The sequence below is a fragment of the Coleofasciculus sp. E2-BRE-01 genome (assembly GCF_040221695.1).
Taxonomy (GTDB): domain Bacteria; phylum Cyanobacteriota; class Cyanobacteriia; order Cyanobacteriales; family Coleofasciculaceae; genus Coleofasciculus.
In genome coordinates, this window is the sequence record NZ_JAVKEA010000208.1 from 57,672 (window position 1) to 115,342 (window position 57,671).

A 57,671-nucleotide genomic window follows, 5' to 3' on the forward strand; every position below is an offset into this window, starting at 1 on the left:
GTGGGGTGTCGGGTGTCGGGTGTTGGGTGTTGGGTGTTGGGTGTTGGGTGTTGGGTGTTGGGTGTCGGGTGTCGGGTGTGGGGTGTCGGGTGTCGGGTGTGGGGTGTCGGGTGTGGGGTGTCGGGTGTTGGGAACAATTGAATTCCCTGTTCCCTATTCCCTAGCAAATGACGAATGACGAATGACAAATGACAAATGACGAATGACAAATGACAAATGACAAATGACAAATGACGAATGACAAATGACAAATGACAAATGACTAAGCCAAACGTTGTCCGATCGCTTTGAGAGCAAACTGCGGTAGCGCCATCATCCGTCGCCAGCGCCAAGGTTCTTGATAGAGTCGATACAGCCATTCCAAATGATTATTCCGTAACCAAACAGGCGCACGGGATTTTACCCCAGCCCAGATATCAAAGCTACCGCCAACGCCAATCCAAATCGCTTGAGGACACAAATGCCGATTTTGGGCAATCCACAACTCCTGACGGGGAACCCCTAAACCGACCAAAATTAATGGCGGTTGTTCTTTTGCCAACCTGACTTTGAGTTGCTCTTCTGCTTCTGGGGACAGATAGCCATCTTCAATTCCCGCGATCGCCAGTTTCGGATATTGATCTTGCCATATCTTCGCTGCTGTTTGGGCAATACCCGGTTGACCCCCATAGAAAAAAACTGGATAAGACTCACCCAATTCTCCCGCCTGTCGCAGTAATGATTCTGCCAACTCAATTCCCGGACAACGTTGCTGTCGGATACCGTGAAGGAGTAAGTAAAGGATGACACCCGCACCATCCGGGACAACTAATTCCGCTTGTCCGATTGAACTCGCCAAAGCTGGATTACACTCCGCCTGCATCACCATTTCTGCGTTCAATGTCACCACATGACACCCTAGGTTTTGCTGAAGGCGATTACCCAGCCAGCGATCATAATCTTGGAGTCGGTGAACAGGTAGTCCCATGACAGGGAAAGGCTTCGGGGTCTCACACATAATCAGATTGTTGCTTATCCTCCCTTCAAATTACCACTTAGCAGACTAGCTGATCCGGACGATGAACGCTAGCCTCGAATTGAGGTTGATCAAGCGGCTGCCAACAATGAGAAGAGACGCGATACTTCGCGCCTCTGAAATCTATCTCTACTGAAATTTGCTTACTAGATGACTCTTTTGACCCAGCGAGCTGGGTACAAGCCAAGCGGTGCGAAAGGGCGTTCCCACTACCCTTGAGTCCACTTGTCTGATACTTCCGTTATAAGAGAAAATCTGTAAAGATAGTAACAAGTTGAGCTGCTCCATTATAAAGATTACAACAAGATTGTCCTTGGTCATCGGTATGTCCTGCCTCATTCTCATACTCAATCGGGATTGACTACCCCTTTTATGAGTGGGACAAGGCAGATGGCAGATGGTTTCAGACAACACACAGACTTCAAAGGAGTAAAGCAAAATAATTAATCGCGTAATGTAAGGTTTGATCGACTTCCACCATCACCCATAACGGAACCTGGGGAACCTCAGTTTTCCAGTCCCAATTGTAAGTGCGAACCCACAAACTGGAGATATTGAAAAAATCAATAATAATATGAGTACCACCAATAATAATCAGGGATTCTAACTTGTTAGTTAACAGACAGAAGGGCAACGTGTAGACTAATCCATGCAAAACAGCCACTTGCCAATCCTTCTTCTTGCGTAATGCCAAAAAAGAATTTTGCAGTAAAAAGTCTCCCGTGCGATGAGCGATAAATTGCAAACCAAAATCAATCATGGTTTATGGCATTCTCCAAGACAGGCGGGTTAGTCGTCGTAGATGTTACTTTATGATTACAGTGGCGTTGCCGTGAAAACTACGGGAAAAATACTGAGATTTGCCGCCGTTCAACTCCAGCCTCCGGGTTTCTACTGAGGTGCAAGGCGATGACAAACTTGCCCACCCTAAAATTGACTTGATCACCGTTGTGTGTATAGATTCAGCAGTTTTCTGGATGCGATCGCGCTACGAATGTTAAATTAGGGCTGTTCTCGCTTATCCTTAAACCCAGACATGCTCAAACCTGAACTTCTCGCCCCAGCGAAGAATCTGGAACGGTTAAAAGTCGCCATTGCTTATGGTGCAGATGCAGTGTATCTAGGGGGACAAAACTATGGATTGCGGGCGCGTGCGGATAATTTTACGGATTCTGAGTTAGCCCACGGAGTCGAATATGCCCATCACCATGATGCCAAAATTTACGTCACGCTGAACGCTTTTCTGCACGATGCAGACATTCAGGGACTTCCTGACTATTGTCAGTTTTTGGAATCTATTGGCGTTGATGGAGTGATTGTCTCTGATTTAGGGGTTATCCGAGTTATTAAAACAAGTTCCACTCTACCGATTCACCTCTCGACTCAAGCCTCTTGTCTCAATTCCTACAGCGCCCGTTTGTGGAAAGAGATGGGAGTTAAGCGCTTAATTGTTGGTCGAGAACTCAGTATTACGGAAGCGGGTTTAATTGGAGAAGAATCCGGTATTGACGTGGAGATGTTTGCCCACGGTGCAATGTGTATGGCATATTCGGGTCATTGCACTATTTCTAATTTTACCGCAGGTCGCGACTCTAATCGGGGCGGATGTATTCAATCCTGTCGATTACCCTATCACTTACAAGATCAAGATAAGCAACCGGATGATTTAGTTAGCTTTATGTCGTCCAGAGATTTGTGGGGAATTTATCAAATTAGCGAGTTTTTCAACCATAAGATTTGCTCGTTAAAAGTAGAAGGGCGGATGAAATCATCGTTCTACGTCGCCCTCACCTGTAAGGTTTATCGCCAATTAATTGATGCTTATGCCGCTGGGAGATTAGATGAACAGCTACTCAGCAAAGCCTCAGCCGAACTGCAATCGATTCCCAACCGAGACTATTTTTCCGGTTCCTTAGACACACCAGCCGATAAAGATTCAGTCTTTGGACAGTTATCGGGAATTAATACAGGAACTCACGCTTATTTAGGCATGGTTATGGAGACAACACCTCAAGAAATTATTGTACGGCTAGTTGAACCGTTAGCCGTCGGTGATGAAATTGAAATTATCCCGTTTCAGGACAAACCGATACGCTGGAACGTTAATCAAATTTTTTCGATGACAGGTGAACCGTTAGAGTCGATGAGAAAAGACAGTATTGTGCGCTTACCTAAACCGGATGGCTTCGTGCGATCGCATAATATCACCAAATTAAATGTCGTTCGATTCACCCATTCCCCTGTAACCGTTGCTAGTTAACAATGTGGTAATTAATTTGGCAGGATTGCCATAGTGGTTACGAATGACGAATGACGAATGACGAATGACGAATGACGAATGACGAATGACGAATGACGAATGACGAATGACGAATAAAAATGCAATTTAATACCTTTGTCTCATCAATTGACGATTTAGAACGCTGTGTTAATGCGCCCCATTTACATGAAGTATTATTAGAACCAATAGGATTAGCGCGACAGGGACAATTATCAAAAGCGAAGGTACATGATTTAGCCAAAAAAGCGTGGGAAAGCCAACTACGCCCGGTACTCGTCTGGGATGTGTTAATGCCAGAACGAGTAATGAAAACCATTTGTGATCAGTTAAAAAATTGGCAACTCAATCTCTTTGGTGCAATTCGGGTGTGTGATCCAGGCGCAGCGTATTGGTTGAAAACCCATTTTCCTGAGATTCCCATCCAGTTAATTGTTGAGACAGGGAATCACAATCTGGAGGCGTTGCAGGGATGGTGCGAGATTTTTTCGGCTTCGTTGGAACGGTTAGTCTTATCAATTGAACTACCGGAAGAAAAACTAATTGAATATTGCCAAACCTTATCGGTTCCCTGTGAACTGCTGGGTGTGGGACCCATTCTCTTATTTTACTCGCCGCGATCGCTCTTAGTAAACCCGTTGCTGGAAAGCCAGAATACAGAAGGAACAGAGGACACTGATTCTCTATACCGATTTAACCCCGACTCCCCTCTCTACCTAGAAGCGACGGCGGCTTTTGCGGATAACCCTAATCGCCATTTCCCAACATTAGAAACTACACATGGCACATTTATGTTCTTAGACAAAGATCAGTTTATTCTGGATCGGTTAGATAGGTTACGTGAGGCGGGTTTACATACAGTCCGTTTGGACTTACGCCATCTGATTCAGGAGGACAATGTTGCTATTGATATTGATGAACTTTGTCGCCAGGTGTTAGAAAATCCGACCAAATTACGGGAAAACTGGTTCCGAGAAACACGCGCTCCTTTTTTCAAAGCGAACCGCACCACAGCATTATTTTCCCGGATGAAATCAAAACTATCTGAATACCGGAATGATGCCTGTTTAGCGGAAGTTTTAGCTGGCGAAAGTGGTAAATATGTGGTTTTTTACACCTGGCGTTCCTTCGAGACTTCACAGATTCAACGTATGGTTTTGCCCACGGGTGAAGAAATTTTTCCCCAAGACGTTATTTTTCGCACCATAAACGGCAAACCTGTTGATACCTTTGAACCGGAACAAATTTTAGTGACTGACTGGATTAAAAAAGCTGTTCCAGGTTCTCTTCTGTTGGGAAAAAAATCTTGATGATTCAGACATGTAGGGGCGGGTTTGACAGATAACAGTTTGCCACCAACTGATAACGTGACTAAACCCGCCCTTCTAGGGTGCGGTATCTTGATAAGGGCGCAAGCCTTGCGCCCCTACGTTCGGGTGTACCTCATCTGAGTCATATCTACTAAAAATATACTAATTTCTACTAAATTAGTAGGTTAGGGGTAAGCCGTTCATGATTAACCACAGAGAATGTCTAATCCTTACTTTCGCTTCAAGCAATTCACCGTCTTTCACGATCGCTGTGCGATGAAGGTGGGAACGGATGGTACACTGTTAGGGGCATGGACGGATATCACAGGTGTACAAAGCATTCTGGATATTGGTACAGGGACGGGTTTGGTGGCGCTGATGTTGGCACAGCGATCGCGTGCGTATATCGACGCCGTGGAAATTGACGCAGAGGCTGGCATTCAGGCGAGGGAGAATGTAGCGCGATCACCATGGCGCGATCGCATTCAGGTGTACCTGAGTTCTGTGCAAGAGTATGCCACGACTTGCTCAAAGCGGTATGATCTGATTGTGTCTAATCCTCCCTTTTTTGACAATGCCAGTAAAGCGTCACAAAAGGCGAGAACCGTAGCACGACATAGTGATTCTTTGAGGCAATTGGATCTATTACAAGTGGCGGAACAGCTTTTGGGTGAGAATGGCAGGCTAGCTGTAATTTATCCCACTGAGTCAGCCCAACTCTTCCAAGAAAAAGCCGAAGCCTTTGGTTTTTCTTGCCGCAGGAAACTCTCGGTTAAACCCACTTTAGCTAGTCCAACTAAACGGATTGTACTGGAACTGGGGAAACATCAGTTATCCTCTCAGGAAAAGGTTCTCGCGATAGAGGCAACCAGACGGGTTTATACTTCTGAATTTATTAGCTTGATTAAAGACTTTTACTTGAACTATTAATCAAACTGTTTATATTTATAAGAACGGGTTAATTGTTAGAACTCTAGGTATGAGTCGGGTACATGTCAACTGTGTAGTGTCGTGGCACACCTAAAATGGTAGATTAGAATTGTAGGGGCGCAAGGCTTGCGCCCAGTTTAAACGTCAAATCTATTCCACAATTTTAGCTGTGTCAGTCCAGTAGGTTGGGTTGAGGAACGAAACCCAACGTCATTGCTTCCAAATTTTGGATCGTGAAACTCTTTACCGAGAATCAGTCTAACTTTAGGCTGATGAGAATCCTGCCAATCATAACCAAACTAGAGATATGTGGAATAATCAAAATCCTCCAGAATTCGAGCATGACGGCTTTCCCCATCCCCAACGAGATGGGGCAGATGAGATATCTCCAGACACTGAACAGGAAAGCCTTGACCCTAATCTATCGCCAGAGCATATAAAAGCGACAAAAAAATCTTTGAAGCGCATCTATATTATTCTCCTGATTATGGGTTTACTTTTAGGAGGATTAGTATCTGTAGGGGTTGTCATCGCCCTGGATCGCATGGGATTGACAGACGCCCCAGCAGATGTGGAAGAGACAGAAATGCCCTATTAAGCCCAATGGCATGCTCCAGTCAGTATTTTTTGGTTGCCGAAACCCCTGATATACCGTAGGCTTGGTATTGCCCACCAACAGGAGTTACGCTAATTGGAGATGCCGCACACCCTGTCCAACCCAATATTGGTCAGGGAGGTTGTATGGCGGTGGAAGATGCCTTTGAATTAAGTGGCTATTGATTACCAACCGGAATGTCGGGAGATATCTAATGAATAGAATATTGTATTATCATCAACAATCCCACTTTTCTCGGAAAATCCGAATCCTGTTAGCGGAGAAAAATATAGAGTGCGAACTAAGAGAAATCAATTTGCTTGATAAGCCCCCAGAATTTATCAATCTTTCTCCTATTGGTAAAGTCCCTGTGTTTGTCGATGAAGATGGCACGGTGATTTGGGATTCTACATTAATTGCGGAGTATCTAGACGAAACCTATCCACAGCCGAAGTTTTACCCCAGTGAGCCTCGGACAGGGCTTGAGTGTCGTAAATGGGAAGAACTCGCGGATTATTTAGGTGATATTATCATCAATTTATGGATACTAAATTTGAAAAATAATTTCACCGATACTCGTTATCGGACAAGGTTAGAAACGTCAATTAATCGCCTTTTGCCAGCTTTTGATCAACAATTGGCTAAGTCTAACTACTTGTTGGGGGATGAAACCTGGACAGCCGCTGATGTAGCTGGCTTATGTTCCCTAGGCTACTACAGTTTGCGCCTGGATGAAGATTGGCAATTAAAATATAGTCACTTAAGAGATTGGTTCAATAAATTACACGAACGTGACTCGGTTCAGTCCACGGTTCCTCAAAAAAGTTAATGTCCGATCGGCTGTGTTGCTGTTTTGGGTAAGGATGGCTTTGAATAGTTGTGCGATCAGTTGTTCCGTTATTGGTGGGGAGGGCGGGTTTTGTTGTTCCGTTATTGGTGAGGAGGGCGGGTTTTGTTGTTCATTTATCGGTGACTAGCTGAATTGATTCCCTAAACCCGCCCCTACAATTGTCCCTAAACCCGCCCCTACAGTTGACTAATGAATTACGACCAACTCGATCCAGAACTTGATCATACAAAACTTTATCTGAGTCCTGAAAAAGATGAACTATTTGAAAAAGGAGTGTGGCCCAAGCCGTTTGTTTTTAACCAGGATGTAGTCAATGTCTTCGATAATATGATATCCCGTTCTGTCCCTCTGTATCAAGAGGTACTAACCTGTGCCGCTCATTGGGCGAGAGAATATTATCAACCGGGAACGCGGATTATTGATGTGGGCTGTTCTACGGGAACATTTTTGGAACTTTTGGGACGTTTCCTGAAGCAAAACGCTACCCTGGTTGGGATTGATAATTCTCAACCTATGCTAGAAAAAGCAGAGCATAAGTTAGTTCAGATTAAACAGATACATAAGATTGAATTTATCTGTGACAAGGCAGAAAACTGCTCCTTTGAGAATAGTAGCGTTGTCGTGATTAACTACACCCTACAATTTTTGCCGCTACAGGTGCGTCAACTCTTGCTGCGAAGTATCTACGAGGGATTGGTTCCAGGGGGTTTACTATTCGTCAGTGAAAAGGTCAAGTCACCCTATCCCCAATTTCAAGAGACAATCACTCGACACTACGAAGCCTTTAAAGCGCATAATGGTTATGCCCGTACTGAAATTGAACGTAAAAAGGAGGCGCTAGAGAATGTTTTAGTGCCGTTAACGGAAGCCCAACAGGTGGAAATGTTGTATTATAGTGGTTTCAATCAAGTCGATTCACTAATTAAATTGCATAACTTTATTTCCTGGGTAGCTCTTAAGTAAGAGGTGATTTATACGCATAAATCAATTATATTTGGATGGGAGGAGAGGAACCGATATGAGTTATCGAGAATTTACATGGTCAAAGGCGAAACAGGCTTTTGGGTTACAGACGATTGAGGGCGATCGCTTTTTTCCGGTTCTACCCGAAGTGCAGCCTAGTTCGCTCTTACAAGAAATCCTTAAGCGCAATATTCCCTGGGCGATTGCGGTTGGCAATGAAAAAGCCCGTTCTGAGGCGATTATTAATCCAATTCTGTTGGAAGTTCAGCAAATATTAGAGAAGAAAATTAGCGTTTTTTCAGGAGAAGAGTTCAATGTAGATACTGCAGCTAGACTCAATGGCACCTGTGACTTTTTAGTTAGCCAATCGCCAGAACAAATTGCGGTAGAAGCCCCGGTTTTGGTTGTTGTGGAAGCGAAAAAAGAAGACCTTAAGCGAGGGATGGGACAGTGTTTGGCAGAAATGGTGGCGGCACAACGCTTTAACCAGGCAAATCAACAAGTCATTTCTACGATTTATGGCAGTGTAAGTACAGGAACAGCTTGGCGGTTTCTCAAATTAGAGGATAGTATTGTTACGGTAGATTTGACGGATTACCCTGTTCCTCCGGTTGAACAGATACTCAGCATTTTAGTTTGGATAGCGAGTAACAACTCTGAAAAAGAAACGGATTAAGTATAGGGGCAGGTTTAGGGACTGTAGGGGCGGGTTTAGGGACTGTAGGGGCGGGTTTAGGGAATCAATTCAGCTAGTCACCAATAACGGAACAACAAAACCCGCCCTCCCCACCAATAACGGAACAACAAAACCCGCATTCCTCACCAATAACGGAACAACAAAACCTGCCTTCCTTACCAATACACTAACAACAAAACCTGCATTTTTTACCAATACATTAATAACAAAAATCGCCCTCCTTCATGTAAATTTTCTCTACATTTTAATAGAAGACACAAAGATTCTATGTACGTGGTGCTTTACCTAAATAAACAATGACAAATCATGATATCGGTTATATACCCCCTGATTATCTAGAATTCTACCCCGAAACGTTAGCACGAGAGGCAATTTTATCAGTACGTCAAGAGAGAGAATCTAAATTATTTACCCCTCAAGTGAGTCAGTACCGAGAAGCGGTGCAAGCGGTTCAGGACATCCACAGTGATTGGTATGACTTCTCTGATGCTGTGGTTAAAGTGGGTCATGCTGAGGAACTCACCGCCGCACAAAAACAGCGATTTTATCACTCACTGCAAGCCTTTTGCCCTTGGAAAAAAGGACCCTTTGAACTGTTTGGGATTACCATTGATGCCGAGTGGCGTTCTGACTGGAAATGGGCGCGAATTTTGCCCCATATCCAGTCTCTGAAAAATTGCCGGGTGGCGGATATTGGCTGTCACAATGGCTATTTTATGTTTCGCATGGCGGATCAGGAACCGGAATGTGTGATTGGGTTTGAACCAGTTCCTAAGCATTTCTGGAACTTCCAGCTTATCCAAACTATTGTTCAGCAACCGATGCTGACGTTTGAGTTATTGGGGGTTGAGCATATTGATTTTTATCCGAATTTCTTTGATACAATTTTTTGTCTAGGAATTCTTTACCATCATCGAGATCCGATTAATTTATTGAGTAAACTGCGACAAGCGCTAGCACCAAAAGGTGAAATTATTATTGATTGTCAGGGAATTCCTGGCGAACTCCCTGTTGCTTTGACTCCCCGCAAGCGCTATGCCCAAGCACGGGGAATTTGGTTTTTGCCCACTCAATCTTGTTTGGAGAATTGGCTAGTACGGGCTGGCTTTAGTCAGATTGACTGTTTCTTTGCTCAACCCTTGTCTGTGGAAGAACAGCGCCGCACCCCTTGGGCAACTATCGATAGTTTACGCGAATTCCTGAATCCGGATGATTTATCTGTAACGATAGAAGGGTATCCCGCACCCTGGCGCTATTATGTAATTGCTCATAAAATTTAAATCATATTTTAGGGGTTTTTATGAGCGTTAAACCTAACAATTTAGCACAACAACTGCGGAACCCATCTATCTCAGGTTGGCAACAGCAAATCAACGTCTAACAAAAAGATAGTTTTTGCTCCAGAATCTTGAGGAATTACTGCCACATGACGGGCAATATTCACCGTATCAGAACGACGATAAGATTCCGGTAAAAGCCGAATCGCTGAAAGGGGTACATCTATTAAAATAGGCGCGTCAGCGACAGGAATACCATAGAGTTCACCCGTTTTATTTTGCATCGTTACCAGATATCCTCCCCCATTGGCAGCTTCCGGTAAACTCTCTTTGAAAAAGCGCTGATATAAATCGATAACCGTAATTTCTTCTTCGCCAGAGTGGGTAACTCCCACCTGATTCATCCCACTCCCATGAACAGGGGCGCGATTCAAGATTTTGTAGACGGATTCAATGGGTAATGCTAGATGCAAGTTTCCCAGAGTAAAAAGAATTAATTTTAATATTTTTTTCGTTTCTTTTGTCGTTTTTTCGGCAAGTACGGATTGATTTTCTTTTGACTGAGTATTCAGGAGATTACTGTTCATGACAAAAATCCTTATTGAGACAACAAAAATTTACAGTTGGTGGAGAGGGCGCAGCTCGGTCAGTGGTGTTCTTACTTTTCAAGGGATCTGGAAAACCTCTCTCCAAACCTCTCTCCTACAAGGAGAGAGGCTTTGAATTCTCCCCCATGGAACAAAAAGCGAAGCATCCTTTGGTCTCCCCCTTTTTAAGGGGGACGGAAGGGGGATCTAAAAGGGGGACGGGAGGGGACAGATCTTGCAGAGTTTTAAGCTTAAGATGACACAAATGCACGTCGTCACCTAATGACAAAGGACTAATGACAAAGGACTAATGACAAAGGACTAATGACTAATGACTAATGACTAATGACTAATGACTAATGACTAATGACTAACAAGACTATTTTCGCGGATGATGTCATTCAGAGATCCCACAAACTCTTGTTCCAAATAAGGCTTAGTAAAGTACCCACTCGCCCCCAACTGCATCGCTAACCAGCGATGTTTTTGACTGCTGCGAGAGGTTAACATGGCAACAGGAACGCTGGATAATTGTGGATCTTGACGCCGTTGACTGAGAAACTCAAACCCATTCATATTCGGCATCTCAATATCACAAACCACTAACTGCACCGATGCACTTTGCTGCAACTGCTCGATCGCCTCTCGCCCATCCCGCGCTTGTAATACCCGAAAACCCGCCCGTTCCAGGGTTAACGCTAGGGTTTGTCGCAACGCCACCGCATCATCGACAATCAAGATTGTCGGTACTTGCACCGTTCGGCTGAGAGTAGTTGTATCCCCTGAACCCATCGCCGTTTCCTCGGAAGGCGCTTTCGGTACAGGCGTCGCCATTGGCGTCGTTGCTCCATGGGCAAATTCCAACAGCGCAATCCCGTCAATTACTGGAATCACACTCCCATCCCCCAAAATCGTACAACCGTAGGTATAACTAGGGGGAGAAATCGCCGTCCCAAAGGGTTTAATCACCAATTCTTGTTCTGTAACCAGACGCTCTACTTCCACAGCAAATACCTGCTGATCCTGACGCAGCACCAACAGGGGTAATTGCCATGTCTCTGGTGCAGACACGGAACTTAAGGCTTGACTGGTAAGGCTTTCGGGTAAGGGGCGCTGATAGTCCAACAGTTCCCCTAATCGATACGTCGGTACTAATTGTCCCCGCCAATGGAGAAACCGTTGCGCCCCGGATTTTTTCACTTGGTTGGCTTTGGGAATAATAATTTCTTCGATACTGTCCGAGGGTAACGCTAAGACGGTTGTCCCGATAAAACAGACCAATAATTTAGCGATGGTGAGGGTTAAGGGGAGACGCAGCGTAAACGTCGTCCCGCCTCCTGGCGTGGAAGTTACAGAAATTTTACCTTTTAGCGATCGCAACTGAGTCCGCACTACATCTAACCCCACCCCTCGTCCCGATAATTGACTCACTTGTTGGGCGGTGGAAAATCCTGGCTCAAAAATAAATCCCCACAAATGCGCCTCTGAGATTGTCGCCAATTGGTCACGGGATACTAATCCCAACTCAACCGCCCGACGCCCAATTCGCTCGGCATTTAAGCCTTGACCATCATCCCGAACTTCGATAATGGTTTGACTTCCCTTGTGATACGCCCGAATCTCCATTTGTCCCGATTCCGGTTTCCCCCGTTGATGCCGGATATCAGCAGACTCAATTCCATGGTCAAAGGCATTTCGCAGTAAATGCAGCAACGGATCATAGAGCTTTTCTAACACCGCTTTATCAACCAAAACCCCTGTTCCGGTTAATTTCAAATTCACCCGTTTGTGATACGTGTTAGACAGTTCTCGTAATACCCGGGGAAACCGATTCAAGACTTCCCCAATCGGTAACATTCGCGCCCACATCAACTCATCCCGCAAGTGGTTGAGCATTTGACGCTGCTGTTCTGTGGTTTGATCGGATTTCTTGGCAAATAGGGCGATATCATCAACGGCTTCTTCAAGCTGCACCATCTCTTCCAGAATCCCTTGGATTTGGGAATAGAGAGCGCCGTAGCTATCCATTTCCAAGGAGTCAAAATCCGCTAATGTCTTCATCGTCACATCCGTGGAGCGATCCGAGTTCTGAAATCCCAGCGATCGCCCATTACCGCCTGGGGAAATCGGACGAGCCATTGCTTCCACACCCGCCATCGTCCCATAGCTGTACCGTTCCGGCGCAACTAGCATCTTATCCGATAAACTTTGCAATTTATTCACAATCTGCCCAAATCGCCCAAATCGATCCAGCAAGGCTCGCACAGAACCCTGTAATTGCTGATTCTGGAGGGATAACCCATTGCGGTTAATCGCTAATTCCCCAACCAAGTTATTCATTCGTTCGAGTCGATCTAAATCTACCCGCACGGATAGAGTCGGCGTGGGGGCGGGTGAACGGGGAGGAGTCGATGTAACGAGATTGTTGCTCGTCAGCTGATTGGATGAAGACGCGGTGAGATTACGCTGATCCGATTGATTAGACACCAACGAATTCCCCTGAAACAGGGTTAATTGCGACGCCTCTTCCAGAGAGGGAAGTTGATCAAAAACTTGCTCAATCGATTGAATCGCAACATCCAGGTTAATCGGTTCAGTCGGAACTAATGCAGAGGGTTCAGGTACGACATCCGCTTCGACTTCGGTGACGGTTTCGGGAGTAGCTTGGAGGTGATCCTCTATCTGGGCGAAGATAGAGGTTTCCTGGTTAACCTCTTGTGTCTCTAAAATCTCCTCACCTTCAGACGTACCAAAAATATCGTCTAACGAAGGAATGGATGAGGGTGATTCTGCTGTGGCTGGCAGATCATACGATTCAGTCTCTTGAGAAAACAAATCGGCGAGTAAAGGAAGCGTTTCTGGTGATGCCGCGATCGCATCTTCCTCGGCAAAGGCTTCAATCGCTTGTCCTGCGGACTCTTCCATGTCCACCGAAACCTCGGTTAATGGCAATCCCAGTCCCCAATCACTCGCTTCCCACTCACCCGAAACCGTTGCCGTGGCGGGAGATTCAGCCAGGGCAATTAAAGCCTCAGAAGGACTTCCCCCAGTTGTTGGTTCACCAGAGAGAACCGCTTGACGGCTAACTTCAAAATCAGCCAGTGCCAATTTGGTAATCTCTACAACCCTTTCGGGGTGAACCTCCAGCGCCTGTTGAGCCGTTTGTGCGATCGCGCCAAATCCGGGCAAATTTAAGAACTCAGCAAATCCGGCAAACACTTCAATTTGGGCGCGTAATTCTCCAGCTACTTCATAGTCTTGAGGCTTCGCCACCACGGTAGCAAGACGTTCCAAACCTTCAGCGACATCGACTTCAAAAATAGACACCGCCATATTGATCCCCAATTCAGCGGAACTGGGCATATAACTATCCGCCTGATTCAGAGCATCTCCCAATCGTGCCTCAATTTGGTCAAAAATGGGAGTCCCCGTGGAGATAGCCGCATCTGCGTCAAAGGAACCGGTGGTAATTTGCGATTTCAGCGGCAAACTCAGACAGTCATAAGCTTGCAGCAGTTTATTTTCTAGCTCAATATCAATATCTACAGTATCACTATAAAGTGCCTTAAAGATATTTTCCAAGCGGTGAGCTAAAGTCGCGATCGCCTCTAATTCAACACTGGCTGCGCCCCCTTTTAACGAGTGAGCCGCTCGCATTAATTCGTGAACTTTGGCAGTGCTGCGCTCATCTCTTATATTTAACAACCCTGTTTCCAGAATTTGTAAAAGTTCCGGCGCTTCGGCAATAAAAAACTGATAGGCTTGGTCACGAATATCGGGATTAATTGCCATATTTTCGTCCTTAATTATTGAAATTGCTTCTAGTTTGTAGTAAGCGCTTTAGCGCTTATAGCACTAAAGTGCCTACTACGAACCGAATAACTAATTCAACTTAAACTGACCCACCTCTGCTTGTAACGCTTGCGCCACTTGTCGGAGTTGTTCAAATGAGTACGATACGTCACTCGCTCCTGTGGATGTTTGAGCCGCAATATTTGCCACTTTTGTCATGGTTTCCGTCACCGATTCAGAGGCTCGTGTCTGAATTAATGTGGCTTCGGTAATCGCTTCAACCAGGTCACTAATCTTGTTGGATACAGAGGTAATCTTGTTCAGAGAAGCACGAGTTTCATCCACGAGTTTTGTACCCATAACCACCTGTTCTGTCCCGGCTTCCATTGCCGTTACCACCTCGTTGGTTTCGGCTTGAATTGCCGCCACCAGCTTTTCAATTTCGCTAGTCGCATCAGCAGACTGTTGAGCCAGCGATCGCACTTCGTCGGCAACCACCGCGAACCCTCGTCCTTCTTCCCCGGCGCGGGCTGCCTCAATGGAGGCGTTGAGCGCCAGCAAGTTGGTTTGGGCGGCAAAGGTGCTAATCAGGTTAACAACCGTGGAAATCTTTTGTGACGATTCACCCAAGTGTTTGACTTTTTTCGCCGTTTCTGCTACCGTTTCGCGGATGGCGAGAATCCCGTCTACAGTACGGTTCATCGCCTGGTCTCCTTCTTGTACCATCTCACCCGCTTCTTGCACCGCCGTTAACGCTTGTTCCGCGTTTGCGGCAACCATTCGCACCGACTGAGCCATTTCCTGGGCGCGGTCAAGGGCGACGGAAATTTCTTCGGCTTGGTGCAGCGCTTCTTCGGCTAGGGATTGTACCGCCACTTCATTACTGCTCGTGGTATCCGCCACTTGACTCGCCGCTGCTTGCACCTGGGTAACAATTTTCCGCAGGTTAGCAACCGTGGCATTATAAGAGTCTGCTACTGTACCGATTTCATCTTCGGTGACTCGTGCGCGAATGGTTAGGTCACCTTTACTAATCGGGTCTACCTCCTTCAGCAGTTCTAAGGCTCGCTGTTGCAACCCTTCTTTCAGTAGCCGCTGTTCTTCCGCCAGGTTTCGGGTTTGGTCAAGTAGAGTGAGTCGGTCAAGGGATAGTCGCATCTGATCGGCTAAGCGTTGGAGAAAATCAATGTCCCCAGGTTGCCATTCGTGGGGTTTCTGGCAGTAATGAACACTGAGTAAGGCAAAGGGTTGACCTTGCGATATCAGTAAAACATCCAGGGTAGACTTAACTTCCAGATTCTCCATAAACTTCACCTGTTCAGGCGCTAACCCGGCGGTGGCAACATTGGTGATTGCCACAATCCCGTCATCACTGTGAGTCGCTAGCTGTTTGGGTGACAAGGGGGGATGTTTGATATTGCTATTGAACGCATGAAACTGACCCGCCGTCACCGACTCAGCCGCCACCTCACCACCGCCATCAGTGTTCAGCCGATAGACAATCACCCGATCCGCCTGATAGATTTTGCGAGCATTGATCACGGCAATGTCGAAAATATCTTGAATCGCTTGGGCGTCAAAGGAACGGACACTGGTAATTTCTGCCAACAAGTTTGCCTTTTCTGCTGCCAAGGTTTGTTCCTGCACCAAGGTTCCAAGCTGTTTAGCCATGTCGTTGATGTTTTCTCCCAAGACAGCCATTTCGTCTTCCCCAGCCACGTTTAAACGGGTATCCAAGTCTCCCTGACCAATTTTGGTCACCGCGTCGGCTGCACTCACAATCGGGCGTGTGGCACGGTTGGCAATGGCGGCGGCGATTGCAGATACAAGTAAAGCGGTGAGCGCTGTACCACTGGCTAGGGCGAGAAGTAACTGGCGCTGCGGTTCAAACGCAATCTTGGTGGGTGTGGCAACCATCGCTGTCCAGGGTAGATCTTGCACCCCTTCCAGGGTTAGTTCGGGAGCGTAGGCTAACAAGTCTTGACTGTTTTGAACCGTATCCGTTGTCACTGTACTTCCTGACTTGCCTGCGGTTTTCAGTTGCTCAAACTCAACAAACACTTCTGAGGCGCTCTTACCCTGCATATCTGGCTGGTTCGATACGAAAATTTCAGCACCGCCCTCAGACAAGTCAAGTAAATAGTATTCGTCACCGCCAAACCCGAAGTTGGCAATCAGCTCATCGAGAGCTTCTACAGGCATACGAGATCGGATGACGCCAATGGTTTTACCCGTGGCATCTTTCACGGGTGCAGCCGTGTGAACCGCAAATTCGCCACTGGATTCAGAGATCGTGGGGTTATTGATATAGGGTCCATCCAATTTGAGAGCAGCTTGGAAGTATTCGCGATCGCTGTGGTTTTCTAAAGGATCTCCCTTCGATTGCACAATCACATTACCCTGAAGATCAAACACAGCAATGCTGTCATAGATTTTGTAGAAATCGATGTAGTTGTTGAGAGTGGCTTGTTTTTGAGCCAGGGTTGTTGATTCAACCAGCTCCGGATCAGTGAGAACTTGCAGACTCGCCAGAATCTGAATATCCCCGTACCGTTCCCGCATGAAACGCATCACCTTATCTTCAATACCTTCAGCACGGGCGATTTTCGCGTTAGCAATTTCTCGAATAATCGCTCGGTCAGCAAAATAGTAGGCGGTGATTCCTGTTACCAGTACGGGAAGCGTACCAATAATGATTGCCAATGCTGTGGCTTTATTTCGCAGATTCAGCCGTTGCCACCAAGAGGTTGATGACTGTGGTTTGGGAATGGTTTGAGTCTTTGCCTTGTATCCTCCCCCATCAGGTTCTAGTCGTTTGAGAGCGTTTGAGGTTTGAGTAGAAAGGCTGTGATCAGAAAGGGGATAATCCTTGAGTGCTGAACCATTATCATTCGGTGTCAGTTTGGAAGTAGCACCGTTATTATTTGTGGAGTTTGTATTGGATGATGTTTGAGTCATGATATGAACCTCATCGTTGAACATCAATAGGGTACGAGAGATACTACTCAACTCATCCGCAAGCCAAAAGAAAGCCTTGCGTTGGGTTAAGCAATACCGAATAGTGCTATGAAATTAAGCGGAATTTTTGGGGTTATATTTGTCAGCCGTCGTTAATTGGCTGATTTTGAGAAATGTTTGATAGACGCAACTCTTGGCTGAAAGGATCTGGCTAACTTGACACCTCGCCAGTTTGACAAATGGCAAATGACAAATGACAAAATTTACTGAATTTTGGGCATGGCTTCGGTAATAGCTGTGCCATCGAGAACGGCTAACATCTCACCACTGGATTTCACCCAATATCCCCGCAAAAATGGTGCAAGTTCGGGAGTAACTGGAGCAGAAGGTGGGGATTGAATCCCATCAGGGTTGCACCACTCCATATCTTCGACACGGTTAACCACAAGTCCCAGCATCTGGCTTTTGACTTGGGTAGAGATTTGTGACAGGGAACGAGTATGTAACACAATTGCTGTGTAATTTGAAGCACCGGTTATCTGCTGATACCACGGCGTGAGTCCCACGAGATGTCCGATATCCACCATCCAGAGAATCTCACCCCGCCAGTTATACACACCCATCACCCAAGCGGGTGTATGAGGGATGGGTACAATTTGACCAATCGGAATATGTAACACCTCCGTCAACTGTCTAACTGACAACAAAGCCGTTGTATCGGGTAGCAGATGAAACCGCAAAAACTGTTCTGTGTTGCTAACTACAGACGCAGGCGATCGCGGCTGGATCGGCATGGACGATGATAAGCGGTTTTGAGTTGATAAAGTGTCAGACATCGTAAGGAAGTATGTAGTAGGCACTTTAGTGCCATTAGTATCAACTTAAAGTAAAGAACTCTTAGAGCGGGGGTGTAGGGGCGGGTTTTACAGATAACATTTTGCACCAAACTGATAACTTGAATAAACCCGCCCTTCAAAAGAGCTTATTCGCACTAAAGTGCTGACTACGAACCGTTTTAATTAGGGGCGAATGAGGTGTTTAACTGTTCGGACAAGCTCATTTTGATCCACGGGTTTAGCCAGATAAGCATCTGCTCCCTGTTTCATGCCCCAAAATTTATCCATTTCGCCTCCTTTTGTCGAACAAATAACGACAGGAATATTGCTAGTTTCAGCCGCTGTTTTTAATTCACGGCAGACTTCAAAACCACTGCGACCCGGTAGCACGATGTCTAAAATAATCACATCCGGTTTTTGCGTGCTAATTTTAGTCAAAGCCTCTTCGCCACTATGGGCAACCAAGACATTGATACCACCTTGCTGTAAGCAACTGGTAATAATTTGCATATCCGTTGAGGAATCTTCAACAACTAGAGCTGTTCCCATGGTAATTACCTACCTAATGAATACAAACGAAATTGGTCAATGATAGTTATTGTTGACTTCATTTTTACTCATCCTATAAATAAGGATGAACGATGAAAAATCAATAAACACCCTGTTTTATATGTTTATGGAGTACCGTGAGCAAATTCCTGGAATTTAAAGGTTTGCTCAAGAAATCTGAGGCTCCAACAAATTTGGCGTGAAGTCGATCCGCTGCCCCATCTTTTCCGGTTAAAAAGACAATCGGCGTGTTTTGAAAACAGGACAGTTTGCGTAATTGAGTGCAAAGCTCATATCCGTTGACATTTGGCATCACCAAGTCTAAAAAGATTAGATCAGGTTTGCGTACCAAAAGGGTGGGAATGGCTCGCAAGGCATTTTCTACACCAATAAATCGGTAACCTGCCGCCCCGATTACTTTTTCCATGGTGTGAATCACCCAACGACTGTCATCTACACAAGCAACCAGGGATTTAGTTGAGGTTGCGTTTGCGCTTGTGAGCGGTGTTTTCGGCACATTCGCTTTTCCAGAAGTGGGAGTAATACCCGTGGGATAAGCTTTAACCTTCTCTTTCCCTGGCTCTAAGACGCGCCGTGGCAAGACTTGCCGTGGCGAGACTTGCCGTGGCTCGTCTCTACTTTTTTCTCTGCTTTCCTGCTTGTCAGCACCAACATTTTCTCTATTCCTCACCGTATTGGGAGTGGGTGCTGGTAAATCGGGAATATTAGTCAGTTTTACCCAGCCTGATTTCAGGTAAGGCATTAACGCTTGAGCAATGTCCACAACCTGCCGACGCTGTTTTACGGCTAAGTCACGCAATGTATGGTGTCCGTCGAGTACGTTAGTTAACGTTTGGTAAACTTCGGCGGAACGGTTGTTTCGTAACTGTTCCGGTTGTTTAATAACCGGAGCTTGATTGGGAGAATAATCCGCAAGCTGGGCATTGTGCCAAGTTTGCCACAAAGATTGGACTTGTGCGATCGCCTGATTAATTTCAATCAAAACCAGTTTCGTGGGTAACGAATAATTATGCTGGATTTGATGGGTTACTTGCTTGGCTTGCGCGATATCGAATACAATCTCAGTCAGCACCGCACGAATCATATTGGCGGCTTGTTCGGGAGTGATTCGTCGCTGCTTGACCCAGAGACACAATAGCTGATAGTCCCAGCATTTTTTCACATTGATACTGGCAAGATCACGCCCAATTGTGTCAGGATGAGTCAAAACTTGAGGGCAGTGAATGGCTAAATTCCGTTGCCACCGTCTCACCGGATGCACTCCTCCTGTGGCATAAAGGATACCGCCTAGGTGTAAAAAAAAGATCCATTGGTGTCCCTTTGGATCGTTCAACACCAGTTCACCGCTAAACTGAAATCGCTGCAAGGTTCTAAGAGACCGAACTTGCTCTAGGGAAGAGAGCGTTGGAGTTGAGATTACAGAGGGAATTTGTCTAGCCGTCATCGGTTTTTTGCTATGACTAAGGGTTTAACAAAAGCCGGAAATGTCTAATAATGTCGGTGTTTTATACCCGCGTTAGACTTCAGTCGCTTTTGAAGGGAACATCACCCTGAAACCTTAGTTAGACAAAGTTTTTTCGTCTAAAAAAGACTATCTTTGTCAACTCTCAGAAGATTTTGAAATTTCTCTATCAGGGAACTAAACAGGAGTGCAATCACTACAGCGCTCTGAGCGATATCAGACCTAGAATTGTAGATGCTGGTCTGATCAATGAACACCCTGTATCCCTACAATTAAGCTTGGAGTTCTTCAGCGTTATGCCATGAAGCCGTTGGCGCATTCAGTCATCCAAAACCTTAGAGATTCAAAATTAGTCAATCGCGAGTGGTAGAAGTCCCTACTTGGCTCAACTCTTTTTGGGGAGAATTAAAATGTGCAGTTGGTTGGTTTGGCACGTTTGACTCCTGATCGGTCAGAGTTGAGTTTTTCGGCATTGTCTTACACGTTAGACAACCTGTAATACAGACTAACTTACTTCCGTATGTTTGTCTAGAGGACTCGGAGATGAATTGACTATTTAAGGTGATTTTTCGACAAAGCTTTACAAAAGACTCAGTTTCCTAAAGTTCAGATTAGTCCGGAGGCAGAATTGCTGTAGAAAATCATAGGTAAATTAACTTAATCTATAATTCCCCTTAACCTTGACCATTGGTTTCAATAGCGGGGTAGACTCCAGGCATTAAAGAAGTAATTTTTTTATCTATTCAAGATATTATTTATAATTCAACAACATTGGAATCTTGGATTATTTTTGCTCGGTGTATTATTAATATATCTTTACATTAAAGGATAAAAAAATGGGGGAAATTACTGATATAGCAGAAAGGGGAAGCAATGTAGAGACGTGCCATGGCACGTCTGGGAGCAGGGGAAGCAGAGGGAGTGATTTCCTAATCAACAAAGGACCAATGACCAATGACCAATGACCAATAACGAAATTTGAGTGTGTAGGGGCGGGTTTAGGGACTTCCGTCTCGCTGTTAATGATAACCTTTGGTTCAAAACCCGCCCTGACTACTGATTACGTTTTACGACATCTATCCTTCACTTAAATTCATTTGACCTCGAAATCCTGTAACAATGCGACTACCATCTTTAAGGATATGAATCTCCATTTGATCAGAAGCCCAGGTGATTTGGTCTTTTAATGCCGGATTAAATACACGAACGCGCTGATTTCGAGAGGAGACGGGTGAATCGGGGGAATTAATAGCCAAGGATTCAACAAAGGGACCATCGACTAAAATATCAAGTTGTCCTAATAACGCTTGTGCGCCTGGAGGAGCATCAGGTGATTGCAGTTCCCCTAACGTAAATCCACTAAATGACATGACATTTAACCCCGCCGCTTTGAGCTTCTTCGCTAACTGCGCTAGGGCTGGCGCTTGCCAAAATGGTTCTCCACCAGAAAAGGTGACTCCTTGATTGCGGGGATTGGACAAAATTTTATCCGCTAATTCATCAACAGCAATTAACTGGTTAATTTCAAAAGACCAAGATGCTGGATTGAAACAGCTAGAACATTCTCGGTTACATCCCTGCACCCAAACAACAGCGCGACAGCCAGGACCATTTACTTCTGACTCGTCAACGTATCCCATAATATTTAGATATCCAGGAGGAATATCATTTGTTATTTGTCCTTTGTCATTGGTCATTGGTCATTCTTCAAAGATTTTGACAACGCTTTCACTCAGTCGGGGCGGGTTTTGAACAAATGTTATCTTCAACAGCTTGCGCGAAGTCCCTAAACCCGCCCCTACAAACCAGGCTCCCTCGAACGCAGTGAAGGGTCAACACTCAAAACTTTTTCAACGGGGAGCGCATCGAACCGGGATAGTGGTCGCATCTTGTATTTTAGCGGCAAAGGCTTGTAAGACATCCCCACTCACTTGCTTTAATTGTTGTACAGGATAGGGACGTGATTCGGTAGGGGTATGATTACCACGTCCATCAAGTTGATGGGTTAAGGGTTTAGGGCGGGTGGGGGTGTTGAGTTGAATTTCATCGGGATGTAGCGATCGCACTAATTGCATGTAAGCGTCTTGACTAAGCTGATTCGGTGGGGTTAACAGCATCGTTTGTATCCCTATATGTCCTGGATATCCCTGACGAAATTCCTGGATACCTGTCCAGATTTTGAGCCAATCGACTTCCATGACAGGACGATTGACACGCTGTAGTTGATCAGGATTCACCGCATCGAGTTTAACCGAGACTTTATCCGCCAAGGATAACGCCGCCTGCACGTCTCGATCACCTAAAAGCGTGCCATTTGTCAAGACTAAGACAGGCTTGTGAGTCATTTCCTTAACCTGGGAAATAATCTCAGCCAGGTTGAGGGCTAGAGTGGGTTCGCCATTACCACTGAGAGTTACCACATCTACATCCCAAGGGGCAAACGCTTGTAAATCTTGGACAATTTTTTCGGTAGGGACAAAAACGTGACGTTGGCTGGTGCGAACTTGAATTTCCCCTAACTGACAATAGACGCAGTTAAATGAGCAAGTTGATTGGAGTCCAATGGGATCAATACCCAGCGATCGCCCGTAGCGCCAAGATGTCACTGGACCATAAACGGAGGTAAATGTGGCGGTTGATTGAGTGGTCATAATTTTTCCTCCCGTATTAGACGGGGATTCCTCACATCGGTTGCAATGAGAAGTTTTCTCTATTGTCTCTCGGTTTTTTTCGTGCCGCTACTCAGTCGCCACAGTTTGCCATTCTAATATGACCACTGAGGGAACACTCAGGCTGGTTGTGCGATCGCCCTTCATCGGTAGAGACAGCGTAACCCCTATAGACATCGGCAATTCAGACAACACGTCTTTGATATTATACTCACCCACATTCGCCGCTGGGGATTGGTCGGCGAACAGATCCTCAGCCTTTAAGACTTTACCCGTATTCGTCGTAATTTTTAAAGGTTGGGGGTGAGCAAATTCTGCAACCCCAGGAAAACCAACCAAATGCAGGCTAATGTCTTTAGCTTCACCTGCTTTCACCCGTTTGAACAATACGATTTGCCACGATTGACCCGTTTCATCCTGCAAGGTATGGCGAGATTGATACAGCATCTGTCCGGGGGCTTCTTCGATTTGACGGATAGAAGCGACGGCTGAGGGAGGGGTAAGGCTTCCCCAACCGATAACCATCATCAGGACAAATGCACCCAGTAACAGGATTGCTAGGACAATTCTTCTGAGAGATTTCCATACCATGAGAATTCTGGACTTTTTGATTTTGTTCGTTGACTTAATCTATTGATTGAGTATATATCTAATTAGCGATTAAACAAAGAGGACAGGGAAAATTATTACATCAATTCCTGGAAATAGCGCATTCCCGCCTGACAAAGGTTCATCGTTCATCGCTTGTTGTTGGTGGGGGAGCTTCGGAAGCTGGCTCAAGGTTCGGAGGAATGTCCCGGTTTTAACGAAGCGTAACCGAGAGAGGTTTCAATTAGGCAGCATTGCGCTATCCTAAAGAGGAGTTAGCCAGTAAGAATGAAGTTCTAGGAGGAAGGTATTATAGCTAACAAAGACAAGCAACGAATCAACCGTCAAATCAAGTCTCCTCAGGTTCTCTTGATTGATCATGAGAATAACAATCGCGGTTTGACTGATACTCGTGAGGCTCTACAACTGGCGAAAGATGTAGGTCTGGACTTGGTGGTAGTCTCTGAGCGTAAAGATGCTCCCGTGGCAAAAATTTTGGACTACGGGAAACATCAGTACCAACAAAAGAAACGCCAACGCCAAAGCTCTAAACCAACGCTCAAGGAAGTTAAACTGCGTCCGAATGTGGGCGAGTCTGATTACAGCTTACGCATCAATCGAGCTGTTGAATGGTTAAGCAAAGGCGATTCCGTAAAGTTTCAGGTGCGTCTGCGGGGTCGGGAACATCAACATCGCGATCGCGCCACAGAACTGCTGGAGCGCGTGGTGTCTGATCTGGGTGAAGTTGGCAAAGTTCAGTCTTTTGATCGACGAGCATTGGTTGTTCAGATCGTTCCATCCTAGCCTAGCTTTAACCCAAGGTGGTTGGTGAGATGAGTGCTTAATAAGCGTGGCATTCATCCCAGATTAGTGTTACGGTGTAGAAAACGTTCCTACTATCTGCTAATGTCTAATCGCCCCCAACATATTTCAAACCTTAGCGGGATATGAGGTGATCAGCATTGGGTTAACCTGATAAAGGTGAGCTAGTAGGATGTTGAACTTAGGAGGAAAGTCTTATCGCTAAGAAACAGAAACAACTGATTAACCATAAAATCAAATCACCTCAGGTTTTGTTGATTGACCATGAAAACAACAATCGTGGCTTGACAGATACCCGTGAGGCATTACAAATCGCTAAAGATGCGAGTCTGGATCTAGTCATCGTCTCTCAACGTAAAGACGCTCCCGTGGCAAAAGTTTTAGACTATGGGAAACATCAATACCAGCAGAAAAAGCGCCAACGCCAGAGTTCCAAACCAACACTTAAGGAAGTCAAGTTACGTCCCAATGTGGGTGACTCCGATTACGGCTTACGCATCAAAAGAGCGCTTAATTGGTTGGATAAAGGTAATTTAGTCAAGTTTCAGGTGCGTCTGAGAGGACGAGAACATCAGCATCGCGATCGCGCCAGGGAACTACTAGAGCGTGTGATTGATGACCTCGGCGAAGCGGGGAAAGTCCAGTCTTTTGATAAGCGATCGCTGATTGTTCAGGTGGCTCCCGCCTAGATTAGCTTTTCAATCAGGGATCAATTAGATTGTCTATTGGCAGTTGCCTGGGATAAACCAGGCAGCTTTTTGTTATTTGAAAATTGTCTAGTAATATTTTATCTTTACTTTTATGCCACACATATCCGGATAAGTCTGAGGTGATCCCGTAGATTGCTTAGCCTCGAAAGCTCATAGCCTTGTCGTTCTATACAGTGCTAGTTCAACACAACGGCAAAATTAATCACCAAATGAAGCTGTGATCAACCTTTGCTCTTTTATAACTAGACATAGTAAGACTTTACAGGGTTTGGTTCAGGCAAACCAAGAAGGATCAGACATTTTGTGTGAGGAACTAATCGTGAATCAACATCACCTAAGATTTTGGGGGAGAATAGGTCTATTGTGCCTAATTGCTGGTGCTATTCCTTGGGATGCCAATCCTGCTATTGCCCAGACAACTGAGTTAGAATTTACGATTCCAGAGAAAGCCACTCATCCCATTAATACTCTCCACGTTGGACTTAGCGATCGCACGCCTTTATCCGCGACACCTCTGAATCAGACGGGGACAACGGATCAACCGACTCATCTACAAATAGCACAAGAGTTAGAGGATAATAACTCCCCAGTCACCTCTGTCTCAGATATGTTAGAACGCCTCGATTCAGAGTCATCCCCGATGGGACAAGTTACCTCAGTCTCCCAACTCTCCGATGTCTCTCCCGGAGACTGGGCGTATGAAGCCCTGAGAAGCTTAGTTGAACGTTATGGTTGCATTGCGGGTTATCCCGATGGCACCTTTCGGGGAAACCGCGCCATGACTCGCTACGAGTTCGCGGCTGGGTTAAATGCGTGTTTGCAACAAATTGAACGGTTAATCGTGGGAACGGAGGTAGATGATACAGAGTTAGTCACATTACGGCGACTGATTGAGGAATTTGAAGCCGAACTCGCTACCCTGGGCGGAAGAGTTGATAATTTAGAAGGACGAGTCGCCTTTTTAGAAGATAACCAGTTTTCCACAACCACCAAATTAAATGGTGAAGTCATTTTCTCACTCGTTGGGGCAACTAGCGATGATGAGGATGCCAATATTATTCTGGCTGACCGAGTGCGCTTGAACCTGAATACCAGTTTTACGGGTCAAGATTTACTGATTACGGGGTTACAAGCCTATAATTTTGGTGGCGATATAACCGGGGCGGGTAGCGTTCAAGGAGCGTTATTTCCCGGACGAGACGCTTTTTTAAGTGAAGGATCTACGAAACTCAGTTTTGAACCCCAGTTTCCCGAATTTAACCCCCAAGACTTGAGCGAGAGTGCGGGTTCTAATGACGTTGAACTCTACAAACTCCTATACATTTTCCCATCCGGAGTCAACAACTTAACCCTATTTGCGGGAACAGCAGCAGAAGCATCGGATGCGTTTCCAGCCATTATCCCCTTTTCCAGTGAAGGACAGGGGGCGATTTCTCGATTTGCCACATTGAACCCTGTTGTACGTGTATCTGGGGGAACCTCCCAAACAGGTTTAGCCTCGGCTGTCGGGTTTATTTGGGGTATTTCCGATACAATCGACCTGCGGGCGTTATACGGTAGCGTCAATGCGGCGATTCCGGAACAAGGGGCGACTAATATCTTGGGTTCAGGGTTCTTTGGGGGGAGTACTGTAGCATCGGCGCAGCTTACGGTTAAACCCAGTTCTCAGTTTGATATTGGTTTGAACTATGCTTATAGTTATCATGACCTGAATATTATGGGTCTAGGATTAACTCGATTTTCCTCCAATCCGCTGAATATTCCTAACCGCACAGTTGATGCTGATGGTAATCCCATCGTTGGCGGTATTTTGAATACGCCCGTTCACGTTAATTCCTTAGGTGCGACTGCAACTTGGCGTTTTTCTCCGAAAATTTCGCTGACGGGTTACGGTGCTTATTTCTTTGTTGATGCTGTCGCTGGTGCAGATGCATCGTCTGATTTCACGACTTGGATGGCGGGGTTACATTTCCAAGACTTATTTAAAGAAGGAAATACGGCAGGTCTAATTTTTGGACAACCTTTGCATCGGGTAGAAGCAGATGGCGAAGCCGATTTGACAGAACCCGGTGTTGACCGAGAAACGCCTTACCATCTAGAGGCGTTTTACAACTTTAAGGTTAGTGATAACGTGAGTATTACACCAGGAGCATTTGTTCTGTTTAATCCAGAAAGCGATGGGAATAACGATACCGCTTTAGTCGGTGTACTGCGAACTACATTTACTTTCTAGTAGTTGACCCAACCGTGGGTTTCAACCCATAGCTACAATGCAACTACGAACTCCCCAAAAGAACAAGGACACGGCAATGCCGTGTCCCTACGATATCACTGGTGTTCTAGAATAATTACGCGATCGCCATAGCGGGTTCGTGCCAACGCCCAACGGCTTTACCAATCACTGCCATTTCTTGGACTAAGCTATCAAAGCGATCCGGTGTCAGGGATTGGGGTCCATCAGATAACGCTTTAGCTGGATTAGGATGAACTTCAATCATCAACGAATCCGCCCCGGCTGCGATCGCGGCTTTTGCCATTGAGGGTACATACTCAAACCAACCCGTACCGTGACTGGGATCAATCATGATCGGCAAATGGGTGAGCGATCGCAATACGGGTAACACCGATAAATCCAGTGTATTCCGGGCATACTTCCGGTCAAACCCCCGGACACCCCGTTCACAGAGAATCACATTAGGATTCCCGCCAGCTAATACATACTCCGCCGCCATTAACCATTCATCAATGGTTGCCGACATTCCCCGCTTCAACAACACAGGTTTATCCTGTGCGCCTACTTTTTTCAACAGGGAGAAATTCTGCATATTGCGGGCACCGACTTGCAGCACATCGACTACCTCGGCAATTTTATCCACATCGGCTGTATCCATGACTTCGGTAATGATCCCCAAACCCGAAGCCTCCCGTGCGGCGGCGAGTAAGCCTAAAGCGCTTTCTCCATGTCCTTGGAATGAATAAGGCGACGTCCGAGGCTTATAAGCACCTCCCCGCAAAAACTTAGCGCCCGCCGCTTTTACCCGACGCGCCGTTTCAACAATCATCTCCTCGTTTTCTACCGAACAGGGACCAGCTACCAGCACCACGGGATGCTGCTCTCCAAAGTGAACAGCTCCATCGGGTGTTGATACTACAACTTCGCCAGCTTCCCCGTGACGATATTCGCGGCTTGCCCGTTTAAAGGGCTTCTCAACCCGCAGCACTTCTTCTATCCAGGGGCTAATTTCCTGAATTTGCCGGGGGTCTAAAGCCGCGGTTTCACCGACTAAACCGATAACAACTTTGTGTTTACCAACAATCGGTTCAGGCGTTAGACCCTGTTCGCTGAGTTCCTGATTAATGCGATTGATTTCGGCTTCTGGAGAGCCGACTTTCATGACTACAATCATAAGTTTTAAGGTTTAAGTTTTCAATGTGATTGGGAAAGGGATAAATTTTGACCCTTCGCTTGGTTAATTGGGCATGGTGTGTGAGTTCACTCTCCCTACTCCCTCTGCTCCCCCTGCTCCCCCTGCGTTCCTAGCAATAACGCGAAAAAAGAGCTAACTTTTTTTAGCCTCTCTCGCCTCACGCCATGCTGATGTGAGTCGTCCTAGGTTGGTTGTGAATTCCTGCCAACCCAGTAACGTTCCTGGACTGTCTTCCTCCCAGGATGCTGAAAGAACACCATAGGTTAATCCCAACACACCTAAGCCAAAAAATCCCATACTTACCAGAACCACCGCTACATTGGGTAACTCGATCTCTAGGTTGACCACTGCAAGATAGCTCACCACAAATGAAAGCATTCCCAAGGCTGTTGGAATACCACAGAGTAACGCCATACGGCGCACCATACGCTTACTCACCTGATCAGGAATAGTCATCGACTCAGGAGTAGAAGCCTTTGGTTGATCCGGTTTAGCTGGGGATTTCGCCTTAGCTTTATTCGCTACAGGTTTAGCCTGTGATTGCGACTTTTTTTTTCGCTTTTGGCTCGGCTCAAAAGGTAAAGGGTTGCGGGAGGGTTCGTCAGACATAAGCTTTAGTCGGTGTTTATCCGCGAATACCTAAGCGCTTAATCAAGGCTTGGTAATGTTCAGGATTGCCTTCACGCACATAACTTAGTAAGCGTTTGCGCTGACCAATCATCTTTAATAATCCCCGACGGGAGGCATGATCCTTTTTATTGGCTTGCAGATGTGTACTCAAGCGACTAATGCGATCGCTGAGCATGGCGATTTGCACATCTGCCGAACCCGTATCGGTGTCGTGAATCTGATAGCTATCAATAATTTCTTGTTTGCGTTCTTGGGTTAAAGTCATGGATAAATGTTCATTGGTATGATCCAGCAGTTTTTGATCATATCATTTTTCATGATTCATGGTATTCGCTCGTGGTATTCGCTCGTCGAGAAGCAAGCTAGATGGTTCATAATTAACGGTTTGAGCGACGAGTATCCAGCCACTGCTGGAGTATGATAGCTGCGGCTTTGCGGTCGATCAGAGCTTTATGGCGAGAGGGCGATCGCTTCTCAGCATGAAGTAACTGTTCGGCTTCAAAAGACGTTAACCGCTCATCCACATATTCTACGGGTAATTGTAGGGCAGCGCTCAAGCGACGGGCATATTTTTGCACCTGTCGTGCCTGGAATCCCAGCGTCCCGTTCATCGAATAGGGTAATCCAACCACCAGAACTTGAACGTCGCGTTGTTCGACGAGTTCTCGGAACTGGGATACATCCTGCTCAAAAGATGTTCGCTTGATTGTGGTTAAACCTGTAGCAATTAAGCCAGTACCATCGCATCCGGCGACACCAATTCGCTTACTGCCAACATCCAAGCCTAAGGCTGAGATTTTCTGCATCACATAAGTAGGTGGACACTATTAAAGTTAAACGTGGAGATCGTCATTCCACAACTCAAAACTCCCCTACTTAGTATCTGTCGAGTTGGCTGGCGGTGGAATATCCTTCTCTTTCGACTTCTGTTTCGATGAAGAATTGGCTCCATTTGTTTTAGAAACGGCGTTAGGTTGTTTGGAGAGGGATTCCCACCAGGACATACGGCTGGGGATGGGAGTACGGGCTGGCTGGAGTCCCTGAAGCACTTCTGATAACTGTAACCCTTCTAATTTCTTGGCTTCCCGGATTTTATGCCAGACTGAACGAGACATGAGCAGAGTATGCTCGATTCTCTGAGCCTCTAACTGTTCCAGGTAGTCTTCTCGTTCCGGTTGATAGTCGGCTGAAGCCAGATGCAAAGACTGGGCAGGATATTGTTGGGTAATCCGCGCCATTTGTGAGAATAACTCTGGATACAGGCAAGTGTAGGCAGGGTGAACCGTGAGCTGGGCTTCGTGTGCTTGACTCCCATCTCGGCAAAGGGTGAGTTGAAAATAACCAATAGCTGCTTTGCGCTGGGATTCAAACACATAAGCATTGATAACTTCAGTGCGATTGAACCACTGCTGTAGCGTCGAGACTAGCGATCGCATAAATCCTGTTTTAAAATCCTCGATATGACGGTCAAACACTTGACGCACTAACGGAGGCATGGACGCCGTATCTAGCTGATACAATAGTTGAGCATCAGCATTGCTCACCGGGAGCAAGTTGGGTAAATCGGGTTCGCGATCGCCTAGTTTAGCTAAGGTTTGATCAGAAATTGACCAATATGTCAATTGCGCTAGAGGTTGAAATCCATTACGCCGATACAGTGCCAGGGTATCTTTATTGTGGATATTGACTTCTAGTAACCAGGTGCGGGCTTCCCAGATAGTCTCGAAGCAATGGCGTAAGAGTGCCGAGCCGGTTTCAAGTTTGGCGGGTTTATTAATGGATTCACGAGACGGATCGGGAGCAACTAACACCTGTTCCACGCGCCAAGTACTGCGAGTCCGATTAAAGGGCGACACTTTAATTAATCCTCGCAGCCGCTGAAATTGTTCAGCTACATAGAAACAAAAATCATACTGGCAAGGATTCGGAAACCAATTCAAAACCATCAGCAGCCCATACCAGCGTCGAACTTGCTGTAGTTGGCGGATGAAAGTTAACGAGCAGCTATTACACTCCGTATCTGTGGCTTGAGTCGTAAGCTGCTCAATTCTCTCCAAATCGCCGTATTGAATGGGGCGAATGACAGTCTTCGCGTTTTCCGGAACAGGTGAAGTCATGTTGAGTAAAGATGCTAGGAAGCCAACAGCAGACAAGACCAAGTTTTTGCACTGTAGTATACAGTGACAAGATTCAAGTTACTGTCCTGCCAATATATTAACGATTTTCCCACTCTGTTCATCCCCAGTTGGGGAGAATAGGGGAGCTGGGGGAGCTGAGGGAGCTGGGGAAGCTGGGGGAGCTGGGGAAGCTGAGGGAGCTGGGGGAGCTGAGGGAGCTGAGGGAGCTGAGGGAGCTGGGGGAGCCTGTAAAGACAAAAATTAAAATTAGAGCTGATCAGAGCCGTATTGCCTCACCCCCTTACCCTATCTCCTTCATCATTCAGATGGCGGCACTAGGGACTTTTTTCGTAAACATTTGTAAACTATAAATCATTGCTGCTTGTATACTCGCAAACAACCATTGCCTTGCCGCATCTGAATCGGAATGCTGCGTCTTGCTACTAAGACAAGTCTGGGGTTTTCACCATTTTAGGAGTTTTTCATGAACCAACTGATCAAAATTGAGCGCTCTTTGTTGATAGGTCATATCGGGGCTATGGCATTTGGACTGGCAGGGCTACTGCTGGTGTTGCCTCACCCCGAATGGATTATGAGTTTACCGCCACAGGGACAAACCCTATTTCAATGGTCTATGGCTGGGGGTGGAGTCGTCTACATTATTTTAGGAGCAGCAGCCGTTGCAATTTATGCCTACCGAACTCTGGGACTGTGGCAATGGTTGACGTTCATGATTCCTGCTATTGTCATTTCCTTGACCAGTGAACTCCTGGGAACGAGTACAGGTTTCCCCTTTGGACACTATGGTTACTTAAGTGGCTTAGGCTATAAAATCGCAGGTCTTGTGCCGTTTACAATTCCCTTATCCTGGTTTTATTTAGGATTGGTGTCTTATCTATTGGCTCGTGCGGGGTTAGAGAGTAGAGTGGCGACGAATCAATCAGTTAGTTGGTGGCGTCACTTGGGTGCGATCGCGATCGGTGCTGTTTTACTCACGTCTTGGGACTTTGTACTTGATCCCGCCATGAGCCAAGCCTCTGTTCCTTTCTGGTTATGGGAGCAACCGGGTGCCTTTTTTGGGATGCCGTATCAAAATTTTGCGGGTTGGTTAGGAACAGGTGCCGTCTTTATGGCTGTCGCGGCTTTATTTTGGCAGAAAACGCCAATGGCATTGTCTAGACGCCAATTAGGATTGCCCTTAGCCGTTTACCTGAGCAACTTTGTCTTTGCGGCTGTAATGAGTATCGGTGCTCAAATATGGGTTCCGATTGGCTTAGGGATCGTGTTAGGCGTTGTTCCCGCCGTGGTATTGTGGCAGATGGCAACAGTGACACCGACACCTAACACCCTCGAACAAGGACAACGCGATCGCACTCCAGAGGCGAAAGTGCCTGTAGCGTCTATTAAGTAATTTGTCATTTGTCATTTGTCATTTGTCATTCGTCATTTGTCATTTGTCATTTGTCATTTGTCATTCGTCGAGAAGCAAGCTAAGTAAAGTCGGGGCGGGTGTAGGGTGCGTTAGCGCAGCGTAACGCACCATTTCAAACGATAGTAGTGAAACCCGCCCCTACACAATTTCCCCTGCTCCCGATAACTGATAACTGATCACTCCCCCTGCTCTCCTGCGTAGAATGGTAGTTGCCCTAATCCTATTACTGATCCAAATACCTGCTACTTTAATCCTGCTTTCGCGCCTGCTGAAAGGTCCAGGACGTCGTCCTCCCGTAGAAGCCAAGTCCCCTACCCCCGATCAGGTGGGGGCGGTTAGTATTGTGGTTCCGACTCTCAATGAACGAGAACGCCTCAATCCTTGTCTGATGGGATTAAGTCAGCAGAGTTACGAAGTACGCGAAATTATTGTGGTGGATAGTCACTCTACCGATGGCACACGGGAGTTAGTCAAAGATGCCCAAATCAAAGATCCGCGATTTCGGCTGATGAGTGATGATCCATTGCCACCGGATTGGGTGGGACGCCCTTGGGCGTTGCATCAGGGCTATTTGCACAGTTGTCCCGATAGTCAGTGGATTTTGGGCGTTGATGCGGATACCCAACCGCAACCTGGATTAGTGGCGGGGTTAATTGATATTGCTGACACTTTAGGGTTTGACCTGGTGTCTCTGTCACCGCGATTTATTCTCCACTATCCCGGAGAATGGTGGCTACAACCGGCGCTGTTGATGACGTTAGTCTATCGATTTGGTCCGACAGGTATCACCAGCAATCCCGCCGAACGGGTGATGGCAAATGGGCAGTGTTTTTTGTGTCGCCGACAGGTTTTAAGCCAACTCGATGGGTATAGCAGTGCCAAGGGTTCATTTTGTGATGATGTCACCCTAGCGCGGTATGCCGCCAAACAGGGATTTAAGGTGGGATTTTTGGATGGTGCTAATGTGCTGAAAGTCCGCATGTATGAAGGCGCTTGGGCGACTTGGCAGGAGTGGGGGCGATCGCTCGATTTAAAAGATGCTTCGAGTCCGGGTCAACTCTGGAGTGATGTGTGGCTACTGCTGAGTACCCAGGCATTGCCTCTACCTGTGTCTATCGCCGTTTTGGTGAGTTTGAGCCTGGGCATCTCTTCACCCGTCCTCATAGCTGTCCTAGGGTTAAATCTAGGGTTATTGGTGATGCGCTGGGCATTAGTTGGCGCGATCGCCCGTTCTTATGATTTCACTCCATCCTCATCCCCCGCCGCTTGGCTATTTTGGCTTTCACCTCTGGCTGATCCCTTAGCTGTGCTGCGGATTTTCTTGTCAGCTAGGCAAAGACCGAAACAGTGGCGGGGGCGGATTTATGGCAATTAGAGATGGGAAATGGGGGTGCAGAAGGGCAGAGGGGCAGAGAAGACAAGGCAGATGAGGATGCTTCGCTTTTGTTTCATGGGAGAAGGGGAACTGGATTCTCTTGCTCCCCTCTCCCCGGCGTGGGAGAGGGGCTGGGGGTGAGGGGTTGAGCTTAAGTTGACACGAAAGTCCCCAAACCCGCCCCTACACACTCAACACTTCCCCAATCCCTAATCACTCTTCATCACCAGACTTAACTTGGTCTACTCGTTCTAATTGCCAGAGAATCTGGTTGCCTTCACGCCGCACTCGCGAGACAATCCAGTTGCGCCAGGGCCAATGATCACCCCGACTGGTAACGGCACTGGCATTGATATCCATTAAATCAGCTAATTCAGAACTACTAATCAGATAGCCCTCACTGGCGATTTCATCAGCAATGCGTAGGGTCTCGATTAAGTTTCCCAGTTGGGCAACTCTAATTTCGCGGGGTAACTCGTCATTGGAATTGTTTGGTGAATCCGGTATTTCTATCATGGGTGTTTCTGATGTAGGAAGGCTCGATGGTACATCTTTGTAACCTACATCAAAAGTGGTCTTTTCATCTGATACCCCTGTTACGGGTGTCTCCTGGGGTAGGGTGGGAGAGGTGGAATTCCTTACTTCTACCAGTTGTGTTAGTCTGGGAGGTTTGCCCTTGGCAAAGGCAGTTGCAATTTGATCACAACGTTCGTTGCCTTGATTACCACTGTGTCCCCGTACATATTGCCAAGTGACCAAGGGAGAATTGACCGCATCCAGTTTTTCCCATAAATCTTGATTTAAAACGGCTTTTCCCTGAGAGGTTTTCCAGCCTTTCTTTTTCCAGCCCTTAATCCACTTGGTAATGCCGTTCTTGACGTATTCGCTATCGGTATAGAGGGTAATCGGCTGCGTTTGTCCAGATCTCTGAAGCAGGATCAGGGCTTCAATCGCGGCGAAGAGTTCCATACGGTTATTGGTGGTTTGTGCCGTAGCCCCCCCAATTTCATGTACAGAACCATCGGTAAAATAAACGATCGTACCCCAGCCACCGGGTCCGGGATTACCAGTACAGGCTCCATCGGTATAAACACTTTTGATTTGACGAGTTACAGGCATTGTTTCGCATTATGATTAGACTCCTAACTGGTTGTAGCAGAGTTTTTACCCATCGGCACAACAGGTGGTCAAGGGGGAGCAGGGGAAGCTGGGGGAGCAGGGGGAGCAGGGGAGGCAGAGGGAGAGAAAGTGATCGAGTCCGTGACTGTGTAGGGGCGGGTTTTACCCATAACGTTCCGGATCAAACCACTACCTGAACTAAACCCGCCCCGACTGATCCTTCGCTTCACTCAAGGATATGGTTTTGAGTTACGATCTCAAGTGACTATGATAGATAGTACAATTGTTCATCTCCCCCATCTCCCTCAACTCCCCCTTGTCTCCCTTACATCCTGAAGCCTCGTGAGTTACGAACCCCTCCATCACAAATATCGCCCTCAGACGTTTGCCGATTTGGTTGGTCAAGAAGCGATCGCGCAAACGCTCACGAATGCTATTCGTCAAGAGAAAGTTGCCCCAGCTTATTTGTTCTGTGGTCCTAGAGGTACGGGAAAAACCTCATCAGCGCGGATTTTAGCCAAATCCCTTAACTGTCTGACTACCGATAAGCCAACGCCTCAACCTTGTGGAACTTGTGATGTTTGTCGCACGATCGCTCAAGGAACCGCCCTGGATATCACCGAAATTGACGCGGCGAGTAATACGGGTGTTGATAATATTCGGGAAATCATCGAACGCGCTCAATTTGCCCCAGTTCAATGTCGCTACAAGGTGTATGTGGTGGATGAATGTCACATGCTCAGTAGTGCGGCGTTCAATGCATTACTCAAAACCCTAGAAGAACCCCCTAAACATGTTGTTTTTGTCTTAGCCACCACCGATCCCCAACGAGTTTTACCCACGATTATTTCTCGCTGTCAACGGTTTGATTTTCGTCGCATTCCCTTAGCGGCAATGGTCAAGCATCTTCAATACATTGCCACCAAAGAAACAATTAATATTACAACAGAAGCGATTACCTTAGTTGCACAAGTGGCGCAAGGGGGATTACGAGATGCCGAAAGTCTGCTGGATCAACTCAGCTTGTTAGCTGGAGAAATAACCGTTGAATGTATTTGGGATTTAGTCGGGGCAGTACCTGAACGAGACTTATTAGAACTGAGCCAAGCAATCACGGATAATCATGCTCAAGCCGTTCTCGACTGTTGTCGCAATTTAATGGATCGGGGACGAGAACCGTTAGTTGTATTGCAAAATTTAGCTGGATTTTATCGGGATTTACTGATTGCTAAAACCGCACCCAGTCGTCAAGATTTAGTGGCTGTCACGCCGCCAACCTGGAAACAGTTAGGTGAGTTGGCTCAATCGATGGATACGGCTGATATTTTACGCGGACAGCAACATCTAAAAAGCAGTGAAGTACAAGTTAAAAACACAACCCAACCGCGCCTCTGGTTAGAAGTGACTCTGTTAGGTTTATTACCTGACGCCCTGCGGGTTGAACCTGCGGCGACTCCGGCGCGATCGCAACAAGTTAATCAACCCCGAACAACCCAGCCGCCAGAACCTCAACATCGTACTCAACCTGCCTCCTTACCCTCTGCGGCTGCACCTCAAACGCCAACCACGACACCCATTTCCTCAACCCCTAAGACTCAATCACCACCCCCAGTAAAATCATCGCCCTCACCTCCTCCATCTGCCAATAATGGGACAGTTCCTGCCGTTCCCGTTTCTGAACAATCGGCGAATACAGAACAAATTTGGCAACAGATTATTGACAATGTGCGACCCTATAGTGCCAAAGAATTATTGCGTCAGCATTGTCATTTATCTAGTTTTGATGGAACAGTGGCGCAGATAGGGATCAGTACTAAACCTTTGTTAGATCTGGCACAAAAGAAACTGCCAAATATTCAAGCTGCCTTTGAATCTGTCTATCAGAAAGATATCAAAGTCATGTTTAAAATCCTAGGGACTACATCGGCTAAACCAACGGCGACGAATCGGGAGGTGGTTACGCCTTCACCGTCTAAGTTGCCGTCAAATGTAGAAGATGAAGAGGATCAGGACGATAGAAATGATAGAGGAACAGTGATTCCGCAACCGGAACGTCACATAGTCCAGCCGAATGGAACTCCGTCTAATCGTGCGGAGGAAAATATACCAGTTTCCCTACCCCAATCAGCGGTATCAGCACCTATAGATACCGGAGACTGGGATGAGGAAAAAATTAAAGATGCCGTAACCACGCTAGAGAAATTTTTTAATGGTAATCTTATTAATCTAGATGACGAATTGAATATACCGGAATTGGAGACGAGTTCATCCGCTGAGGAAACCAAGCCAACAATATCTTCGCTTCAATCTCAGTCCTTTAATGATACAGGTTCAGCACCAATTCAAAATCAGCAAACACCAGAGACAACAACAAATAATTCGGTGTCACGATTACAGCGATCGGATAGCTTGAAATACGATGATGATGGCGATATTGCCTTTTAAGTAAAATGGCACTAAAGTGCCTACTACGAACCAAACTTAAGTCAGCGACATTCATATTAAGTTCTGTAATTATTCCTCAAACTCTTACGAATGACAAATGACAAATGACGATCCCCCCTACTTAACACCCAACGTTTCTACTGTCAAGACTTGCGGTGGAGTTGAATCTGGTGGATACAAAAAATCGAATTGCACTAATTTTTGACTTGATGGTGGCATGTTCAGCGTCACTAAAGGTTCCCCTGCTTGTCCCCGACGTTGAACTAAATGCCAATATCCAGTTCGCGGTACTCCCGCATCATCGTTATAGCGTAGTCGCACCGTTCCTCGGAAAAAGACTTGGTTTGCTGGAGGTTCCAAAAACTGTAATCCGTCCTGAATTTGCTCTTGTTTTAGAGGCGTTTGTAGGGATAAAGTAACTGTTTTTGTCTCCTGAGTTGGATTCACCAAGGGTAGGGTTAAACTATATTGCACTCCATAGTTTCCATGGGCAAAATAGGCAGTATCAGGATAACGTACCAGCATCCTCGCACTCTGACTTTGATCAGTTCCTAAACGTCCACCAGGTAAGGTACTCAATCCGTAAGAAAAGGCTTCTCCTGGTTCAGGAATCGTCAAAACTTGGGAGGTGGGACTATCAGTTAACTGAGTTTGCCACTGTGATCCTTGAGCCACACCTGCAACCCGACCATAGATAATATTACCCGTTGTCGAGTCAGGTGGAGTAGGGGCGCGATCGCGGGGTTTAGCTAATTCCCCTGTATCCAATAGCTGTTGCCATTCTACCAGGGTGGGGGCGCGTTCATTTCCCGCCTCATCGGTGGGTGCATAACGGGCGAGACTCGCTAGATAGACCTGTCCATCACTGCGTAACCGCATTAACGTGGAACGCCCATTAATCGGTGGTTCCAAGGATTTCACGGGAATCGGTAAATTGAGTAACAGGCGGCTTTGTTGAGGCGGAATCACCACTTGCGGCGGAAACTCAGCTTGGCGATATCCTCTCAAAATATCACTCATTACCCGACTACCGGGACCCGCATATACTGTACCTTGGGGATTCTCAACTTGAGAGGGTAACTGGATAAACGGTGCATCAGGTTGACTTAAGTAACTAGCCGCTGGCAAAATATCAACCGTGACCGATTCTTCACCCGGATTATGCACAAGTAGTCCTAAATATAGCGTCCGTAAATCATCAGGTGTTGGCGCTTTAGCAACATGATGGGCAAAGATATCAAAACGTCCCTGAAAGGGAAAATTTAAGTGGGCGCTAGGAGTGGCTTTGTTGTTTCCAGGAAACGTCGAGAGTAAAATTCCCTCAGTTTGGACAAGTTCTGGACTATTGCTATTGAAAACAGGAACCTGATCCAATTGTCCCGGTAACGGACGCACCTCTTGCGGCTGTACAATCTCCACTGGGGGTGGGGGTGTAGGGGTAGCTTGGGCGAGGGGAAAAATAGGTAAAAATGCGAACATATAAGGGATAACGATTGTTCGGGAATAGGGAATGGGGAACAAAGAAAATAAGTATACTTCATTATTTTGATCACCGCCATATAGCCGACTGTAGCGCTTGGCGATCAATATAGATTCATCCTTCAGGACTGTGCAAAAGTCGCTAATAGAGGCATGTAGGGGCGACCCGCTGCATAAATGAACAATTCCAATCCGCTCAATTGAATCGGGTCGCCCTTCCTCAAACCTTGACAAAACTGTTTATTATAAGTACGAATTTTGGTACAAGATTGCTTCCATTATTTAGGCTTTTGGTATACAATGAGACAAATTCCATTATTATATAATATTTATAGGGTATCTCTCTAGTTAATGAAAAATTCCATGCAAGCCAGACCATTTTTAAAATGGGCAGGTGGGAAAAGCCAACTCATTAAAGAAATTGATAAAATTTTGCCTGAGGAGTTAACTCAGGGAAAAATTAATCGATATGTTGAACCTTTTGTCGGTGGTGGGGCTGTATTTCTATATATTGCCCAGTTGGGCAAAATTGAAGAGTTTTTTGTTTGTGACATTAATCCTGAACTCATTTTAGCGTATAAGACTATCCAGAAAAATGTAGAAGACTTGATTGAAGTTCTGTTAAAGCTTCAAGACAAATATTTATCTTTCGATGCCGAGGAACGAAAGCAATATTTCTATCAAATCCGCTCTCAATTCAATCTACAGCGCCAACAAATAGACTTCCATACCTATTACCCAGACTGGGTTGAGAGAACCGCTCAGCTAATTTTCCTCAACCGCACCTGTTTTAATGGATTGTTCCGAGTTAACTCCAAAGGAGAATTTAATGTTCCAATCGGTCGATATAAAAATCCAAAAATTTGTCAGGTAGATAACCTGAGAGCGGTGGCTCAAATTCTGAAAAATACTCAGATTCATTATGGAGATTTTACCGATTGTGAAGCGTTTGTGGATAATCACTCTCTAGTTTATTTCGATCCTCCCTATAGACCTTTAAGCAAAACCGCTAATTTTACGTCCTATTCTCAAGAAATTTTTGATGATTCGTCACAGTTAAGATTACGAGATTTTTTTCAAGTGCTTGATCAGAAGGGTGCTAAGTTAATTTTGAGTAACTCTGACCCAAAAAATGAAAACTTAGAGGATAATTTTTTTGACAGTGCTTATGCAGGATACCCTATAAAACGAGTAAAGGCACAACGCACTATTAATAGTAAATCAACTAGGCGAGGACAGATTAATGAATTGTTAATCAGGAATTATTAAATGTAGTGGTGTGGCACACCTAATTTGGTAGATTAGCATTGTAGGGGCGCACTGACGTGCGCCCGATTTAACCGTATAATCTAGGGCTAAAGCCCTTACTACAAGCCGAGCAATTAAACAGAAATAATGTCGTTACTTAGCCAACTTAGCTTTAACTTGAGAAAAGTCCTAGTAGAATATAGGATATAAGGTATAAGGTATAAGTACAATTGTTGTCCAGTAATCGGGGTGCTGAAACATGAACACCCGCGCAATCACCCAAATTTCTCTCATTGTCCTGAGTCTGACTACTGCGATCGCGCCCGCCAAATCGAGTAGCCAAGGTTTCCAAGCTCAAGCTAGGGTAGCTCAGTCTGAAGGCTATCTGTTGGCTCAATCAGGAGGAGGCGTTAATCTTGACGCATTACCGAGCGGCTTTCATTTTTTCCGAGACATTTCCGATGACCAAAATTATCTGATTTTGCAAAAAAGAGGCAACCTAGTCGTTGGTTATGCCTATAAGTATCAAACTGAATTGAGTTATTGTTATCGAGGTACAGCAAACGGCAGCTTCATTACTGATGCTGCGTCGGCAAAACCAATTGTTAACTCTGTCCGTGAATCATGGGAATTTGATGAGAACGATGACAGCAATCTAAACAACTACAAAAAAATACCTTTAGAAAATATTCAATCTGATGTTGATTTTCAACAAATTCTTTATGAATGCAGGCGACTCTTAGCCGAAGCACCCTCCTCCGCCGTTAACGCTTGGACAGATTTTTTCTTCTATCGCCTTTACCCCCAAATGCAAGGGGAGAAGCTTGAACCCTCACAAACTCAATTACAGCAAGAGTGGGTAGCGATTCGTCGTGCGATCGCGGATAAAGTTAGATGGACATCACGGGAGTGTGAACAACCGCCAGAATCTAATGGATATGACGTTGTTAATTATAATCCGAATGAAGTTGCTGATGCCGTTTTCTATGCCCGTCATTCTGAACTTAATGAACGCAAGATTCGTCCGGGGGAAACGAATCTAGCCAGAGAATGGAGTGCGATTCAAAGCCGTCTCCCTGAGTTTGTCTGCTATAACCCTTGAATTTTGTTATCTAACTTTATTTCCTGCTAACTCAGCAATAACTTGCTCCAACCCAGCAACAACTCGCGCTAATCGTTCATAGTCTACTTTATCAGGTGTATCTTCGTCAGTATGATAGTAAGGATAGCGAAAGGGTGCTGTATCCGTTACCATTACACCCAGATAACCCTGCTGCCAAAATGCCCACTGATCTGACCAACCCACACCTGGAATCATCGGGGGTAACGTCGCACCTTCAGAGGGGAATTTTACATGGCGGCGGAAGGATTCAACGACGTTGTGAACGAGTTTTCTTGACCCTAAATTACCGATAAACCCGATAAAATTTCCTTGTAATGGATAAATCTTGTCTAAGGGAAACGGATATTGCTGAGAACCAATTTTATCGGAATAATACCCCATCGTTTCTAAACTCAGCATCGCCACAATATTCTCATTGCGATCGCGGCATTGTTTAGCATACACTAGACTTCCCATGTTATCGGTTTGGAAAAAAGGCGGTTCCTCATTCACAAACTCCACAAACCGCAGCGTTCTAGCTGGCTTTTTTTCGGCAAATAAACGCGCTAATTCCAAGGTTGCGGCTGCGCCCGTACCGTTATCATTCGCCGCCGGACTGGTATAGACTGAATCGTAGTGACCGCCAATGACAACGATTTCCTGGGGTTTTTCAGTACCAAGAATTTCAACTTCAATATTGTAGTAGGTTTGATTATCAATCTCGTATCCCTGTCGCTTGACTTTATAGCCAGATTCTGATAATTGCTGTTCCAAAAAATCAGTCGTCGCGATTAAACCCTCATAGTACAAATAGTTGCGCCGTCCAATTTCCCCCGCCAGTTTTTCCACATCTTGCTGAAGCGCATTTTGCAAGGCGATTTCTTTCTGAGTCAGGGGTGGGAGTTCACCGTGATAACTTTCTCCAGGCATTCGGATCATCAGAAACCACGCGCCAAGTAGGACTATTACAAGGATTAGACTCAGTATAGCGAGTCGGATGGCTCCGGAGCGATTTAGGAGGGGAATTTTCCACCACGGTTTATTAGTTGAGTCATTGGTCATTGGTCATTGGTCAAGTCGGGGCGGGTGTAGGGTGCGTTAGCGAAGCGTAACGCACCATTTCAAAAGATAGTAGTGGACTGACACAGCTAAAATTGTGGAATAGATTTGACGTTTAAACCGGGCGCAAGCCTTGCGCCCCTACAATTCTAATCCACCAAATAAGGTGTGCCACGCCAGTAGTGGCGTGACCCAACTAAAATGGTGCAATAGATTGGGTACGTAGTGAGGGCTTTAGCCCTCTCCAGCTAGGCGTTAGAGAACTAAAGTTCTCACTACAAACAAAGTCTTATTTTAGCTGGGTCAGTCCAGTAGTGAAACCCGCCCCTACACAACTTCCCTCATCTCCCTCATCTTCCCCATCTCCCCCATCTCCCCCAGCTTCCCCAGCTTCCCCAGCTATGAAACCACCTCATCGTTATTGGTATTGGGCTGGGGAGGTAAGGTACAACAGTTAATATCATTCAAACAAACTTTACCCCACTGCAACGCCCAACGCACCAGTGCGACCCGATTATCGGTATGGGTCTTCTGCAAAATATTACTAATATGGTTATCGACAGTGCGCTTACTGATTTCCAAGTCTTGGGCAATTTCCTGATTGGTTAAACCAGCGGCGACCAGGTCTACAATTTGTAATTCCCGGTCTGAGAGAGAAACCGATTTATTTGACTTGCCACCAGCCATAGGTATTTTGCCCTTGGTAAATCTACTTATGCCTTTTTAATTCTAACGAACTATGGGATACCTACACGCCATAACTCATCCTGGTTTGAGAGATTCTTTTTAACCAAAGGTTAAGGCTCTGGTAGTCTGAGGGAAAAGTTGAGGTGTATATTGCCGTGACTAATCCTCGTGTTCTCTGCCTCGGTGAAATTTTATTCGATCGCCTAGCTAATCAGGTGGGGCGATCGCTCGAACAAGTCGAATCCTGGACGCCTTATCCTGGGGGAGCGCCAGCGAATGTGGCTTGTGCGTTGGTTAAGTTGGGAACCCCGGCGGCGTTTATCGGAGCTGTGGGAGTTGATCAGCCAGGAAACCAACTTGTCCAATTACTAGAAGATGTCGGGGTGGATAGTAGTGGTGTCCAGCGCCATCCTACCGCACCAACCCGACAGGTTTACGTCCTGCGCTCAGAAAAGGGCGATCGCGAATTTGCTGGGTTTGGTGATTTTGACACCTCCCAATTTGCTGACGCTTTCCTTGATGCGTCTAAGTTACCCGAATCCTTATTTGAGGGAGCTGATTATTTAGTTTTGGGTACCCTGGAGTTAGCCTATCCCCAAACCCGACAAGCGATTTACAAAGCCCTGGATCTCGCCAATCGCTACGATGTCAAAGTTTTAGTGGATATTAACTGGCGTCCGATGTTTTGGTCAGATCCCAGTAAGGCAAGACCACTGATTGAAGAATTTGTCAAGCAAATCGATTTTCTCAAAATAGCCAAAGAAGAAGGGGAGTTATTCTTTGATACCTCGGATGCAGGGGCGATTACCCATCGTCTAGATTCAGTTGAAGGAGTTTTGGTGACGAATGGAGATCAAGATATAACCTACTGTCTCGGTGAACAGGAGGACACCTTCTCACCCTTTACTATGAATGTGCAAGATACCACAGGGGCGGGTGATGGTTTTGTCGCGGGCTTTATTCACCAACTTTGTCAGAATGGGCTTAAATGTCTAGCGACGCCAGAGTCAGCACGAGATGTGGTCAAATACGCCAGTGCTGTGGGTGGATTAACGACACTCAAACCTGGTGCGATCGCGGCTCAACCCACCCGACGCGAGGTAGAAGCGTTTCTGAAAGACAATAGGTAATGGTTTAACCTTGTTTTTGCGATCGCTCTGTCACCTGATTATCTTGCGATCGCTTCTTGCGTTCTGCATATTCATGAAAGTTCACGACTTGAGGGTCAGAGGCTGCAATATCATGATTAGCATTGGGTAGGGAAACCTCCGGTGGAACGGGTGGAGGCGTCATTGTAAAGTGCTGCATCGGAGGCACTTCAACTTTTTGATACGTGACCCCACGAAATCGAAATGTTTTCACCGATGGTTGTTGCGGGTGTTGTGGCTGAGAAGAACGGATAGCTTGTTCTTTTGGAGAGGAGGTGACACCATTACCTGAATCAGGGACACTCGGTTGAGTCACTGTTGCCAGTTTTCCGTTAACCAGGGTTATTTTTTTCTGGTGTAATAATTCTTTCAACCTGTCCCAATTTTCTTGAGGATTCTCTTTTAACCAAGCGTCCACAGCTTTTATGGCTGGAACAGGAGGTAAGTTAAATTGCATCAAAAGAATAGCGAGAACTTTTCCTTCAGTTGTCATTTTTTTTTGTAAGTTAGGCAGCAAACAGTTAGGACAGTAGATACACTTGAGAGGAGTGATATAAACTCTGGAAAAAGAAAACCCTGATACGAATTCTTCATTTTATTAAGAAAGTTGTCTATAATTGTCTTCGCCATCCGGATGTTACTGCCTCAGCCATTTGGCGTAATTTTTTCAGCTATTTGGCGGATTGACAATATTCGTTATTTGTCATTTGTCATTTGTAATTTGTCATTTGTTGGCTTCCCCAGCTTCCCCAGCTCCCCCAGCTTCCCCAGCTCCCCCAGCTCCCCCAGCTTCCCCGCTCCCCATCTCCTCTACACCTCTACAGTTGCAGATTCAGCGCATTGAGTTGAGCTTGGGCTTTTTGTAGAGATTCATACCATTCCTTTTGTGGATCACTGTCAGCCACAATGCCAGCACCCACTTGTCCCCAAACCGTTGCTCCAGGTTGAGAAGGGCTCGATTTACTATACAGCAACGTGCGGATTAAAATATTTAAGTCCAGGTTTCCCCGCCAATCTAAATAACCGCAAGATCCATAAAATAAGTTACGCTTGACAGGTTCAAGTTCTTCAATAATTTCCATGCAGCGAACTTTCGGACAACCTGTAATTGTCCCCCCAGGGAATACACCTCGAATCAAGTCTATCGGGTCACACTTAGGACTAAGTGTTCCCATAATATTGCTAACCAAGTGCATAACGTGGCTGTAGCGTTCAATAGTGATAAGTTCATTCACTTGTACCGTTCCCCATTCACAAACTTTGCCGATATCATTGCGCTCTAAGTCAACCAACATGATATGTTCGGCTCTTTCCTTCTTATTAGAAATTAACTCTTTTGCTAACTGCTCATCTTGAGTTGAATTAGCGCCACGTTTCCGCGTTCCAGCAATCGGTCGAGTCTCAACTTTTGTCCCAGATAACTGAATCAATCGTTCTGGCGAACAGCTAATCATGGCTCCCCACGGAGTTTGCCAATAACTGGCAAATGGGGAAGGATTAATCTGTTGCAATGCTCGATAAATTGACCAGCTATCCAAAGCAGTATACGCTTCAAACCGCAACGACAAATTCGCCTGGAAGATATCCCCAGCTTGAATATATCGTTTCGCTTGCTGCACCGCCGCCATATAATCGTGCTGAGAGCTGTGGAAAATAGGAGTAATGGGATTACTTTTGTCCGGTTCTGGTGTATTCTTTACTCCTGTCTTCCTATCCGCTTCCTCTAGCTGATGTTGTAGGGAGTCAAGTTGAGCCACATCCGTCGTCGCTAACCAGAGAAGTTGCTGATGATGATCCAGCACCGCAAAGGATTCGGGTTCATACCAGTAGGCGATGGGGAAAGGTAGAGGATTAGTGTTTAGGTGGGGGAGTTGTTCAATCTCCCAGGCTAAGTCATATCCCAGCCATCCTAACCACCCCCCTGTAAAGGGAAGTTCAGCAGGTACAGGCGATTCTGCCTTTTGCACTTGAAGCAGGCGGCGCAGGAAAGGTAGAATGTCTCCCACAGGCGGAGTCCATAGTTGAGGTTGATTCGCAATAAAGCGAGGAGAACCTGCACAAATCGAATATCGAGCCAGATGGGTATTATGTGGCGTCACTGGGCTTTCTAAAAGAGTAGCAATGTGATAATTTTTAGCCAAATTTATTCCCTGTGTCGAATCTCCTTTAGGATGGAGAAATAGCGCCTCAAAGACGTGTGAACCACTACGCTTAGCCAGAGGAAGCTTGCGCCAATGCCAAGGGTGTAGGGGGTTGAGGGAGGATGGGGTGGGTTCAAATAACTCAGTTGCGATCGCGGTATTCACGTCCATTCTGTGGTAAATTTTTCCTGATGCTGTGCTTTTGGCTACAATATTTGTATAACATCAACCCTTTATAGACAATAACAATTTAGTCAATTTCCTGAGCGAGTGAATCTACCTATCCGTCTTCAAGATCCTAAGAATTCCGAAGCAATAGGTTTAAGCAAACTTGGGGAATTTAAGAATAGACATCGAGAAAATAGTGGCAATTTTTTAGCCAAAAGCTGATGAATGAATCGATAACATTTTTACAAACAGGGCTACCCGAAGGTCCCATTGTTGCTTTTACCATTTTACTGTTAGTCAGTTTAACCATTCCGCCATTGTTCGAGCGCTTGGGATTGCCTGGGTTAGTCGGATTGCTGTTGGCAGGAGTCATCCTGGGTTCCAATGGGTTGCAGCTATTGGATGCTGATAGCGAAACCATGAAGCTGCTATCGGATATCGGTAAAATTTATCTGATGTTTGTGGCGGGGCTAGAAATTGACTTGGTGCAGTTTCGCAAGAAAAAACATCGGTCTTTAGTATTTGGATTGATGACCTTTATCGTACCACTCGTCGCCAGTATGATGATTGGGCGATTCTTTGGTTTTGGTTGGAATACATCCCTGCTGATGGGTTCTTTATTTGCCTCCCATACCCTGTTAGGGTATCCTATCGTCCAGCGCTTGGGTTTAGTTGAGAAAGAACCAGTCATTGTTACCATTGGCGCGACAATCTTTACTGATATTAGTGCGTTACTCGTCCTAGCTATCTGTGTTTCGATTAATGCGGGAGACTTTTCTGTCTATAGTTTGCTCCAGCAATTGGTGTCATTAGTCATTTACACCGCCATTGTTTTATTTGGCTTTGATTGGATAGGGAAGGAACATTTTCGGCGGACGGGAGATGATGAGGGCAATCAATTTTTGTTCGTACTCCTGGCGGTGTTTTTGGCGTCGGTAGGGGCGGAAATTATTCAGGTGGATCAGATTGTCGGTGCCTTTATGGCAGGTTTAGCGGTTAATGATGTGGTGGGAAACTCACCCGTGAAAGAAAAAGTGGAGTTTGTAGGTAGTGTTTTATTTATCCCCTTTTTCTTTGTAGACATGGGCTTACTTCTAGATATTCCTGTGTTTATCGAAAGCCTCACCACCAGTTTTTGGCTCACCCTAGCAATTGTCGTGGGATTGCTGGGGAGCAAATTCCTCGCCGCCGCGATCACAAAAGTCCTCTATCGTTACAGTTTTAACGAGATGATGGTGATGTGGTCTCTGTCTATCCCCCAAGTCGCTGCCACCCTAGCCGCCGCATTGGTTGGTTTGCAGGTAGGGTTAATCACAGACACCGTCTTTAACAGCGTCATTGTCTTGATGCTAATCACCTCAATTTTGGGTCCTCTATTAACCGGGAAATTTGCCCCGAAACTCCCTTTACCGAAAGCCAGCCCGAAAATTAGCCAGTCCAAACTTTGGTGGGAAAATCATCGCTTTGAACGGTTAGAGGAACAAGAGCCAGCTCCGTTTAGGATAGTCGTGCCAGTTAGCAAAAGTCAAACCAAGGGGTATTTAATTGAAATGGCAGCCCTGATAGCGCGTCATCAATCCGGTCAAATTATACCGTTGTCCATTTCTCCAGCGCATACCTACATGGACGAACCCCAGATGCAGGTTAACCTGCGTCATAGTCGGCGACTCCTAAACAAAGCGCTAACGGTTAGTTCGGAGTTTGAAGCTGATGCAAAACCTTTACTGCGAATTGAGAATGACATCGCCTCTGGAATTGTTCACACCGCCCGTGAACAAGATGCCAGTTTAATTGTCATGAGTTGGCGCAAAAATACCGGATTGCGGGCACGTTTGTTCGGCACAATCATTAACCGAGTATTTTGGGCATCTCACTGTCCAGTTGCGGTAATGCGACTCTTAGATGAACCCGTCAACCTGCGTAAAATTTTGGTACCCGCGAAGAATTTCTCGCCGCAGACAATCCGCACGGTGAGATTTGCTCAACTCCTGGCTGATACCCATCAAGGGGAGGTGAAACTGCTGCACGTTTGTCCGGCTAAAACAGCACCTTCTGACATAGCGGCGATTGAAGACGAGTATATCAATATGCTGAATGTCACGGGAGGGCATGTCAAATCAGAGGTGCAAGTGATTAAAGTTGACGATGTGGCGCTGGCGATTTTGAAAGTAGCTAAGTTAGCGGATATGGTCATTTTGCGCTCTTTGCGTCGCCGTACTATTGCGGGGTTAGGGGTGAGTGATATTACCACACAATTGATTAAAGAACTTAGCTGCTCATTAGTTTTGTTTGGGGAACCGTATTAAGGGCAATGGTACTGAAAAACGTGCATTTTTGGATTTCTGAAACCCTTGATATACCGTATAGTGTTGAATAACGCTGAACAATGGATTCAGGAGAAGCACCATCCTGAAAAGCGCGAATTACTAACTCCAGCAAAACCCTTGAATTTCCGACTCGAATCGCTCCTGTTGAATCCTCAAAAAGAGGTGGCATTTCACGCTCTAAAGTCAGACTCATTTACTAATGTCTCCTACAGGTCTACATTATAAATAATCATAACTGAAATCAACCGCGCTCGGATTGGATATCAGTTGTTGTGATCATTGGCACAAAAATCTTTACTTATCATAATTTTGCCTACTATGAATCCCTACACTATTATTGATCAAACTCAATGCCAACGAGTCAGCGATGGTATAACGCGATCGCTCCTGGAAAACTGCGAGAATGCGCCCCGCATCCTGGTACTCGTTTGGTCTCAACTCGGTGACTTTGACACACTCGAATATGCCTGGTGGTTACAGCGAGAGGCTGAACAGTTGCAAGCTAAGGGAATCGCCATTCGTGCAGTAGGGATAGGTAATCTGGATTCAGGAAAACAATTTTGTCACTATACCGGATTTCCGGCGGAGTGGTTGTTTGTTGATCCAGAGGCTCAATTACATCGCCAGCTTAACCTCTATCCTGGGTTAAATCTCAAACTTCCGGGACTTTCTACCTCACAAAGGGCTTGGTTAAATCTACTCTTAATGTGTGCGGGGATTGGTAGCCCAGGTACGCTTGCAGAAGTATTTCGCGGTTATCGGGGCGATCGCAATGCACCTCAGCTTATTGGCGATGAGGAAGTTGTGAAAGCAAAACCTTTACCCCCACTCAAAGGCTCATTTTTTCAATTCGCTGGGGGAAGTGGATATCAGCGCCCCTTTGAACTCGCCACCTTGAGACTACGGAATATGGTAGAAGTGTTAAGCCATTGGCAAACCTACGTTCCCAATCCCGCCTACATGACACAGCGAGGTGCAACCTTCCTCTTTGACGCCGACGGTAACGTATTGTACGAACATCGCGATCGCGGAATACTCGGCTTTGCTGCCAACATGAGCCGCCCATTATCATTTTTAGATGAAATAGGGTAAAAGGGTAGAAGGGTAGCGATCGCATCGATTCCGGAATACAAGTACAGACAATTGGTGATTGAGTAAGAAAGAAAGTTTTATGTAGGGGCGGGTTTTACTATTATCATTTTTTACCTTACCCATCTGTAACTAAAACCACCCCGATGTAGAGACGTAGCATGCTACGTCTCTACTCCTTCAAAGATATACCCTAATCATGAACTATTGTTTTCCCAAACCAAATTCCCCTTTCCTCTGGATTCCCAGCAATCTTCTCCTCAGCCTTCTCATCTTCATCAGCACAGCCAATGCCGAAATAATCCCCGATAACGATAACTTTTCAACCAACACCAACATTACCAATGGTGAGATTCAAGGCGGAATCCGCACCGGAAATCATCTCCTCCACAGTTTTGAAGAATTTTCTATTCCTACCAACTCCCAAGCCATCTTTAAACTGACTCCCCAAAACCTAGACATAGAAACCATTATTAGCCGCGTCACAGGCAACAAAACATCCATCATAGATGGCATCCTTGCCGCAGATGGCACCGCCAACCTAATCCTAATTAACCCCAACGGAATTATAGTTGGCGCTAATGCACAACTTAATATCAATGGTTCCTTTTTAGCCAGTACCGCGAATAGTGTTATTTTTGCTGATGGCAGTGAATTCAGCACCACCAATCCCCAACTCCCTCCCCTGCTCACCCTTAACGTACCGATTGGTTTACAGTTTGGTGAAAATCCAGCACCGATTATTCATCAAGCAAATAGTAATTTATCAGTCGATTCCGGTCAAACCTTAGCCCTAGTGGGAGGAAATTTATCATTAAATGGAGCCAATTTAACAGCACCACAAGGACGAATTGAATTAGGAAGTGTGGCAAGTTCTGGACTCGTTCATCTAACTCCAATAACCCCAGGTTTTACCTTCGAGTATTCTGATATACCACAATTTGGCATGATTAACTTAACCAATGCCACAGCCGTTAATACCAGTGGTTTAGGTGGTGGCACAATTCGAGTGCGGGGGGGACAAGTCACCCTGACTCAAGGCTCAAACCTAGTGGCGGAAACCTTCAGTAATGTGAACGGCGGCGGGATTGATATTCAGGCAAATCAGATAAAACTGCAAGGTTCCTTTGCTTCTACCTCTACATTTGGTGCAGGTACAGGAGGAAATCTGACCCTTCGTGCTGACCAAGTGAACGTGACTGGCACAACTCCTTTAGAACCCTCACGGCAGATTTTATTCGGCACATTTAATCCACTGAATCTTAGTAATGGCTTATTTAGCTTTAGTGGTGGACAGGGTAATGCTGGACATTTAACCATTGAAACCGACCAATTGATTGTACAGAACGGCGCGATGATATTAACCGCAGCCTTGGCTGAGGGTAAGGGTGGCAATTTAACCTTAAACGTTTCGGAGTTAGCCGATTTAACCAATGGGTCTCTGTTACTAACAGGAACCACGGATAAAGGAAATGCAGGTGATTTCACAATTACGGCTAATCAATTGAGAGTGCTAGACGGTACATCCCTAAGCACCACGCCTGGCGGTACAAGTCAGGGTCAAGGGGGAAATCTAACCGTAACCGCTGAATTGGTGGAACTTAGAGGAACTCCAGCCAATGCAGTTGTTCCTGGCGGGTTGTTCACAACAACGCTGGGTGCGGGGGATGCGGGTGATTTTACCCTGAATACAGGTCAACTCATCGTTGCTGATGGGTCACAAATCTCAGCGTCGGCGGCGGGTGGGGGACGAGGAGGAAATCTTATGATTAACGCTGATACGGTGGACTTGAGGGGAATTTCTGCTGATGGTCAGTTTTTAAGTGGTTTGTTTACGTCGTCATCGCTGTTAACCGTAGAAGGACAAAGGGGAACAGCACCCGCTGGAGATTTAATGATTACCACACAACGCTTAAGTGTCCAGGATGGCGCTCAAATTTCCGCCGCTACAGGGAGTGCAGGGACAGCCGGAACGTTAACGATTAATGCAGTTGAATCGGTAACCGTGGCGGGTGTGGCGACGGGTGTTGATCCCGGTGTCGAACGTGTCTCCTTTGGCATCATTGGTGATGGTATCGTACCCAGTGCGATTGAAGCGAATACGAGTGGTGCAGGTGGCGCGGGGGATTTGCAGATTCAAACCGGAGAGTTAAATGTGTGGGATGGCGCAGAAATTGGCGTCAGGGGGACAGCATCGGGTGCTGCTGGTAATTTGGATATTATCGCTAATTCGATTTGGCTGGACAATCAAGGGGCAATTAGTGCAGCTACGGTGGCGGGGACAGAGGGAAATATTCGACTCGACGCCTCGAATGTGTTGCTGCGGCGCAATAGTCAGATTACGACGAATACTGAGAACAGTGATGGGGGTAATATCCGCATCAATACCAATCTTTTAGTCGCGATCGATAATAGTGATATCACGGCTAATGCTCGTCAAGGTCAAGGGGGTCGTGTTAGTATTACAGCTCAAGGTATTTTTGGCACTCAGTTTCGGGATGAACTGACCCCCAATAGTGATATCACTGCCACATCAGATTTAGGACCACAATTTAATGGTCTGGTGACTCTCAATATTCAGGGGATTGACCCGAATCGGGGATTAGTTCGCTTACCGGAAAAGTTTACTGAACCCAGTGATCAAATTGCCACAGGTTGTGTCGCTGAAACTGGAAATTCCTTTGTCGTGACGGGACGCGGTGGATTACCCGAAGACCCCAGTCAAATTTTACGTGGTCGAACCCTTTGGCAAGATTTGCGAACTTTTGATTTGGCTGAAGAAAATCTGGAGGAGACGGGACGTGGAGAAAAGCGACAGCAATTCCCATCGACAAGAGAGGAAATACATCCAGAGGAAAACCTGACCTCTCGCCGTTCTTCTATTGTGGAGGCTAAAGGATGGGTTATTGATGGCGATGGTAATGTTGAACTGGTGGCGAATATTCCTAATAATAGACTGAGGGGGCTAGAGTCATCCAGAACATCTCATTGTTATTAAATAAAACAGTAGGTTGGGTCGAGATACAAGACCCAACACAAGCCAATGCTGCAAGGGATAGAGGAGAAGGGGAAGCAGGGGAAGCAGGGGAAGCAGGGGAAGCAGGGGAAGCAGGGGAAGCAGGGGAAGCAGGGGAAGCAGGGGAAGCAGGGGAAGCAGGGGAAGCAGGGGAAGCAGGGGAAGCAGAGGAAGCAGGGGGAGAAAAAGTTAAATTTAGAGGTTATCCGAGCGGTATGGCAACAGAAGTTAACTTGATACGGTTGGGTTTCACTCCGTTCAACCCAACCTACTTTAGTAATGACTTAAATTAACAATCACCTATGGGAAGTTTTATTCAGAAAAAATCATTTATATTACTTTTATTAACCGGGAATTTATTTGTTGACTTACTGGTTTCGAGTAAGATAGCTCATGCCCAGGTTATCCCTGATGACACATTGCCCCAAAATACAGTGGTCACTGAAGATGGTAATATTAGTGAGATTCAACAAGGGACAAGAGTAGGCGATAATCTATTCCACAGTTTTGAGGATTTTTCTGTTTCTGAAGGTTCAACAGCATTTTTTAACCTGGAAACGATTAATCAGGATGTCCAAAATATTATCAGCCGAGTTACTGGGAATAAAACGTCACAAATTAATGGCATAATTAAAATTAATAATGCCGCCAATTTATTTTTAATTAACCCTCAAGGTATTGTCTTTGGCGCGAACGCCCAACTCGATGTTGATGGCTCCTTTTTAGCCAGTACAGCCAATAGCATTCAGTTTCCCGATGGGCGGGAGTTTAGCGCCACCAATTCCTCAACCCCACCCTTATTATCAATAAATGTACCGATTGGTTTGCAGTTTGGTTCAAATCCGGCTCCAATCAGCAATCAATCGACGGCTGGCTTACAAGTAAATTCAGGTCAAACCTTAGCCCTAGTCGGTGGCGAACTGCGGTTTCCGGGAGGACATTTGACAGCACCCCAAGGGCGAATTGAATTAGGTAGTGTTGGTGAGAATAGTTTTGTCCAGATTACGCCAACCATTAATGGCTTCACTTTGGGATATGAAGAGGTGAAAAATTTCCAAGATATTAACCTATCCCAGCAATCAGTCATAGACGTAAGTGGTACAGGTAGCGGGTTTATTCACATCCAAGGTGGTCAGGTGAACCTGACGCAAGCCTCACAGATTCGTGCAGATACACAGGGTAATATTGACGGCGGTGATATTACGATTCAAGCGGAACAATTGAACCTAAAAGAGGGCGCTTTTGTTTCGGCGTCTACCTTTGGTGATGGGGCGGCTGGTCGCTTAATGGTCAATGCTGCATCAGTGGAAATTATTGGCATAAGAAATCTACAAGAGGTATTAGATACACTTTTTGAGGAGAAAACAATTACCCTTCCGGAGTTGGGTACGGGTCTATTTTCGCTAAGTTTCGGTTCTGGTGCGGCAAATAGCTTAATCATTAATACGGAAACATTAAGTTTGCAAGAGGGTGGTTTTATCTCAACCTCTCCCTTTAGCACGGGTTCAGGCGGCGATATGATGGTGAGGGCGTCTGAATCGGTGGAATTGGTGGGTTCAGAACTATTTGCTGATAGTTATGGCAAGGGAGATGCAGGTCAACTAACCGTACAAACCCGACAGTTAAGGGCGAGCGAAGGGGGGGGAATATTTAACTCTACGTTTAGTACAGGGCGTGGCGGAAATGTGCTGATTCAAGCCTCTGATTCGATTGAACTGATGGGTACAACACCCGATGGTCGATTTAAAAGTGCGATCGCCTCTAATGCGTTTCAGGATGCAACTCAATCCACGGGAACTGTGAGCATTGAGACTCAACGCTTAACGATTCGAGAGGGGGCGGGAATTGGCGCAGCTACGTTAGGTGCCGCTCAAGGGGGAACAGTGACGATTCAGGCGTCAGATCGGGTGGAACTGATTGGGACTTCAGCAAATGGTCAAGAGTTGAGTAGTTTGAATACCCAAAGTTTTGGCGAGGGCGCAGCAGGAGATATTGAGGTTTATACTCGGCAATTAGTCGTGCGGGATGGTGGAGTGGTTTCAACCACCACGCAAGATACTGGGCGGGCGGGGCGAGTCGTGATTCGAGCCTCAGAGTCTGTGGAAGTGAGTGGTGTTTCCGCTGATGGCAAGTTTCCCAGTAGTTTGCGATCTGATGCATCGTCTGATTCTGTTCCCAGTGGTTTTATTCCACCGCCTCAGACTGAGGTATTGGGAGAAGCGGGAGATGTCACGATTGAGACAGGACGTTTAATCATCCAAGATGGAGCAGAAGTCACGGTCAATGGTGAAAAGTTCGCCGCCGCAGGGAATTTGAGAGTTGATGCTGACTTGATTTGGTTAAACAACGGTAGTCGAATTTCAGCGACAACCCTGGCGGGAACAGAGGGAAATATTACGCTACAAACGCAAAATTTATTGCTACAGAATCAGAGTCAAATTAGCACGAATGCGGAGAATACCAATGGCGGTAATATTACGATTGATACCGATACGTTAGTCGCCCTGAACAATAGTGATATCAGTGCCAACGCCCAAGCGGGATCAGGAGGTCGAGTTACGATTAATGTGTTTGGTATTTTTGGCATAAAATGTCGAGAACGAAAATGTCGAGAACGGTTAACTCCGGAGAGTGATATCACAGCCACATCAGCCCTAGGACCAGAATTTAGCGGTATCGTCAATATCAATATTCAGGCGATTGATCCCAATCAAGGATTAATCCGGTTACCAGAAAACTTTACTGAATCCAATAACCAAATTGTTACAGCTTGTGATGTGGAGCAAGGCAATTCCTTTGTGGTAACTGGACGAGGAGGTTTACCCGAAGACCCCACTCAAACCCTGCGAGGTCGAACCCTTTGGCAGGATTTACGGGTTCTGGCGTTGAATGAAGATGAAGGAGATCCTGTAGAGACGTTGCCTGCAACGTCTGGGAACGGGGCTAGTAGAGACGTGACCGTGGAACGTCTGGGAGATAGAAGAGAATCTCTCTCTGAGCGTCATTCGCCCATCGTAGAAGCTCAAGGATGGATTATTAATTCCCAAGGTCAAGTTGAGTTAGTGGCTCATGTTCCTGACGTTACTCCCCACAGTTCCTGGTATGGAGCAGCAAAATGCTTAAATTAAGTTATAAGCACGTCCTCGAACGAAATTAAGCCCTGAACTAAAGTACTCTAAGAGAAGCCGCTCCGCGTCTACTGGCTCAAAGCTTAAACCCGTTAAAACGGGTTCAAAGACTGACCTAGTAAGCTTCAGCTTACTTGAGCTTAAAGATTAAAAAAATTATTTTCTGGGTCTAAATTGGCGATATTCAGATCAAGGAGCGTGCCATTGCATTTAGGAAAGCTTGTTACAGCAGGTTGCGCTGGTCTATTTAAAAATCAAAAGGCTGAAGAACTGCTAAAAGCCCTATATAATCAGTATTTCTCCCCCCTATTGCCTATTGCCTGTTTTATTCTTTCCCTCATGACTTTTTTGCCCCAAATCAGACTGAAAACAGTTATCAGGCGATCGCGAACTCAAAAAATAGCGATATTCTCCTCACGCCTCAAGGTTTTCAGTCGCTGTATCGGGTTAGGATTACTCACATTGTTCCTGATAACGTGGGTTTTTCCCACCCTAGCGCAGCATCCGCCGATACCGCTTACGGGATCAACTCAGATTCAAGTCTTGAGTCGGGAACAGGGAACTCTTAACAAGGAACAGGATATAAACTCCGTTCAGGAGGATGACAAGGCTTTAACTCAACTCGAACAAGGCAAAGCCCTCTATGCGGCGGGGCGCTTTTGGCAAGCGATTAGGGTTTGGCAACAGGCGATGCAAGCGTATCAAGCTCAAGGCGATCGCATCCACCATGCCCTGAGTTTAAGTTATCTCTCCTTAGCCTATCAAGAGTTGGGACAATGGCAAGAGGCGGAACAAGCAATTACCCAAAGCTTAAATCTAGTCGCTAATCTGCTCAAACCCACCTCCAATCATCAACGCCTTCTCGCCCAACTGCTGAATACTCAAGCCAGTCTCCACTATGCCCAAGGACAAATGGAAGCGGCTTTAGAAACCTGGAAACAGGCAGAACAGGCGTATCAAGACGAGGGGGATCAAACGGGTATATTCGGGAGTCAAATTAATCAAGCCCAAGTTTTACAAGCGTTGGGACTCTATCGGCGATCGCAGATTACCTTAGAGCGAGTGCAAACCCAACTCCAAACTCAACCCGATTCGTTACTCAAAGCCGCCGGATTACGCAGTCTGGGCGTCGCGTTGCAAGTGGTGGGTAATCTGGAGGAATCGCAACAGGTTTTGCAGCAAAGTTTGGCAATAACTCAGCGCTTGGATGCAGTCGCTGAGCAAAGTGCGACGCTATTTAGCCTGGGAAATACAGCTAGAGCGTTACAGGAATTTGAAGATGCGATCGCCTATTATCAACAAGCCGCCTCAACAGCAACCACCCCTCTTACCCAAGTGGAAGCCCAACTCAACCAACTCAGCCTGCTAATTGAAACCCAAAATTGGACAGACGCTCAAGCTTTAGTTCCTCAAGTTCAGGTTCAATTATCCAATTTACCCCTAAATCGGGCGGCAGTTTATGCTCAAGTGAATTTCGCTGAGAGTTTGATAAAAATGGGGAGCAGAGGTGCAGGGGAGCAGAGGGAGATGGGGGAGTTATCTCAACACTTAGTCAGGGCGGGTTTTGTCAAAACGTTACCATCAATAGCTAACAGAAAGTCCCTAAACCCGCCCCTACACACTC

At 46.1% G+C, this 57,671-nt stretch carries 47 protein-coding genes and 2 pseudogenes (2 of these 49 cut by a window edge); 26 read left to right on the forward strand and 23 right to left on the reverse strand.

The window, feature by feature from the left end; genetic code table 11:
- A protein-coding gene (locus RIG66_RS27570) for a hypothetical protein (RefSeq protein WP_446382324.1) crosses the window boundary here: on the forward strand, window positions 1-178 show its 3' portion. The gene continues 2 nt to the left of window position 1, outside the view; only the last 178 of its 180 coding nucleotides appear in the window; its start codon straddles the left edge of the window (only 1 of its three bases is visible, at window position 1); it ends in the stop codon at window positions 176-178.
- Between the two features lie 84 nt (window positions 179-262).
- On the opposite strand, the gene RIG66_RS27575 is transcribed toward RIG66_RS27570, so the two are convergent.
- Complete coding sequence (locus tag RIG66_RS27575) at window positions 263-967, reverse strand: WecB/TagA/CpsF family glycosyltransferase (RefSeq protein ID WP_446382326.1); 705 nt, start codon at window positions 965-967, stop codon at window positions 263-265.
- Window positions 968-1,436: 469 nt separating this feature from the next.
- A complete protein-coding gene (locus RIG66_RS27580; RefSeq protein ID WP_446382328.1) occupies window positions 1,437-1,775 on the reverse strand; it encodes a DUF3307 domain-containing protein in 339 nt (112 codons plus the stop codon).
- A 276-nt stretch (window positions 1,776-2,051) separates the two neighbouring features.
- On the opposite strand from RIG66_RS27580, the gene RIG66_RS27585 reads away from it, so the two are divergent.
- From RIG66_RS27585 to cmoB, 9 genes and pseudogenes are all read left to right on the forward strand, one after another.
- Complete coding sequence (locus RIG66_RS27585) at window positions 2,052-3,275, forward strand: U32 family peptidase (protein ID WP_446382330.1); 1,224 nt, start codon at window positions 2,052-2,054, stop codon at window positions 3,273-3,275.
- Between the two features lie 119 nt (window positions 3,276-3,394).
- Window positions 3,395-4,603 (forward strand): U32 family peptidase, encoded by a 1,209-nt coding sequence (locus tag RIG66_RS27590; protein WP_446382332.1) that lies wholly within the window; start codon window positions 3,395-3,397, stop codon window positions 4,601-4,603.
- A 219-nt stretch (window positions 4,604-4,822) separates the two neighbouring features.
- Window positions 4,823-5,533: a tRNA1(Val) (adenine(37)-N6)-methyltransferase gene (locus RIG66_RS27595; protein WP_446382334.1), complete on the forward strand. Its 711-nt coding sequence runs from the start codon at window positions 4,823-4,825 to the stop codon at window positions 5,531-5,533.
- 307 nt (window positions 5,534-5,840) lie between these two features.
- Entirely contained in the window at window positions 5,841-6,131 is a 291-nt protein-coding gene (locus RIG66_RS27600; protein ID WP_446382336.1) for a hypothetical protein, read from the forward strand.
- 83 nt (window positions 6,132-6,214) lie between these two features.
- Window positions 6,215-6,304, forward strand: a pseudogene (locus tag RIG66_RS27605) (FAD-dependent monooxygenase); the annotation flags it as partial.
- A gap of 38 nt (window positions 6,305-6,342) precedes the next feature.
- Window positions 6,343-6,957: a glutathione S-transferase family protein gene (locus RIG66_RS27610; RefSeq protein WP_446382338.1), complete on the forward strand. Its 615-nt coding sequence runs from the start codon at window positions 6,343-6,345 to the stop codon at window positions 6,955-6,957.
- Between the two features lie 210 nt (window positions 6,958-7,167).
- Window positions 7,168-7,941, forward strand: coding sequence for a carboxy-S-adenosyl-L-methionine synthase CmoA (gene cmoA, locus RIG66_RS27615; protein WP_446382340.1), 774 nt, complete (start codon window positions 7,168-7,170; stop codon window positions 7,939-7,941).
- 55 nt (window positions 7,942-7,996) lie between these two features.
- A complete protein-coding gene (locus RIG66_RS27620; protein ID WP_446382342.1) occupies window positions 7,997-8,617 on the forward strand; it encodes a hypothetical protein in 621 nt (206 codons plus the stop codon).
- 317 nt (window positions 8,618-8,934) lie between these two features.
- Window positions 8,935-9,918: a tRNA 5-methoxyuridine(34)/uridine 5-oxyacetic acid(34) synthase CmoB gene (gene cmoB, locus RIG66_RS27625; RefSeq protein WP_446382344.1), complete on the forward strand. Its 984-nt coding sequence runs from the start codon at window positions 8,935-8,937 to the stop codon at window positions 9,916-9,918.
- Window positions 9,919-9,989: 71 nt separating this feature from the next.
- On the opposite strand, the gene RIG66_RS27630 is transcribed toward cmoB, so the two are convergent.
- From RIG66_RS27630 to RIG66_RS27670, 9 genes are all read right to left on the reverse strand, one after another.
- Window positions 9,990-10,502, reverse strand: coding sequence for a chemotaxis protein CheW (locus RIG66_RS27630; protein WP_446382346.1), 513 nt, complete (start codon window positions 10,500-10,502; stop codon window positions 9,990-9,992).
- 363 nt (window positions 10,503-10,865) lie between these two features.
- The gene (locus tag RIG66_RS27635) at window positions 10,866-14,294 is read right to left on the reverse strand and encodes a response regulator (protein ID WP_446382348.1); all 3,429 of its coding nucleotides are present in this window, start codon (window positions 14,292-14,294) and stop codon (window positions 10,866-10,868) included.
- 90 nt (window positions 14,295-14,384) lie between these two features.
- Window positions 14,385-17,252, reverse strand: coding sequence for a methyl-accepting chemotaxis protein (locus RIG66_RS27640; protein WP_446382350.1), 2,868 nt, complete (start codon window positions 17,250-17,252; stop codon window positions 14,385-14,387).
- Between the two features lie 263 nt (window positions 17,253-17,515).
- Window positions 17,516-18,088, reverse strand: a complete 573-nt coding sequence (locus RIG66_RS27645; RefSeq protein ID WP_446382352.1) for a chemotaxis protein CheW — start codon at window positions 18,086-18,088, stop codon at window positions 17,516-17,518.
- A 183-nt stretch (window positions 18,089-18,271) separates the two neighbouring features.
- On the reverse strand, window positions 18,272-18,637 hold the full coding sequence (locus RIG66_RS27650; RefSeq protein ID WP_446382354.1) for a response regulator transcription factor: 366 nt from the start codon (window positions 18,635-18,637) through the stop codon (window positions 18,272-18,274).
- Window positions 18,638-18,737: 100 nt separating this feature from the next.
- Window positions 18,738-20,102, reverse strand: a complete 1,365-nt coding sequence (locus tag RIG66_RS27655) for a response regulator (RefSeq protein WP_446382356.1) — start codon at window positions 20,100-20,102, stop codon at window positions 18,738-18,740.
- A 1,094-nt stretch (window positions 20,103-21,196) separates the two neighbouring features.
- A complete protein-coding gene (locus RIG66_RS27660; RefSeq protein WP_446382358.1) occupies window positions 21,197-21,817 on the reverse strand; it encodes a 4Fe-4S single cluster domain-containing protein in 621 nt (206 codons plus the stop codon).
- Window positions 21,818-21,970: 153 nt separating this feature from the next.
- Complete coding sequence (locus tag RIG66_RS27665) at window positions 21,971-22,771, reverse strand: radical SAM protein (RefSeq protein WP_446382360.1); 801 nt, start codon at window positions 22,769-22,771, stop codon at window positions 21,971-21,973.
- An 87-nt stretch (window positions 22,772-22,858) separates the two neighbouring features.
- Window positions 22,859-23,380 (reverse strand): DUF3122 domain-containing protein, encoded by a 522-nt coding sequence (locus tag RIG66_RS27670; protein ID WP_446382361.1) that lies wholly within the window; start codon window positions 23,378-23,380, stop codon window positions 22,859-22,861.
- A 309-nt stretch (window positions 23,381-23,689) separates the two neighbouring features.
- Between RIG66_RS27670 and infC (RIG66_RS27675) the strand changes: the two genes are divergently transcribed.
- The 3 genes from infC (RIG66_RS27675) (at window position 23,690) to RIG66_RS27685 (ending at window position 27,142) form a co-directional block, all read left to right on the forward strand.
- Window positions 23,690-24,181: a translation initiation factor IF-3 gene (gene infC, locus RIG66_RS27675; RefSeq protein WP_269546331.1), complete on the forward strand. Its 492-nt coding sequence runs from the start codon at window positions 23,690-23,692 to the stop codon at window positions 24,179-24,181.
- Between the two features lie 236 nt (window positions 24,182-24,417).
- Window positions 24,418-24,888: a translation initiation factor IF-3 gene (gene infC, locus RIG66_RS27680; RefSeq protein ID WP_446382437.1), complete on the forward strand. Its 471-nt coding sequence runs from the start codon at window positions 24,418-24,420 to the stop codon at window positions 24,886-24,888.
- Window positions 24,889-25,228: 340 nt separating this feature from the next.
- Window positions 25,229-27,142 (forward strand): iron uptake porin, encoded by a 1,914-nt coding sequence (locus RIG66_RS27685; RefSeq protein WP_446382363.1) that lies wholly within the window; start codon window positions 25,229-25,231, stop codon window positions 27,140-27,142.
- Window positions 27,143-27,257: 115 nt separating this feature from the next.
- Here the strand turns inward: RIG66_RS27685 and aroF are convergent, their stop codons facing one another.
- The 5 genes from aroF to RIG66_RS27710 all read right to left on the reverse strand — a co-directional run bounded on the left by aroF (window position 27,258) and on the right by RIG66_RS27710 (window position 31,084).
- Window positions 27,258-28,316, reverse strand: a complete 1,059-nt coding sequence (aroF, locus tag RIG66_RS27690; RefSeq protein ID WP_446382365.1) for a 3-deoxy-7-phosphoheptulonate synthase — start codon at window positions 28,314-28,316, stop codon at window positions 27,258-27,260.
- 153 nt (window positions 28,317-28,469) lie between these two features.
- Window positions 28,470-28,946, reverse strand: coding sequence for a photosystem II biosynthesis protein (locus tag RIG66_RS27695; protein WP_446343145.1), 477 nt, complete (start codon window positions 28,944-28,946; stop codon window positions 28,470-28,472).
- Window positions 28,947-28,962: 16 nt separating this feature from the next.
- A complete protein-coding gene (rpsO, locus tag RIG66_RS27700; RefSeq protein ID WP_446357230.1) occupies window positions 28,963-29,232 on the reverse strand; it encodes a 30S ribosomal protein S15 in 270 nt (89 codons plus the stop codon).
- Between the two features lie 112 nt (window positions 29,233-29,344).
- Window positions 29,345-29,773: a Holliday junction resolvase RuvX gene (ruvX, locus tag RIG66_RS27705; protein ID WP_446382367.1), complete on the reverse strand. Its 429-nt coding sequence runs from the start codon at window positions 29,771-29,773 to the stop codon at window positions 29,345-29,347.
- Between the two features lie 66 nt (window positions 29,774-29,839).
- The gene (locus tag RIG66_RS27710) at window positions 29,840-31,084 is read right to left on the reverse strand and encodes an N-acetyltransferase family protein (RefSeq protein WP_446382369.1); all 1,245 of its coding nucleotides are present in this window, start codon (window positions 31,082-31,084) and stop codon (window positions 29,840-29,842) included.
- Between the two features lie 128 nt (window positions 31,085-31,212).
- Between RIG66_RS27710 and RIG66_RS27715 the strand changes: the two genes are divergently transcribed.
- The 3 genes from RIG66_RS27715 to cruG all read left to right on the forward strand — a co-directional run bounded on the left by RIG66_RS27715 (window position 31,213) and on the right by cruG (window position 33,891).
- Window positions 31,213-31,455 (forward strand): hypothetical protein, encoded by a 243-nt coding sequence (locus RIG66_RS27715; protein WP_446382371.1) that lies wholly within the window; start codon window positions 31,213-31,215, stop codon window positions 31,453-31,455.
- Window positions 31,456-31,568: 113 nt separating this feature from the next.
- Window positions 31,569-32,495: a gamma-carotene 1'-hydroxylase CruF gene (gene cruF / locus RIG66_RS27720; protein ID WP_446382373.1), complete on the forward strand. Its 927-nt coding sequence runs from the start codon at window positions 31,569-31,571 to the stop codon at window positions 32,493-32,495.
- Window positions 32,496-32,718: 223 nt separating this feature from the next.
- Window positions 32,719-33,891: a 2'-O-glycosyltransferase CruG gene (cruG, locus tag RIG66_RS27725; protein WP_446382375.1), complete on the forward strand. Its 1,173-nt coding sequence runs from the start codon at window positions 32,719-32,721 to the stop codon at window positions 33,889-33,891.
- 213 nt (window positions 33,892-34,104) lie between these two features.
- Here the strand turns inward: cruG and rnhA are convergent, their stop codons facing one another.
- Window positions 34,105-35,010 (reverse strand): ribonuclease HI, encoded by a 906-nt coding sequence (gene rnhA / locus RIG66_RS27730; protein ID WP_446382377.1) that lies wholly within the window; start codon window positions 35,008-35,010, stop codon window positions 34,105-34,107.
- Window positions 35,011-35,352: 342 nt separating this feature from the next.
- On the opposite strand from rnhA, the gene RIG66_RS27735 reads away from it, so the two are divergent.
- Window positions 35,353-37,455 carry a DNA polymerase III subunit gamma/tau gene (locus RIG66_RS27735; RefSeq protein ID WP_446382379.1) on the forward strand — a complete coding sequence of 701 codons (2,103 nt, stop codon included), beginning with the start codon at window positions 35,353-35,355 and terminating at the stop codon, window positions 37,453-37,455.
- Between the two features lie 117 nt (window positions 37,456-37,572).
- On the opposite strand, the gene RIG66_RS27740 is transcribed toward RIG66_RS27735, so the two are convergent.
- Window positions 37,573-38,934 (reverse strand): DUF3370 domain-containing protein, encoded by a 1,362-nt coding sequence (locus RIG66_RS27740; protein WP_446382439.1) that lies wholly within the window; start codon window positions 38,932-38,934, stop codon window positions 37,573-37,575.
- Between the two features lie 363 nt (window positions 38,935-39,297).
- Between RIG66_RS27740 and RIG66_RS27745 the strand changes: the two genes are divergently transcribed.
- Window positions 39,298-40,203 (forward strand): DNA adenine methylase, encoded by a 906-nt coding sequence (locus tag RIG66_RS27745; RefSeq protein ID WP_446382381.1) that lies wholly within the window; start codon window positions 39,298-39,300, stop codon window positions 40,201-40,203.
- 238 nt (window positions 40,204-40,441) lie between these two features.
- A complete protein-coding gene (locus RIG66_RS27750) occupies window positions 40,442-41,284 on the forward strand; it encodes a hypothetical protein (RefSeq protein WP_446382383.1) in 843 nt (280 codons plus the stop codon).
- A 6-nt stretch (window positions 41,285-41,290) separates the two neighbouring features.
- On the opposite strand, the gene RIG66_RS27755 is transcribed toward RIG66_RS27750, so the two are convergent.
- The gene (locus RIG66_RS27755; protein ID WP_446382385.1) at window positions 41,291-42,346 is read right to left on the reverse strand and encodes a M28 family peptidase; all 1,056 of its coding nucleotides are present in this window, start codon (window positions 42,344-42,346) and stop codon (window positions 41,291-41,293) included.
- Between the two features lie 396 nt (window positions 42,347-42,742).
- The gene (gene pedR, locus RIG66_RS27760; protein ID WP_446382387.1) at window positions 42,743-43,030 is read right to left on the reverse strand and encodes a photosynthetic electron transport-dependent transcriptional regulator PedR; all 288 of its coding nucleotides are present in this window, start codon (window positions 43,028-43,030) and stop codon (window positions 42,743-42,745) included.
- Window positions 43,031-43,185: 155 nt separating this feature from the next.
- On the opposite strand from pedR, the gene RIG66_RS27765 reads away from it, so the two are divergent.
- The gene (locus RIG66_RS27765; RefSeq protein WP_446382389.1) at window positions 43,186-44,160 is read left to right on the forward strand and encodes a carbohydrate kinase family protein; all 975 of its coding nucleotides are present in this window, start codon (window positions 43,186-43,188) and stop codon (window positions 44,158-44,160) included.
- A gap of 4 nt (window positions 44,161-44,164) precedes the next feature.
- Here the strand turns inward: RIG66_RS27765 and RIG66_RS27770 are convergent, their stop codons facing one another.
- Complete coding sequence (locus RIG66_RS27770) at window positions 44,165-44,671, reverse strand: hypothetical protein (RefSeq protein ID WP_446382391.1); 507 nt, start codon at window positions 44,669-44,671, stop codon at window positions 44,165-44,167.
- Between the two features lie 325 nt (window positions 44,672-44,996).
- Window positions 44,997-46,490, reverse strand: coding sequence for an anthranilate synthase component I (locus RIG66_RS27775; RefSeq protein ID WP_446382393.1), 1,494 nt, complete (start codon window positions 46,488-46,490; stop codon window positions 44,997-44,999).
- A 218-nt stretch (window positions 46,491-46,708) separates the two neighbouring features.
- Here RIG66_RS27775 and RIG66_RS27780 point away from each other — a divergent pair, with 218 nt between their 5' ends.
- Window positions 46,709-48,793: a cation:proton antiporter domain-containing protein gene (locus RIG66_RS27780; protein ID WP_446382395.1), complete on the forward strand. Its 2,085-nt coding sequence runs from the start codon at window positions 46,709-46,711 to the stop codon at window positions 48,791-48,793.
- A gap of 58 nt (window positions 48,794-48,851) precedes the next feature.
- Here the strand turns inward: RIG66_RS27780 and RIG66_RS27785 are convergent.
- Window positions 48,852-49,007 (reverse strand): annotated as a pseudogene (locus RIG66_RS27785) (DUF433 domain-containing protein); the annotation flags it as partial.
- A gap of 125 nt (window positions 49,008-49,132) precedes the next feature.
- On the opposite strand from RIG66_RS27785, the gene RIG66_RS27790 reads away from it, so the two are divergent.
- The 5 genes from RIG66_RS27790 to RIG66_RS27810 form a co-directional block, all read left to right on the forward strand.
- Window positions 49,133-49,906, forward strand: coding sequence for a peroxiredoxin-like family protein (locus tag RIG66_RS27790; protein WP_446382397.1), 774 nt, complete (start codon window positions 49,133-49,135; stop codon window positions 49,904-49,906).
- 196 nt (window positions 49,907-50,102) lie between these two features.
- Window positions 50,103-52,901, forward strand: coding sequence for a two-partner secretion domain-containing protein (locus RIG66_RS27795; protein WP_446382399.1), 2,799 nt, complete (start codon window positions 50,103-50,105; stop codon window positions 52,899-52,901).
- Window positions 52,892-53,212 (forward strand): hypothetical protein, encoded by a 321-nt coding sequence (locus tag RIG66_RS27800; protein WP_446382401.1) that lies wholly within the window; start codon window positions 52,892-52,894, stop codon window positions 53,210-53,212. The genes RIG66_RS27795 and RIG66_RS27800 overlap by 10 nt, the downstream gene beginning before the upstream one ends.
- A 9-nt stretch (window positions 53,213-53,221) precedes the next feature.
- On the forward strand, window positions 53,222-56,047 hold the full coding sequence (locus tag RIG66_RS27805) for a filamentous hemagglutinin N-terminal domain-containing protein (protein ID WP_446382403.1): 2,826 nt from the start codon (window positions 53,222-53,224) through the stop codon (window positions 56,045-56,047).
- Window positions 56,048-56,386: 339 nt separating this feature from the next.
- On the forward strand, window positions 56,387-57,671 hold the 5' portion of the coding sequence (locus tag RIG66_RS27810; RefSeq protein ID WP_446382441.1) for a CHAT domain-containing protein. Its footprint extends 1,547 nt past the window's final position; 1,285 of the gene's 2,832 nt are visible here — the first part of the coding sequence; its start codon is at window positions 56,387-56,389; its stop codon lies off the right edge, out of view.

Bases quoted from the DNA above. Each gene is read 5' to 3' on its own strand.
- RIG66_RS27575 (WP_446382326.1), bottom strand. From the start codon at position 967: ATGGGACTACCTGTTCACCGACTCCAAGATTATGATCGCTGGCTGGGT.
- RIG66_RS27580 (WP_446382328.1), bottom strand. From the start codon at position 1,775: ATGATTGATTTTGGTTTGCAATTTATCGCTCATCGCACGGGAGACTTT.
- RIG66_RS27585 (WP_446382330.1), top strand. From the start codon at position 2,052: ATGCTCAAACCTGAACTTCTCGCCCCAGCGAAGAATCTGGAACGGTTA.
- RIG66_RS27590 (WP_446382332.1), top strand. From the start codon at position 3,395: ATGCAATTTAATACCTTTGTCTCATCAATTGACGATTTAGAACGCTGT.
- RIG66_RS27595 (WP_446382334.1), top strand. From the start codon at position 4,823: ATGTCTAATCCTTACTTTCGCTTCAAGCAATTCACCGTCTTTCACGAT.
- RIG66_RS27600 (WP_446382336.1), top strand. From the start codon at position 5,841: ATGTGGAATAATCAAAATCCTCCAGAATTCGAGCATGACGGCTTTCCC.
- RIG66_RS27610 (WP_446382338.1), top strand. From the start codon at position 6,343: ATGAATAGAATATTGTATTATCATCAACAATCCCACTTTTCTCGGAAA.
- cmoA (WP_446382340.1), top strand. From the start codon at position 7,168: ATGAATTACGACCAACTCGATCCAGAACTTGATCATACAAAACTTTAT.
- RIG66_RS27620 (WP_446382342.1), top strand. From the start codon at position 7,997: ATGAGTTATCGAGAATTTACATGGTCAAAGGCGAAACAGGCTTTTGGG.
- cmoB (WP_446382344.1), top strand. From the start codon at position 8,935: ATGACAAATCATGATATCGGTTATATACCCCCTGATTATCTAGAATTC.
- RIG66_RS27630 (WP_446382346.1), bottom strand. From the start codon at position 10,502: ATGAACAGTAATCTCCTGAATACTCAGTCAAAAGAAAATCAATCCGTA.
- RIG66_RS27635 (WP_446382348.1), bottom strand. From the start codon at position 14,294: ATGGCAATTAATCCCGATATTCGTGACCAAGCCTATCAGTTTTTTATT.
- RIG66_RS27640 (WP_446382350.1), bottom strand. From the start codon at position 17,252: ATGACTCAAACATCATCCAATACAAACTCCACAAATAATAACGGTGCT.
- RIG66_RS27645 (WP_446382352.1), bottom strand. From the start codon at position 18,088: ATGTCTGACACTTTATCAACTCAAAACCGCTTATCATCGTCCATGCCG.
- RIG66_RS27650 (WP_446382354.1), bottom strand. From the start codon at position 18,637: ATGGGAACAGCTCTAGTTGTTGAAGATTCCTCAACGGATATGCAAATT.
- RIG66_RS27655 (WP_446382356.1), bottom strand. From the start codon at position 20,102: ATGACGGCTAGACAAATTCCCTCTGTAATCTCAACTCCAACGCTCTCT.
- RIG66_RS27660 (WP_446382358.1), bottom strand. From the start codon at position 21,817: ATGACCAATGACAAAGGACAAATAACAAATGATATTCCTCCTGGATAT.
- RIG66_RS27665 (WP_446382360.1), bottom strand. From the start codon at position 22,771: ATGACCACTCAATCAACCGCCACATTTACCTCCGTTTATGGTCCAGTG.
- RIG66_RS27670 (WP_446382361.1), bottom strand. From the start codon at position 23,380: ATGGTATGGAAATCTCTCAGAAGAATTGTCCTAGCAATCCTGTTACTG.
- aroF (WP_446382365.1), bottom strand. From the start codon at position 28,316: ATGATTGTAGTCATGAAAGTCGGCTCTCCAGAAGCCGAAATCAATCGC.
- RIG66_RS27695 (WP_446343145.1), bottom strand. From the start codon at position 28,946: ATGTCTGACGAACCCTCCCGCAACCCTTTACCTTTTGAGCCGAGCCAA.
- rpsO (WP_446357230.1), bottom strand. From the start codon at position 29,232: ATGACTTTAACCCAAGAACGCAAACAAGAAATTATTGATAGCTATCAG.
- ruvX (WP_446382367.1), bottom strand. From the start codon at position 29,773: ATGCAGAAAATCTCAGCCTTAGGCTTGGATGTTGGCAGTAAGCGAATT.
- RIG66_RS27710 (WP_446382369.1), bottom strand. From the start codon at position 31,084: ATGACTTCACCTGTTCCGGAAAACGCGAAGACTGTCATTCGCCCCATT.
- cruF (WP_446382373.1), top strand. From the start codon at position 31,569: ATGAACCAACTGATCAAAATTGAGCGCTCTTTGTTGATAGGTCATATC.
- cruG (WP_446382375.1), top strand. From the start codon at position 32,719: ATGGTAGTTGCCCTAATCCTATTACTGATCCAAATACCTGCTACTTTA.
- rnhA (WP_446382377.1), bottom strand. From the start codon at position 35,010: ATGCCTGTAACTCGTCAAATCAAAAGTGTTTATACCGATGGAGCCTGT.
- RIG66_RS27740 (WP_446382439.1), bottom strand. From the start codon at position 38,934: ATGTTCGCATTTTTACCTATTTTTCCCCTCGCCCAAGCTACCCCTACA.
- RIG66_RS27745 (WP_446382381.1), top strand. From the start codon at position 39,298: ATGCAAGCCAGACCATTTTTAAAATGGGCAGGTGGGAAAAGCCAACTC.
- RIG66_RS27750 (WP_446382383.1), top strand. From the start codon at position 40,442: ATGAACACCCGCGCAATCACCCAAATTTCTCTCATTGTCCTGAGTCTG.
- RIG66_RS27755 (WP_446382385.1), bottom strand. From the start codon at position 42,346: ATGACCAATGACTCAACTAATAAACCGTGGTGGAAAATTCCCCTCCTA.
- pedR (WP_446382387.1), bottom strand. From the start codon at position 43,030: ATGGCTGGTGGCAAGTCAAATAAATCGGTTTCTCTCTCAGACCGGGAA.
- RIG66_RS27770 (WP_446382391.1), bottom strand. From the start codon at position 44,671: ATGACAACTGAAGGAAAAGTTCTCGCTATTCTTTTGATGCAATTTAAC.
- RIG66_RS27775 (WP_446382393.1), bottom strand. From the start codon at position 46,490: ATGGACGTGAATACCGCGATCGCAACTGAGTTATTTGAACCCACCCCA.
- RIG66_RS27780 (WP_446382395.1), top strand. From the start codon at position 46,709: ATGAATGAATCGATAACATTTTTACAAACAGGGCTACCCGAAGGTCCC.
- RIG66_RS27790 (WP_446382397.1), top strand. From the start codon at position 49,133: ATGAATCCCTACACTATTATTGATCAAACTCAATGCCAACGAGTCAGC.
- RIG66_RS27795 (WP_446382399.1), top strand. From the start codon at position 50,103: ATGAACTATTGTTTTCCCAAACCAAATTCCCCTTTCCTCTGGATTCCC.
- RIG66_RS27805 (WP_446382403.1), top strand. From the start codon at position 53,222: ATGGGAAGTTTTATTCAGAAAAAATCATTTATATTACTTTTATTAACC.